A 56,676-nucleotide genomic window follows, 5' to 3' on the forward strand; every position below is an offset into this window, starting at 1 on the left:
TAGTAGATGCCGCCCGTGTGGGTCGGCGCGATCCGGCACTCGATGGTGCGCACCGGTTGCGGGATGTCGAAGTGGGTACCGTCGAGCAGGTCCATGACCTCGTCGGCCTTGGTCTGCATCCACCTCTGGAGAGCTTCGGTGCCTTCGAGCCGGTATGCCGGGTCCTCACCGAGCGCTGCGATCGCGTCCTTGACGCTCCCGCCGGGGACGATGCGGTCCGCTGTCCTGCGCATCTCGGCGTCGAGGCGGGCCGTCTCCTCCTGGCCCCATGCGTAGGTCTCCTCGAGGTCGACCGTCGCGCCGAGGAAGACGCGGCTCGCGAGCTGGTAGTGCTCGCGTCCGACGGCGTCCTCGGTGCGGGCCCGGGGGAGTAGCTCGTCGGCGAGGAAGGTCTTGAGGTCGGCGTAGGCGTCGGCGGCGCGCTGGGCTGCTGCGACAAGGTCGGCCTGCTGCGCTTCAGGCAGGGGCAGGTCACCGTCGGTGCGGGCATCGGCCGCGAACGTCGCGAAGAAGCCGTCGTCACCGACGAGGTCGTCGCACTGCGCGATGCAGGACTCGAACTGACGGCGCGCTGAGATGCGGGTGGGGTCTGCGTCGACCGAGGCGAGGAGCGAACTGCGCCACTGCTGCAGGGCTGTCGGGAGGGCGCCGAGGCGGCGGGTGATCGTCGCCCACTGCTCCTGCGTGGCGGTCGGCATGAGGTCGAAGACGTCACGCACCGACTGCATCGGTGAGGCGATGACATTGAGGTCGCACTGGTCGAGGCCCGCCTCGTGGAGGTCGAGGTCGAGCTGGAGCCTCTCGCGCATCGCGGCGATGGTGACGCGGTCGATGTCGTCGACCGGCTCGGCGGTGACGAGCTGGGCGAGGGTGGCGCGGGCGAGATCGGCGCGGGCGCGATAACCCTCGGGCGAGAAGTCGTCGAGCTCGTCCTGGCGCACGTCGACGCCGAGGTAGGTCGCCTCGATCGGGCTGTTCGCCATGACGGCGTCGAAGTGCCGCTCGGCGATGGCATCAACGGGCGTGGGAGAGCGGTGCGAAGTCGGCGAAGAGGTGGGCAGGCCGGAAGTGGGCACGGCAGCAGAGTCAGTCACCCGCCGCACGCTACCCGCGCGCCCCGTCCCGAACTCACCCAATTGAACGGTTGGGGACGACCTGGCGGGTGTGTCGTCCGCCCACCTCCCTTCCCGAACTCACCCAATTGGACGGTTGGGGACACTCAGGCGATCAGCCCACGGGGTTGGAACCAGCGCTGGTAGTCAAGACTCGTGGTGACCGGGCAGCCCCTCGCGCGCAGGGCCTGCCCCACTTCGCGAACGACGTCGTCAGGTTCGTCATAGAGGTTCTGCGCCCGGATGACGATGATGATCCATCCAGCGTCGCGCATCTCCTTGCGTCGCGCCTTGTCCTTGCGTCGTTGCTCGGGCTCGTCGTGCCACCGCCCGTCGTACTCGAGCGCCACCTTGAATTCGACCCACGCAAGGTCCAGCCGGTAGCGCTCGATGCCACCCACGAGGTAGGGGTGGTTGCACACGGGCTCGGGTAGCCCCGCCAAGACGACGAGCAGTCGCGACTGCGTCTCGGGCACGGACTCCGAACGCGCCCGCACCAACCGTGCGGCGGTGATCGCGGCCCGTCGCCCGTGCCCTTCCCACGCTTGCGCAGCCGCCACCAGGTCCTCGGGCGAGATGGCGTCTCGTGCCGCCAACCGGTCGCCGAAGCAGACGAGCCCAGCGAGGTCGAGACGCACCGCGAGGTGGATGAACGTCATCGCCGGCCCGGTGACAGGAAGGCCGTGCCGATACCAGCGCTCCATCGCGTAGGTGAATCGATGGGTGCGCAGGCCATCTCCCAGCGAGCGGACGTCGCGGCTGTAGGCGATGTTCACGTCGCTGCTCCGGGGCCACGACGGCACCCACAGCTGGCCAGCGGTCTCGTGGCTGAGGAGGCCTCCTTCGGGTGCACGCAAGATGGCAGCTCGGCCGCGCACGACGAGAGAGTCAGGCACCACTGCGCTGACGTGCACTCCACGGAAGATCTGTCGGTATGCCGGCCCCGTCAGTTCCCGCTTCGTCATGCCTGCCGTGCGCGCCCACTCAGTCAGGAAGGGGCGGAAGGGATCGAAATCGGACATCGCCCTACTTTGACGGCTCCGTGGGAATTCGAGTTCGAGATATCCACAGGCCCACCTAGGCTGCAGCACATGACAGCTCGCGTGCATTCGGTCAACGTCGGCCGCCCGACGGTGGGGATCATCAAGCGCCCCACCGGGATCGACAAGCGCGCGACTGACGAGGTCGTCGTCTTCGACCCAGGGCCCAAGGGCACTGGTGCGAGCGGAGTCGAAGGCGATGCGGTCGTCAATCTGAAGCACCACGGCGGATCAACGCAGGCGGTGTATGCCGTCGCCCGCGAGGAACTGGACTGGTGGTCGACCGATCTTGGTCGTGAACTTGAGCCCGGCGCCTTCGGTGAGAACCTCACCACCGCGGGCTTCGACGTCGACTCCTCGGTCGTCGGCGAGCAGTGGCGCATCGGTGGCTCTGTTGTCCTGACAGTGACCTCACCTCGCATCCCCTGCGCCACCTTTGCGGCGCACATGGGCGTTCCGGGATGGATGAAGGCATTCACTGCCCGCGGTCGAACCGGCGCCTACTTGGCGGTCACCCAGGCCGGGATCATTCGACCCGAGGACGAGATCCAGGTGGCGTGGCGCCCCGCTCACGGCGTCACGGTGCCTGCCGTCTTCCGAGCCTGGATGGGTGATCGAGAGGTCGCCCGCGAGGTTCTTGCCGCACAGGCACTGACGGCAGCTGACCACGAAGAGTTGACGGGGAAGCTGGAGCGCTGGGAGCGGTAAGCGAGCGGGCGGCATACGTGCCGGCGTGTTGTGTCCCCAACCGTCCTATTGGGTGGGTTAGGGGCGGAGGGAGCGCTGCCAGGTACCTGCCGAGCGCGGGCCCGGGGAGACCGGGCGGCGCACCAGGCCAGCGGGTGCTGACCACGCCGAGGTGCGGCGGGCCGGCGCTACCTCGACGGCGCCACCTGACGCTGCCGACAGGACAGCGACGAGGGCCGCGACCTGTTCGGGGGTGGCGTCGCCGATGACCTCGATCGCCTGCTGGGCCATGTTCGACTCGTCCATCACAGCGGGATGTTTCCGTGCTTCTTGGGCGGGAGGGTCTCGCGCTTGGTGCGCAGCGCCCGCAGCGCCTTCGTGACGTTCATGCGCGTGTTCGACGGCGTGATGACGGTGTCGATGTAGCCCCGCTCGGCCGCCACGTAGGGGTTGGCGAGCGTGTCCTCGTACTCCGCGATGAACGACTGGCGGGCCGCGTCGACGTCCTCGCCGCGCTCGGCGGCCGCGGCCAGCTGCTTGCGGTAGAGGATGTTGACCGCGCCCTGTGCACCCATGACGGCGATCTGGGCGGTCGGCCACGCGAGGTTGATGTCGGCGCCGAGGTGCTTGGACCCCATGACGTCGTAGGCGCCGCCATAGGCCTTGCGCGTGATCACCGTGACCAAGGGGACGGTCGCCTCGGCATACGCATAGATGAGCTTGGCGCCTCGGCGGATGATGCCGTCCCACTCCTGGTCGGTCCCGGGCAGGAACCCGGGCACGTCGACCAGAGTCAGGATCGGCACGTTGAACGCGTCGCACGTCCGGACAAAGCGGGCAGCCTTCTCTGACGCGTCGATGTCCAGGGTCCCCGCGAACTGCATCGGGTTGTTGGCCACGATGCCGATCGAGCGGCCCTCGATGCGGGCGAACCCGATCACCATGTTGGGCGCGAAGAGCGGCGCCACCTCGAGAAAGTCGGCGTCGTCGACGAGCGCCTCGATGACCTGGTGCATGTCATAGGGCTGGTTGGGGCTGTCCGGGATGATCGTGTCGAGGAAGCGGTCCTCGTCGCTCACCTCGAGGGACAGCTCGCCGTCCTCGAACGACGGCGGCTCCTCCATGTTGTTGGAGGGCAGGTAGGACAGGAGCGACTTGACGTACTCAATGGCGTCTTCCTCGTCGGTGCCCATGTAGTGCGCGACACCGGACTTGGAGTTGTGCGTCCGCGCTCCACCGAGCTCCTCGAAGCCCACGTCCTCACCCGTGACGGTCTTGATGACGTCGGGTCCGGTGATGAACATGTGCGAGGTCTGGTCGACCATGACGGTGAAGTCGGTGACGGCGGGGGAGTAGACAGCTCCACCGGCACACGGGCCCATGATCAGCGAGATCTGCGGGATGACACCGGACGCGTGGACGTTGCGGCGGAAGATCTCGCCATAGAGCCCGAGCGAGGCCACGCCTTCCTGGATGCGCGCACCTCCCGAGTCGTTGAGCCCGACCACCGGGCAGCCGACCTTCATCGCGAAGTCCATGACCTTGGTGATCTTCTCGCCGAAGACCTCACCAAGCGACCCGCCGAAGACCGTGAAGTCCTGCGCAAAGACCGCCACGGTCCGGCCGTCGACCGTGCCGTAGCCCGTGACGACACCGTCGCCGTAGGGCCGGTTCGCGTCCTGGCCGAACGCCACCGAACGGTGTCGGGCGTACTTGTCCATCTCGACGAAGGAGCCCTCGTCGAGGAGCAGGTCGAGGCGCTCGCGGGCGGTCTTCTTGCCGCGGGCGTGCTGCTTCTCGACGGCACGCTCGGACCCGGCGTGGGCCACTTCGCCGACGCGTCGCTTGAGGTCGGCGAGCTTGCCGGCAGTGGTGTGGATGTCGATGCCCGTGTCCGCTGCGGGGAGGTCGGTTCCGCCGGTGGGCTGGGTGTCCGTCTGAGCCATGGGGGCGACTCTAGCCTTGACCTCGTGACCCCACCTGCTGCCGCTCAGTCGATGAATGCGTCCCTCATCACACCCGGCCCTCCGTGGCTGCCGGTGGAGGTGCACGAGTCCGTCGATTCCACCAACGCCGAGCTCGCCCGCGACCCCAGACCCTGGCGGGTCGTCACCGCCGAGGAGCAACGCAACGGACGGGGTCGTCTCGACCGGGCATGGACGACCACTCCCGGCACGAGCATCGCCGCGAGCGTCCTCGTGCCCCGTCCTGCCACCGCTCCGCTGGGTTGGGTCCCGCTCGTCGTCGGCCTCGCCCTGCGCGACGCCCTCACCGAGGTCAGCGGCGTCGAGATCAGCCTCAAGTGGCCCAACGACCTCCTCGTCCCCGCCGACGACGACCGCAAGCTCGCGGGCATCCTCGCCGAACTCACCCCCGCCGGCGTCGTCATCGGCACCGGCGTCAACATCGACCAGGAGCGTGCCGACCTCCCCGTCGACCGGGCCACCTCGCTCCGTCTCGCCGGCGTACCGGGAGTGAGCCGCGAGAGCGTGCTCACGGCATACCTTCGTTCTCTCGCAACACTTTTGACTCAACTGGACGACGATGCGTATGCCGTCCGCACTGCTTACGCTGCCGCGTGCGGCACGCTCGGGCGCACCGTCGCCGCGCACCTTCCGAAGGGTGAGGTGCACGGAGTCGCGACCGAGATCGATGCAGACGGCAGACTGTGCCTGAGCACGGACAACGGTCCGTATGCCGTGGCGGCGGGTGACGTCGTCCACGTCCGATGAGCGGAGGCTGCAGGTGAGCGACATCCCGCGCGACCTCGAGGCCGAAATCGCGGAGCGACTCCTCGGGCGCCCGGCCACGATGGGACGACGCGAGATCAGCCGCGAGGCATCGGTGTCGGTGCAGTCCGCGCGCAAGTTCTGGCATGCCCTCGGCTTCCAGATCGTCGATGACGAAGATCTCATGTTCACCGAGGCCGATCTCGATGCGCTGCGTCGAGTCGCCGATCTCGCGCGCGACAATGATCTCGACGAGGACCTCGCGCTCGCGATGGCGCGTGCCTTTGCCCGCACCTCCGACCGCCTTGCCGTGTGGCAGACCCAGCTCGTGGCGGAGTACCTCACGCCGCCCGAGCAGGAAGCCGAGATCGGCGAGAAGGACGCGCGTTCCGTGCCCGACCGCGGTGTGGCGGAGGCCGCGGCGACCGCGCTCGTCGACATCGTCGACCAGCTCGAACCACTCATGGTCTACGTGTGGCGTCGCCACCTCACCTCCGCGATCACGCGCATGCTCGCCGACGCGCGCGACACCGACCACGACCCGAGCGCGCCCCTGCGGGTCGTCGGGTTCGCCGACCTCGTGAACTTCACCTCGCTCGTGCGCCGGATGACCGAGCGTCAGCTCGGGACTCTCGTGCAGCGGTTCGAGGAGCTCGCCAGCGACGTCGTCACGACTCACGGAGGACGCATCATCAAGACCGTGGGCGACGAGGTGCTCTTCGTCCATGTCGACGCCGATGCCGCAGCCGCGATCGGTCTCGACCTCGTCGACGCCATGGGGGAGGACCCGCTCCTGCCCGACGTGCGGGTCGGCATGGCCTACGGCAAGGTCATCAGCCGACTGGGCGACGTCTTCGGGACGACGGTCAACCGCGCGAGCCGCCTCACGGCCGTCACCCCACCCGGTCGGGTCTTCGTCGACGACGAGGTGGCGCGCTCCCTCAGCACCCTCTCGGGCTTCTCGATGATCGAGCAGCGCCGTCGCCATCTGCGCGGGATCGGGACCATCACGCCCTTCGAACTGGCGCGTTCCAAAGGGGCGCGACGCGACCGTCCGTGGGATCAGCACGCGTGAATCACCTTGCGACGACTAGCATCGCGGCATGACTCGTGTGCTGCTCGCCGAAGACGACCCGGCGATCTCAGAGCCCCTGGCCCGAGCACTGCGCCGCGAGGGGTACGAAGTGGAGGTCCGGGCGGACGGGCGCGAGGCGCTCGAAGCGGCCCGTGAGAACCCGGATCTCGTCGTCCTCGACCTCGGCCTGCCCACCATGGACGGTCTCGAGGTCTGTCGCCGCCTGCGCGGCGAGGGCCACACCGTCCCCGTCCTGGTGCTCACGGCGCGCGCCGACGAGGTCGACACCGTTGTCGGGCTCGACGCCGGTGCCGACGACTACGTCACCAAGCCATTCCGGTTGGCCGAGCTGTTGGCGCGTGCGCGGGCCCTGCTCCGCCGAGGCATCCCCGAGGTGGTCCCGACCGGGCTGGTCGACATCCGAGTCGACGCCGAGTCGCGCCGCGTCTTCCTCCACGACGAGGAGATCCAGCTGACCGCCAAGGAGTACGAGCTCCTGCGCGTCCTCGCCCGCAACCAAGGCAAGGTCATCTCCCGCGAGCAGCTCATGCGCGACGTGTGGGAGACCGCGTGGTACGGCTCGACCAAGACCCTCGACATGCACATCTCCGTCCTGCGCAAGAAGCTCGGCGACGACGCGATGCAGCCGCGCTACATCACGACGATCCGTGGCGTCGGTTTCCGGTTCGACCCTGCAGGGGAATGACTTCGCATGCGTCGGCTCCTGCTGAGGTCAACACTGGCGGCGGTCGGCGCCGCCCTCGCGCTCCTCGGGGTGCCGCTCTTCGCCCTCGGAATCATCCTGGCGATCGCGCCCGCCGAGACGCGGACCCGCCTCGTCGAGCGCACGTCCGGGCTGCAGGGCGTGGTCATCGTGTCGAGCGTCGTCCTCGCCCTGGTCCTGCTCGGCCTCGGGGCCGGTTGGTTCGTGGCGCAACGCCGGGCGAGGCTCCTCGGTGACCCGCTCACTGCGCTCGCCGACCGAGCCGAACGGCTGGGCGCGGGGGAGTCCCGCTTCCTGCCGCTCGACTCCGGGATCGGTGAGCTGGACCGCATCAGCGACGTCCTGTCACGCACTGCCACCCAGGTGACGCGCAACCTCGCCGCCGAACGCGACTTCGCTGCGGACGCCTCCCACCAGCTCCGCACGCCGCTCACGGCGCTGCTCATGCGGCTCGACGAGATCGCGTCCACGGACGACCTCGCCGTCGTGCAGGAGGAGGCCCAGGTCGCCATCGCGCAGGTGGACCGGCTCAGCAAGGTGGTGGACGACCTCATGGGCCGCACCCGCGTGAGCGACCCGACCCGTCCCAGCGTCTCGTTGGACGCGGTGCTCGCCTCGCTCCAGCGCGAGTGGCAGCCAGCATTCGCAGCGTCGAAGCGGAGCATGCGCATCCACGGTGAGCGCGGCCTGCGGGTCCGGGCCACCCCCATGGCCCTGGGTCAGATCGTCTCGACGCTCATCGAGAACGCCCTCGCGCACGGGCGCGGCACCGTCGACATCGCCGCTCGTCGCGCCGGACCGTCGGTGGTCATCGAACTGGGAGACGAGGGCACCGGGGTGGCCCCGACGATCGCGCCGCACATCTTCGAGCGCTCGGTCTCGTCGTCGGGATCGGGCCTTGGGCTGACCCTGGCCCGCGACCTCGCCGAGGACAACGGCGGGCGGCTCGAACTGGTGAGCGCGCAGCCCGCGGTCTTCGCCGTCTTCCTCTCGGAAGCCGACGACTGACCGTCAGGCCTGGTCGTCGGCGCGGCTCTTGAGGTCGGCCAAGGGGGACTGGTCGACGTCGATCGGCTCCCCGGCGAACACGAACCGCCGATAGGCCCAGAATCGGAAGAGGGTGCCCAGCCCGATCCCGACGACCTTCGCCACGTTGTCGGCCGTGAGCGATCCGTACCCGAGGACGTAGTTGGAGAAGGCCACCGCTGCGGCCTGGATGAGCAGGGCGACACCGTTGGTGCCGGCGAACAGCGCGGCCTCGTGGTGGGCTGGCCGGTTGCGTCGGTGGCGGAAGGTCCAGGCACGGTTGCCGACCCACGCGAATGCCGTGGCAATCGAGGCCGAGATGATGACCGCCGCCGTCGGCTTGTCGTCGAGGATCGTGTGTCGCAACAGGTTGAAGCTGCCCATGTCGATGACGAAGGCGACCACGCCGATGACGCCGAACTTGATGACCTCGCGATAGAGCACATCCACGGCTCCGCGCAGGCGAGCGATCAGGCCCTTGGCAGGCGTCGTGGACGTCACCGGGCGAGCGTAACGGTTGAGGCTGACCTGTCACGACGCCGCCCGAGAAGCAGGGCACCGACTCCGAGGATCAACCACAGTCCCAGCGCACCCGCCGCGATGGCAGCGCCCAGACGCATGCCTGGTGGGCGATAACTGCACTCCACCGTGCCGCCACGCGAGGACAAGCCCACCGACAAGAGGCCCTGGAACGAGTTGGGGGTCGCGTCGCTCACCGGCCCCGAGCAGGACCAGCCCGGGACGAGGGGCACCGAGAGGACGGCACTGCGCGCAGACGTGGAGGGGGCCACCGCGAAGCCGATGGAGTGGCCGGTCGTGGCGACATCGGTCGCCGCCGTGGACTGCAGCGACGTGATCGCCGATTCCAGGGCCCCGGGGCGCAGGCAACCGACCGGTGCCTGCGTGAGGCGCGTCTGGGGCGTGATCATGGTGACGTCGACATCGAACCGTCCATCCGTTCCGACGCTTCCCAGGAAGGCCAGCGGCAGGGCCGTGTAGACGCCGGGCCGCTTGGCGATGGCCTTGAGTGCCAGGCGGCGGGCTCCGTCGACGGTGAAGGTCCCGACGAGCGCAGGGGAGTAGAGGTACGCGTCACTCCCGGGCTGGCACTGGACGCTCATGGTGAAGCGGCCCGGCGCTGTGGAGGTGCTCCGTGCGGTGTAGCCACGCCGGTTCCGCGCGACGGTGGCTCCTTCCGCGGTGAACGTCGGGACGGGAAGGTCGTAGAGGGCGGCTCCGAGTGCTCGTTCGTGGGCTCCCCAGACGGACGGCAACGTTGAAGGTCGTGGTGTGGGTGGGCGGACCGTGACCAGCGGGGCGGCGTCCTGGGTCCTCATCGACAGCGGGGTCGGCTGCCCCGCCGTGTCGGTCGCGACCACGTGGTTCCGGACGGCAAAGAGGGCGTCCGTCACGGGGGTGACGGGGTCGACCAGGGCGCGGCCGTAGGAGCTGTAACCCCATCCGAGCCCGATGTGGAGCTGCGTGATGGCGAATTGGATCGTGCTCGTGTAGAACTCACTGCCCTCTCCACCGACGAGCATGGGGTCGTTGACCGACATCGTCGAGCCCGGGCTGGTGCGGAACTGCGGCCATTGGTCATGGGTCTGCACGAGTTCACGAACCGCGGCGCGGAGCTCGAGCGTCATCGGTTTGGCACTCAGGACCTCGCTTCGGCGGGAGTCGATCGCCACCTGTGACAGGGTCGACTCGGCGACCGTCATGACGAGCAGAAGCCCGATGACGAAGGACGCCGGCGCGAGCCTCGAGAGGCGCCCCGACCGTCCTGCGGGTGGCGGTGGGGTCGCGTTGGTGGACTGCCGGGCCCACAGGAGCGCAATGAGGAGCAGGCCAGCAGCAGCGACCGGAGTCGTGAGCGGTGTGGTGTCGCGCAGGTCATGGACCCACCAGAGCAGTGCAGCGACCACCGCGCAGCAAGCCAGGACAACTCTGCGGCTCACGCCGACGGACAGGGACATCCAGCCGACGATGACGATGAAGCCACACGCGATGAAGGACTGCCGATAGGGGTTGCCGTTCGGTGAGTCGAAGGCGTGCCACACCAGGTGAGTGCTCGGCAGCTGCATCGACCCCAGGATGAGGACGAGTCCCAGGGGGAGAACCACGCGTTCCACGATCCGCAGCCGTGAGTTGGCGATGGTCGTCAACGCCATCACCAGCATGAGGCTGCCGACGGCGATGGCGGGGGTGTCGGCCACGCCCCCGGTCGCGGGCAGCAGGCGCGCCAGGAAGATGTCCCACGGCGCCGCGACGAAGTCCACCTTGGGGCTCGGGGTGGCGTTCTGGACAAGGCGGTACACGGGCACGAGGAGGGGAGCGGCGAGAGCGATGCCGAGCACGAAGACCGCCCCGGTCCGCACCAGACCTGCGAGGCGTTGCCTCCAAGGCGTCTCCGACACGGTGAGGACCCGAAGCACGACGAAGGCGGCAGCCCCGATCGTGGCCATGTAGACGGTGTAGAAGTGCGAGGTCCAAGCGAGTGCGACGAGCGGCGGGCCAGCGACCCACTGTCGCCAGGTGCCACGCTCCATCACCCAGTCGGCGAGCAGACACAGAGCGGGGAAGGCCACCATGCCGTTGAGCCAGATGGTCATGTATGCCGTTTCAACGGGCCAGGCGGCCGTTCCGTAGGCAACGCCGCCCACCACGGCGAGCGCCGCCGGCGCGCTCGGGCGCAGCCGGCGGAGCAAAAGGGTCATGAAGGCGGCACCCAGCCCCAGGGCCGCCACATAGATGGCGAAGAGGGACAGGTCGATCCGGTCGCGGGGGAACAGCAGGACGAGCCACGACAAGGTCGTGCCGACGTAGGCCAGGGAGTCGCCGAGCACGGGCACCCCGTGGCCGCTCTGCCAACTGAACAGCAGGTCCCCGTGGGCGTTCCCGGTGATCACGTCCCGGGCATAGGTGAGCATCGGGACGTATTGCTCGCCGAGGTCATTGGTGTTGCGGGTCCTGGTTCCAAAGGGATAGGTGCCCCTGACCCAACCGGCGATGCACGCGGTGACGACGCTCAGCAGTGCCGCAGCGAGAGGGGCGGCGAGCACGGTGGCCCATCTGCGAGGCCGAGAGGGCTCCTTGTGCGGCACAGCGAGAGCGGTGACCGCCCCGTCTGCCGTGTCTGCCATCGAACCCCCTGTGCCTGTGCCGCGAGGCCACAGTACATGAGTGCCGTTAGGCTGTGCCGGCTTGGGCCCGCACGTCGGCGAGTGCCCATGGCTGAGAGGAATGCATGCAGATCACCGAGCCCACGATCGCCGTCATCGTGCCCTGTCACAACGAAGAGGCCGCGGTCCAGACGGTGGTGGAGGACCTTCGCAAGGCCCTCCCCACCGCGACGATCTACGTCTACGACAACAACTCGACCGACAGGACGAGCGAGATGGCGGCGGCAGCAGGAGCGGTTGTGCGCACGGAGACGCGCAAGGGCAAGGGCAACGTTGTGCGGCGCGCGTTCGGGGACATCGAGGCGGACGTCTACCTCATGATCGACGGGGACGACACGTATGACGCGGCGGCGGCGCCCGAACTCATCAGGACCCTGCTCGACAACCACCTCGACCACGTCGTGGGAGCTCGGGTCCAGGAGACGTCCACGGCCTACCGGGCCGGGCACGCCACCGGCAACAAGGCCCTGACCGGAGTGGTCGGGGCCCTCTTCGGTCCCACGTTCACCGACATGCTCAGTGGCTATCGCGTCTTCTCGCGCCGCTACGTGAAGTCGTTCCCGGCCCTCTCGCGCGAGTTCGAGGTCGAGACGGAACTGACGATCCACTCCCTCCACCTGCGCATCCCCGTCGCCGAGGTCCCGATCGGCTTCAAGGACCGACCCGAGGGCAGCGAGAGCAAGCTGCGCACCTACCGCGACGGCTGGAAGATCCTGCGCTGGATCCTGCGCGTCACTCGGCACGAGCGACCGGTGCTGTTCCACGGCGTGATTGCCGCGCTGTTCGCCCTGGTGAGCATCATTCTCGGCATCCCGGTGATCAGCGACTACGTCAACACGGGGCTCGTGCCGCGCTTCCCGACAGCCATCCTCGCGGCGGCGGTCATGACCATCGCGGGGCTGACCTTCGCGGTCGGCTACATCCTCGACGCGATCCGTCACGGGCGTGAGGAGAACGCCCGGCTGTCCTACCTGCGCCTTCCCGCACCGGGTTGGGTCAAGGACACCGCGGCGTGACAGGAACAACCGCCCGAGCGACGCCGGGGAAACCACCGCGCCGGGCGCCGGGAGGGTTCCCCGTCGTCGGCATCATCGGGGGAGGGCAACTCGCGCGCATGTGCGCCGGACCCGCGGTCGAGCTCGGGCTCACGCTCAGCGTCCTCGCCGAGGCACCCGACGCCAGCGCCGCGCTCGTCATCCCCTCGGCGCCCGTCGGTGAGCACACCGATGTCGACGCCGTCCTGGCGTTCGCCCGTGAGTGCGACGTGGTCACCTTCGACCACGAACAGGTCCCCGCCGACGTGCTCACCGCCCTCCTCGACGCCGGCATCCCGATGCACCCCACGCCCGACGCGCTCGTCTTCGCCCAGGACAAGCTCGCCATGCGTGAGCGGCTGACCGCGCTCGGCATCCCGTGCCCTCGCTGGACCGCGGCTCACACGGCCGTGGATGTCGAGGCCTTCGGCGCCGAGGTCGGATGGCCCATCGTCGCCAAGACGCCTCGCGGTGGATACGACGGCAAGGGCGTGCGGGTCATCGACTCCGCCGCCGAGCTCACCGACTGGCTCGAGCGGGCCGCGGCCGAGGACTCGCCGCTGCTCCTCGAGGAAAAGGTCGGCTTCAGCCGCGAGCTGGCGGTGCTGCTCGCCCGCAGTCCATCCGGACAGGCCGCGGCATGGCCCGTCGTCGAGACGGTCCAGACCGACAGCATCTGCACCGAGGTCATCGCCCCCGCGGCCGACCTCGACCCCGACCTCGCGGCCCGCGCCACCGAAGCCGGCCTGCGCATCGCTGGTGAGCTCGGTGTCACCGGCGTCCTCGCGGTCGAGCTCTTCGAGCTGCCCGGCGGCGAGTTCGTCGTCAACGAGCTCGCGATGCGCCCGCACAACAGCGGCCACTGGTCCATGGACGGAGCGATCACGGGACAGTTCGAGCAGCACCTTCGGGCCGTGCTCGACCTGCCGCTCGGTTCGCCGAAGCCGCGGCACCGGTGGACGGTGATGGGCAACATCCTCGGCGGGGAACACCCGGAGCTCTACCCGGCATACCGTCACGTCATGGCGCGTGACCCGGAGATCAAGGCGCACCTCTATGGCAAGGGTGTGCGCCCCGGTCGCAAGATCGGGCACGTCAACGTCAGCGGCGACGACCTCGCCGACCTGCGCGAGCGGGCGCGACACGCGGCCGACTACATCGAGGGAGCGATCACCGAATGACCGGCACCAACGAATCACCTTCTGCCGTGGCGAATCCCGTTGTCGGGGTGGTCATGGGCAGCGACAGCGACTGGCCGGTCATGGAGGCGGCTGCCAAGGCACTCGAGGACTTCGGCATCGCCTTTGAGGTCGACGTCGTTTCTGCTCACCGGATGCCCGACGAGATGATCGCCTACGGCCAGCAGGCCGAGGAGCGTGGACTGCGCGTCATCATCGCTGGCGCCGGCGGCGCGGCCCACCTGCCCGGCATGCTCGCGTCGGTGACGTCGCTGCCGGTCATCGGGGTGCCGGTGCCGCTCAAGTACCTCGACGGCATCGACTCGCTGCTCTCGATCGTCCAGATGCCCGGCGGCGTGCCGGTCGCGACCGTCTCGGTCGGGGGAGCGCGCAACGCTGGGCTGCTCGCGGCCCGCATCCTCGGTGCCGGCGAGGGAGACGAGGCGGCACGCCTTCGCGCGGCGATGGCGGACTTCCGGGTCAGCCTGCGCGACGAGGCACACGCCAAGGGCCAGGCCCTGCGCGACCGCCGCCTACAGCTCTGACCACCGACTTCGTGCCCCGCACGGACACGGTCGTCGGCCGAAGGCCGCCGTCTCCGTGTCCGTGCGGGGCACGAAGTCGAACCTGAGTCAGCGGGCTGAGCCCTCGCCCTTGACCCGGGGCCACTCGATCTTGGGGCACGTGTCCATGACGACCTCGAGCCCGACCTTGCGCGCCCGCGCCGCCGCCGCCTCGTCGACGACGCCCTCCTGCATCCAGATCGCATCGATCTGCAGCCGGTCCTTGTGCTCGATGGCCTGGTCGACCACGGCGCCGACGTGCGAGGAGTTCACGAAGCAGTCGATGACCTTGATGTCCTGGTCGGGGATGTCCGCGAGGGTGGCATAGCCCTGCGCCCCGTGGACGGTCTCAGCCTTGGGGTGCACGGGGATGATCCCCTTGTGCAGCTCGTGCTTGAGCCACTGTGAGACGCCGTATGCCGGCCGCTCCACGTGGTTGCTCAGCCCCACGACGACCCACACACCGGGGTCGTTGAGGAGCTCGCGGATGAGATCGGGGTCATTGCGGTGTCGGAAACTCACCTTTGCATCATGCACCTCGCGCGGGGGCTTGCGGGGGAGGAGGCGGACGGGTTGAGTTGAGGCCATGCGATTCGGACTCTTCATCCCACAGGGCTGGCGTCATGATCTTGCCGGCATCGAGCCGGAACTCCACTGGGGCGTGATGGCGGGGCTCGCACGGCGAGCGGACGGCATACGCGACTGGGAGTCGATCTGGGTCTACGACCACTTCCACCCGGTGCCGTACCCGACGCAGGAGGCCGTGCACGAGGCGTGGTCCCTCATGGCTGCGTTCGCCGGTGTCACCGGCCGGGTCCGCATCGGCCAGATGTGCACCTGCATGAGCTATCGCAACCCGGCGTACCTCGCCAAGGTCGCGGCGACCGTCGACGTCATCTCCGAGGGCCGCCTCGAGATGGGGATCGGCGCCGGGTGGTACGAACACGAGTGGCGCGCCTACGGCTACGGCTTCCCCGGGGCGGGCGAGCGGCTTGCGCGGCTGCGTGAGGGCGTCGAGGTCTTCCGTCAGATGTGGACGACCGGAACGGCGACGTTTGCCGGCGAGCACTACCAGGTCGACGGAGCCATGTGCTTCCCACGACCGTTGCAGGGCACGGCTTTTGAGGGCTCGCAGCGCAACGGGATCCCGATGTGGATCGCTGGTGGAGGAGAGCGCAAGACGCTGCGGATCGCGGCCGAGTACGCCGACTACACCAACTTCCTCGGCACGCTCGAGATCTTCAAGGCCAAGAGCGACATCCTCAAGCAGCACTGCGCCGACATCGGTCGGGACTTCGACACGATCACGCGCTCCTCGAACTTCAACATCGTCATCGGGCACAACGCCAAGGAGGTCGAGGAGCGCTTCAGGTGGATCGAGAACCACCTTCGCGGCGCCGGAGTGCCCGAGGCCGACGTGGCCCTGTCCTTGCAGACGTACCGCGAAAGCCCCACCGTCGGCACGCCGGACCAGGTCGCCAGTGCGCTCGCGGACCTGGAGGACCTCGGCATGGCCTACGCGATCACGAACTTCGTAGAGTCCGCCTACGACCTGTCGGGTGTGGAACTGTTCGAGCGAGAGGTCATCCCCGCGCTGAGGTGACCGCCCCTGCCTTCCTGGGCCATGCAGAGGGGTCCAGTACCATACTGGCGGCGCCCGTTCCTCGGGGGGCGCCATACAGTCAGGGGAACCCTCATGTTGAGTACCACAAACCGCACTGTGCGCCGCTGTGCTGCGGTGACGATCGCGTCCGCGATCGCCATCGCCGGACTCGCGCCATCGTCTTTCGCCGATCGCAACGATCCGCTCCCGTCGCCGAAGAAGGCCATGTCGGCCGCCAGGTCCAGCGTCGACAAGCTGGACGAGGTTCCGGGCATGACGCCGGCCAAGGCGGTCCGGTTGGGCCTCGAGGCCGCCGATCAGACGGCAACGGCCTACGACACCGCCGGCTGCGCCAAGCTCAAGGTGATCTCGTCGAAGTCCGGCACCGGCGCGTCCACGAGGATCTCGATCGTCGGCTCGACCGCGTCCTGGACCGTGGGCGCCGTCCCGCCGAGCTGGTACTCCTCCCCGCCCAGCACGGCACCCGTGTGGAACCTCTACTTCCGCGGTTTCTACTGGGCGAGCGAGCTCGCTCCGGTGTTCCTCGCTGCCGGCGACACCGCCGGGATGGAAGCACTCATCGTCTCGGCGTCCAAGTTCCACGTCGTCAACCCGGACAAGGGCACCAGCGTCAACGGCTGGGACGAGGGAACCAACCTTCGGCGTGAAGAGGCGCTCAACTGCCTCTACCGCGCCAGTGGTGGGGACGCGCGGCTCGTGCCCGCAATCCAGGCCGCGGCCAAGGCCAACATGGACATGAACCGCTACTACGGTCTGCCCAACCACCAACCGCACAACCACGGCGCGATGGCCAACCTGGCTCTCATCGACTCGGCCGACCTGCTCAACCGCTCCGACTGGCGGATCTACGCCGCGAAGCGACTCGTGCGGGACTCCGGTGGAGTCTGGACCTCGGCTGGCCTGACCTTCGAGCAGTCGGCGGCGTACCACCACTTCAACATGGCCATGTGGAGCGACATCGGGGACCTTCTCGCGACCTACCCCGAGACGGAGATGCGCACGGCGGCAGGGCAGATCAAGGCCTACGTGGCCAAGGCTCGCGGGGCGCTCTCGCACCTGACCACCCCCGACGGCAAGCTGGTGGGCTTCGGAGACGGTGTGCCCACGGCATTCCAGCGCACGGCTCAGGCCTCGGGGACCTTCCGCGACGACCAGGCCGGGGTCCTCACCGGGCGTTGGTCGTGGACTGACCCGAACACCTCGTTCTACCTCCTGCGCTATGGCGGCCCGCGCCGTCTGCACGGTCACGAGGAGCGGACATCGCTCGTGTGGAACACCGAAGGCGTGCCGGTGCTCATCGACCCGGGAACGTTCAGCTATGACCCGGGCATCTACACGACGTTCTCGAAGACCCCGATCGGCCACAACAGCCAGATCGTCCGCAACCGCGCCTTCGTGCCGGGCAACGGCGTCTTCGTGTCGTCGCGCTCGTCGTCGGGAAGCGTTCACGGCATGGTCACCTCTGACTCGCAGTACGGCGTGGCCCACACCAGGAGCTGGCGCGTGGACAACGCCAACCGCATGGTGACCCTCAGCGACACCGTGGCGGGAGTGGCGACGACCACGGCCCACCTCGACTCGCGCTGGGTGCTGATGTCGACGTCGCCGGACGGAAAGAAGCTGACCTACACGGACGGCGCTGGCCGTCTGCTCGTCGTCAGTGGATCCTTCCCGCTCAAGGCCGTCAAGGGCTCGACGAACCCGGTCCTCGGGTGGCAGTTCCCCAAGATGGGGCAGCGTTCTCACGCGTCGCAGGTCCTGATGTACCCGACGGCAGGCACGTCGGGCATGACCTTCAAGGTCTACGGCCAGAGGGACAAGAAGCCCTCAGCCGGCGGCCGCTGAGCGTCCGGCCACACACAACTCAGGGCCCCACTCCTCGTTGAGGAGTGGGGCCCTGAGTTGTTGTGTTCAGGCCCTGACAGACTCAGGGCCTTGTCCTGCCCTTGGGATCAGGGGCAGGGCGTGAGGTTCAGCGCTGCGTTGGAAACGGCAAGAGTGCCACCGATCGCAGTGCGGAAGTCGGGCGAGAGGCGGGTGTCCTCGGCGATCGTGCCGGCAGGCGCGCAACCCGGACGGGCCAGGAGGACGGACGCGTCCCAGTACCAGGCCAGGGGAGCGGCCGCGAGCGCGTCGGGGTAGTTCCAACCGTTGGTGAGGAACTCCTCGGACGTGCCCGACGGGAAGGTGGTCTTCGACACCTCGGCGGCCGTGTCGGCGCGGGAGGCACCGAACACTCGGGTCACGGTGGCACCGGGCAGGGCCGCCTTGACCTGGTCGAGGACGACGTCCGAGACCACGAGGGGACCGCCGAGGACCTGCACGTTGGAGGGCGCGATGGCGACCAGCGCGTCACGCGTCTCGGTGGGCAGTCCCAGGGGACGGGTGAGCATGAGGACGCCAGCCTGGACAGCTGCGGAAGCGCCTCCACTCAGGGAGTCGGCGAAACCTTCACCGGACGAGAGCACCACGGTGTCGGCACCGTCGACGAGGTCTCCATCGGTGGCCTCAGCGATGGTGGCGGCGGTGTCGTAGCGGTTCGTGCCGGACAGGCGCACGGTGTCCGCAAGAGCGTTCAACTGGGTCTCGACTCCAGCGTTGACGGCACCGGTGCCGCCGAGGATGACGATGACGTCAGGGCTGAGTCGGTTGATCTCGGCCTTGACGCCTGCGGGGATGGTGCCTGCCGCCGGGACGAGCAGCAGCGGGCCGAGGCCGGCGGCGAAGGGCCCACCAGCGAGTGCGTCGGGGTAGTTGGTGCCGGAGGCGACCGTCACGACCTCGACGGGGCTGCCGTCTTCAGCCCAGACGCCGTTGGGGAAGTGCCGCTTGGAGATCTCGACGGGCGTGAGGTAGCGGTTCGTGCCGGCAATGCGGTCGAGCACGACGGCCTCAGCGGCGGACGACTTGCTGGCGGACTTGTCGGCACCCGGGCGCGAGGCAGGGCTGGGCGCGTGGCGCTCAACCGAAGCCAGCTTGTCGGCGGGCGAGGGGTTGGCTGCGGAAGGTGCAGCCAACGCGGACGGTGCGGCGAGCCCTGTGGCTGCTACACACGCGACAGCGGCGATGGACACCGCTGAGCGGACAGAAAACATCGTGATCCCCGATCGGTTCGTGGCCCCCTGTGGGCCAGTACGGCCCAGTCATGAGTGACCCGGCGTCCGTAGGATATCCACCCGTGTCAAGGTTTCGCACCACGTCGCTAGGATCGCCCGCGTGAACGCCAACAACGACTTCCCCCTGTTCCAGGTCAACGAGGACCACGAAGCGATTCGCGAAGCGGTCCGCGATCTGGCAGCGGCCAAGATCGCGCCCTTCGCTGCGGAGGTCGACGAGGAGGCCCGCTACCCGCAGGAAGCGCACGACGCTCTCGTGGCATCCGACTTCTTCGCCCCCCACGTCCCCGAGGAGTACGGCGGCGTCGGTGCCGACGCGCTCGCGACCTGCATCGTCATCGAAGAGGTCGCCCGCGTCTGCGCGAGCTCCTCGCTCATCCCGGCGGTCAACAAGCTCGGCTCGATGCCGGTCATCCTCGCCGGGTCCGAGGAGGTCAAGCGCAAGTACCTCACGCCGCTCGCGGAGGGCACGTCGTCCTTCTCGTACGGCCTGTCCGAGCGCGAGGCAGGCTCCGACACCGCAGCCATGAAGTGTCGCGCCAAGCCCGACGGGGACGACTGGGTTCTGAGCGGACAGAAGTCGTGGATCACGAACGCCGGCGTCTCGGAGTTCTACACGGTCCTGGCGGTCACCGACCCCGACGGCGCCCGGGGCAACAACATCAGCGCGTTCGTCGTCGAGAAGTCCGACGAGGGCTTCACCTTCGGCGAGAAGGAGCGCAAGCTCGGCATCAAGGGCAGCCCCACCCGCGAGCTGATCTTCGACAACGTGCGCATCCCCGGCGACCGCATCATCGGCGCACCGGGCGAGGGCCTCAAGATCGCGTTGCGCACCCTCGACCACACCCGCGTCACGATCGGTGCGCAGGCGGTCGGTATCGCGCAGGGCGCGCTCGACCACGCCACGGCATACGTCAAGGAACGCAAGCAGTTCGGCAAGAGCATCGCGGAGTTCCAGGGCATCCAGTTCATGCTCGCCGACATGGCGATGGAGCTCGAGGCGGCGCGACAGATGGTCTACGTGGCCGCCGCGAAGTCCGAGCGTGGCGACGCCGACCTGTCCTTCTTCGGTGCGGCGGCCAAGTGCTTCGCGTCCGACGTCGCGATGAAGGTGACGACCGACGCCGTCCAGCTGCTCGGGGGCGCTGGCTACACCCGTGACTTCCCGCTCGAGCGGATGATGCGCGACGCCAAGATCACCCAGATCTACGAAGGCACCAACCAGGTGCAGCGCATCGTCATGGCGCGCCAGCTGCTCAAGAACTGAGCGGCGTATGCCGTCCGCCCACCTTGGGTGGGCGGCTCAGCCCCCGGTGGGCTTGCCGTCCGTGCCTGCGGGTGGAGCCTCGAGCGGCTGGTCCTCGCGCAACATGGTGAACAGGGCCTGGGCCCGCTCGGTGTCCCACTTGACCGAGGAACCGGCCGACGTCTGGAAGTCGGGGTCGGAGATCGGCACCGTGAGGCTGAGGGTCGAGTCGTTGCCGGCGCCACGCATCGCCAACAGGATGTTGGTGGCGTCCTTCATCGACGTGTCCTGGCCGACGCCGACGGCACCGGCAGAGGTGTGGGTGAAGGACCAGTAGCGGAACGGGTTGAGGACGGTCGCCGGGGTCGCCGCACCCTTCATGATCGCCGCGAGGAACTGGCGCTGACGCTCGGCCCGACCGATGTCGCCGCGCGGGTCGGAGTGACGTGCGCGCACGAAACCGAGGGCGTTCTTGCCGTCGAGCGTCTGGCAGCCCTTCTTGAGGTTGATGTGCGCGAACTTGTCGTCCATGTCGAACGGCACGCAGATGTCGACGCCACCCAGGCTGTTGACGACGGAGGCGAACCCGCCGAAGCCGATCTCGAGGTAGCCGTCGATCCGCAGGTCGGTCACCTGCTCCAGGGTCTCGATGAGCAACTTGGGGCCACCGATCGAGTAGGCCGCGTTGACCTTGTTGCTCCGGTGTCCCGGAATTGGCATGAAGCTGTCGCGGGGGATCGAGATGATGACCGACTTGCCACCGCCGGAGGGCACGTGGACGAGCATGATCGAGTCGGTGCGCTGCCCCTCGGCGCTGCCGGTGCCGAGTTCGGCGCGCTCCGCGCGCGTCAGCGCGTCGCGGCCGTCCGAGCCGACGAGGAGGTAGGTGTTGCCGGGGGTCTGCGCCGGGCGGTCACCGGACGGAGCGTCGTCGACTCGCGAGACGGTGTTCCAGGCGTGGAAGGGCGTGATGACGAGGAACGCGAGCCAGAGGATGACGACCAGTGGGATGAGTCGCCAGAGCCGACGTCGACGGCGCGGCTGACCCTCGTCGAGGGGTTCTGCCACGGGCCGCCCGCCTCGCGGCGGCCCCTGCCGGCGTGGGGCCGGCATGCGCGGGGGGACGGGCTGACGAGATGCGGGCTGACGGGCCGCGGGACGGGGGCGCGCGGCGGGTCGTCGCCCGCGAGTGTCGACCGTGTAGACGTCGTCGTCCTCGAAGTCCGCGGCGTCGCGACGCGGGCGACGTGGCCGACCCTGCTGGGGGATCGGTCGGACGTCGTCTCCACGAGGCGGGCGATCGGACACGATGTCCATACTCCGCTGACGCCACCCACGGAAGCAAAACGGCGCGCCGACCCCTGCGTGGCCGTGGGGCAGTCGGGCTGAGGGATGATCGGCGGGATGAGTGCCTCCCCCCGCCCCGACGGCGGCCCCCAGGACAGCGCCTCCGGCCCGCCGCCGGTGAGCGTGGTCATCCCCGTCCTCAACGAGGGCCGACACCTTCGTGACGCCGTGGGCCAGGTGCTGGCGCAGGTGTATGCCGGTGACCTCGAGGTCGTCCTCGCGCTCGGGCCGTCCACCGACGACACCGATGTGGTGGCGGCGGACCTCGGCGCCTCAGACCCCCGGGTGAGGACCGTCGCCAACCCCACGGGTCGCACTCCGTCGGCGCTCAACGCCGCCATCGGCGCGGCCCGCCACGACATCATCGTGCGCGTCGACGGCCACGCCGAGATCCCTGCTGACTACGTCGCCACGGCAGTGCGGACGCTGGACGACACGGGCGCGGACAACGTCGGCGGCGTCATGAAGGCCGTGGGTCGCACCGCCTTCGAGAAGGCGGTGGCGTGCGCCATGCGCAGCCGGATCGGTGTTGGTGGCGGGACCTTCCACGTCGGCGGGGGAGCGGGCCCGGTCGACACCGTCTACCTCGGCGCGTTCCGTCGTAGTGCGCTGGATCGGGTCGGGGGCTACGACGAGCGCTACACCCGCACCCAGGACTGGCACCTCAACCTCAGGCTCCGACAGAGTGGCGGCACGGTCTGGTTCACCCCCGACATGGAGGTGACCTACCGGCCGCGCTCCACCGTCAAAACACTTGCGCGCCAGTACTTCCAGTACGGCCAGTGGCGCCGCGTCGTGGCCCGAGAGCACCCCGAGACCGTCAACGCCCGCTACCTGGCGCCCCCGGTCATGGTGCTCGGCACGACGGCCGCAACCCTCGTGGCACTTGCCTGGCCGCCAGCGCTCCTGGTGCCAGCGGCATACGCGGCAGGTATTGCCGTCGGAGGCGGCGCCATCAGCAGCGGCGAGCCGCTGCGCACCCGGCTGCTCACCCCGGTCGTCCTCGCGACGATGCACTGGTCCTGGGGCATCGGATTTCTCACGAGCCCCCGCAGTTTGGGACGGTAGGCGGATGCGCATCATCATGCTCGTCGCGACGAGCCTTGCGACCGACACCAGGGTGAAGCGCGAGGCCGCCGCGCTCGTCGACGCCGGCCACACCGTCCACATCGTCGGCCGATCGGTCCCCGCGGACTTCGAACCCTCCCCGGGTGTCACGGTGTCGAGCGTCGGGACTTCCTCGGTCTTTCGCGGTGAGGGAAAGGGGTCGATCGGCGCCAAGGGTCCCGCACACCTCCGGTTCGCTCGTTGGCTCCTCCTGCCCCAGCACAGCAAGTCGTCGTTCGTGCGATGGGCGGCTGGCGCACTCGAGGACGCACGCGGTCGCGAGTTCGATGCCGTGCACGCCCACGACTTCACGGCCCTGCCCGCAGGCGACGAGCTCGCTCGCGAACGCTCGGTGCCCCTGGTCTACGACAGCCATGAGTACTGGCGCGGTCGGAGCCGCCAACACCGGCCCAACCCGGTCCAGCGATGGCGTGAGGCGCGGGTCGAGAAAGAGCTCGGGGCCCGAGCAGACGCCGTCATCACCGTGGGCGACGGTGTCGCATCGGCCCTGCGTGAGGAGTACGGCTGGGCGCACGTCACCGTGGTGCGCAACTCCTTCCCCCTCCCGACCGATCCCGATCCGGTCCTGACCGAACCGACAGGCGTTCTGTATGCCGGTCGGCTCGACGATGCGCGTGACCTCGACACTGTCGCTGCGGCCAGCAGACACAGTCCCCTCCCGATCGAACTGCGTGGTCCCGCCGACCCGACCTGGCTGGCGGGCTTCGACAGGGCCGGCCTCACCGTGGGGGAGCCGGAGCCCGTTGACGCCGTGACCCAGCGGCTGCAGCGCATGGGGATCTCGCTCATCACCCTCACCCCCCAGTGGAAGAACAACCTGCTCGCCATGCCCAACAAGCTCTTCCACGCGGTCCACGCAGGGGTGCCCGTCGTCGTGAGTGATGTCGGTGAGATCGCCCGGCTGACGCGGGAATTCGGCCTCGGTGCGACGTACACACCGGGCGACGCCGAGGACCTCGAGCGCGCGATCCGTGAGGTCGTCGCGGACTACGCCTCGGCTCGCGAGCGCGTCCTCGCATCGCGCACCGAGCTGAGCTGGCGCAGTGACGCCGAACGACTCACGTCGATCTACGATCGGCTTGTTGTGGGCGGCTCCGACTCATCTACACTCGGGGAGCCCGAGTCGACCGACTCAGGCAGGAGTGAGGACGATGAGTAGCGAATCATCCGTGGCTGCACGTGAATCCGAGAACGAGTTCACGACCACGCACCACGTGTACGAACCCCACACGGCGGGACTGCCTCCGCTTCGCTCCTATTTCACAGAACTGTGGCGTCGCCGTGAGTTCGCAGCGGCCTCGTCGCGCGCGAACCTCCGGGCCGCCAACACCATGACCTTCTTCGGTCAGGTGTGGATGGTGCTCAATCCGCTCTTGCTGGCCGGCGTGTACTTCCTGCTCGTGAACATCCTGTCTCGCGGTGGCAAGGACATGGAGTTCTTCGCGCGACTCACGGCGGGGCTGTTCACCTTCTACTTCGTGCAGGGCGCGATGAGCAACGGTGCCGGGTCGGTGATCGGCGGTGGCAAGCTCCTGCTCAACACTGCGTTCCCGCGGTTGCTGATGCCCTTCGCTGCAGTGCGCACGGCCTTCTTCCGTTGGTTGCCGACGGTGCCGATCTACTTCGTCTTCCACATCCTTGCGGGCAACCCGTGGCGCTGGCAGATGCTGGCGGCCATCCCCTTCCTGCTCCTGTTGCTCCTGTTCTCGTTGGGCATCGCGGCCTTCTTCGGCGCGCTTCAGGTCTACTTCCGCGACACCGCGAGCTTCCTGCCCTACCTCAACCGGATCTGGCTCTATGCCTCTCCCGTCCTGTGGCAGATCAACGAACTGCCGGGGAACTTCAAGAAGGTCGCGCCGATCCTCGAGACGGCCAACCCTCTCTTCTCGCTGCTCGGCGGCTACACCGAGTCACTGACCCAGGGCACCATTCCCGACCTGCGTGTGTGGGCGCTCGCGACGGCATGGGCGGTCCTCGTCTTCGTCTTTGGTTCGTTGTTCTTCATCTCCAGGGAGCGTGAGTTCGCTGTCCGCCTCTAAGACCACCCCGACTCCCGGGATCACCGTCCGCGTCGAGAACCTGTCGATCACCTACCGGACGACGTTCGAGCGGATCCCCACGTTCAAGAGCGCCATCACCCGCGCTGGTCGCGGTCAGCGGTCGGTCAAGGAGATCAGGGCACTTCGCAACGTCACGTTCGACGTCCCCGACGGCACCTTCCTCGGGATCATCGGCTCCAACGGTGCCGGCAAGTCGACGCTCATGCGCAGCATCGCGGGCATCCTTCCGCCCAACGAGGGCCGCATCGAGGTCAACGGCCGCATCTCGCCGCTGCTCTCGCTCGGGGTGGGCTTCAACGCCAACCTCTCCGGTCGCGAGAACATCATCCTCGGTGGACTCGCCAGTGGCCTGTCCCGCCGTGAGGTCGAGGACCGCTCTGAGGCCGTCACCGAGTTCGCGGGCATCGAGGAGTTCATCGACGCCCCGATGCGCACCTACTCCTCGGGCATGTACAGCCGGCTCGCCTTCTCGGTCGCCGTGCACATGGACCCCGACATCCTCATGATCGACGAGGCGCTCTCAGCGGGCGATGCGTCCTTCAAGACCAAGGCCGCCGAGAAGATGCAGGAGCTGCGCGACAACGCCCGCGCGATGTTCCTCGTCAGCCACTCGATGGCGTCCATCACGCAGCTGTGCAACAGCGCCATCTGGCTCAACAAGGGCCAGCTCATGATGCAGGGCGAGCCGCAAGAGGTCATCAACAAGTACAACGAGTTCCTCAAGGTGGGGCCCTCGGCCGTGACCCTCGAGGATCTCTGACCTCGTGGATGTCTCGGTCGTCACGTCCGGGCACGACGTCTCGGATGCACGGCTGCACCGGCTGGTCGCCGCCTGCGTGCGAGCCGGACTCGAGGTCGAGGTTCTCGGTCTTGGTGATCCGGCCGCTGCTCCCCGCGAGGCTTCGCGGACGGTGACCCGGTCGCGACCGCGGATGTTCCGGCGGGCCCTGTTGGCCGGTCGGTATGCCGTGGCCGCGCAGGGCAAGGTCCTCCTCGCCCTGGATCCCGATTCGCTGATCGCCGCACTGGCGGTGGGTCGCTTGCGTGGACTCAAGGTCGTCGCGGACGTCCACGAGGACTACGCCGCCCTGCTGGCCGACCGCGCGTGGGCCCAGGGACTTCAGGGCAGGGTCGGGGCTCGTCTGGTGTCCGTGGCCAGTGCGGCCGCCGCCCACTCCGATCTCACATTCGTCGTCGATGACCATGTGCCACCGCAGTCGGCGAGACAGCGACTGGTGGTCCGCAACGCCCCGGACCTCACGATGCTGCCGAGTGTCGCGACCATGGCTCCGACCGCGGAACCGCGTGCCGTCTATGTGGGCGATCTGCGCCGCAGCCGTGGGCTGTTCGCCATGGTTGAGGCTGTCGCCGGGACCAACGACTGGCACCTCGACCTTGTCGGTCCCGTGGCCCAGTCGGACCAGGTGGACCTCGATCGACGCCTCGACGAGGGCGGGCTCGCTGGCCGCGTCACGCTGCACGGGCAGCTGCCGCCCGAACGCTCCTGGGAGATTGCCCGTCGCGCCTGGGTCGGCCTCAGCCTGCTCTGCGACACCCCGGCCTTTCGCGATGCCATGCCGACCAAGGTCACCGAGTACCTCGCCTGCGGTCTGCCCGTGGTGACGACCGACCTGGCCCGCCCAGCAGCTCTCATCCGGGAGTCCGGCGCGGGGGCGGTCGTCCCCGCGATTCCCGAGCCGGGCATCGGACCGGCTGCGGCCGACGTCCTTCGCAGCTGGGTGTCGGAGCCCGCGTCCTTGGCGCGAGTGCGCGCAGCAGCCACGCACATGGCACAGGACGGCCTGCTGGCGATGAGCCCCTACGACCGCGCTGCGGCGGCTCTCGCAGACCTTGCCGCAGCGACGGGCCGACCCGGGGGGCGGAACGCGACCTCCCCGACCTCCCCGACCACGACGGAGATCCCATGACAGAGTCCAGCCGCCCCCGCCGCAGCACTCCTCGCCGGGTCGCTGGTGCCATCCGACGACGTGCCAAGGCGGCACTCTCGCCCGGTGGAGTCGTGCGCCGTGCCCTGCCACCTCAGGTCAAGGAGGCCGCCCGGACGCTGCGTCGGCACCTGCCGGCCTCGGGGGCCCGCGCCCTCGACGGTGTCACGGGCTCGGACGTGGCCGCGATCGAACAGCCGCCCCGCCCCGAGGTGGTCGACGCCCCCACCCGTCTCCTCGTCGCTCCCGCGAACTTCGCCGGACAGGGCGACGCCTGGGCCCGGTGTGCCCGTGAACACCTCGTCGGGGTGTCCAGCATCTCGATGATGGCCGACAACAAGTTCGCCTTCTCCGTCGACTACGAGGTCACGCCCGAGATCTACCGACACCGTGCGTGGCAGGTCGATCAGCGCACGTGGACCTTCGACCGCTTCACCCACGTCTTGGTCGAGGCGGTCCGGCCAGTTTTCGGGCCGCTGTACGGACCGACAGCTGCAGGTGACGTGGCCCAGTTGCAGAAGCACGGGATCTCGGTGGCGATGATCAGCCACGGGAGCGACATCCGGGTCCCGAGCGCGCACGCCGCCCGACACCCACACTCGCCCTTCGACGACGCCGAGGACAGGACCACGACGATCCTCGAGGCACGCACGCGTCAGAACGTCGGCATCCTCGAGAAGTTCGCCGGGCCGGTCTTCGTCTCGACGCCAGACCTCCTGGACCACGTGCCCAGGGCCACCTGGTGCCCCGTCGTCATCCAGCCCGAACGCTGGGTGAGTGACGTGCCCGTCCTCGAGCGGGAGGTGCCCGTCGTCGTGCACGTCCCGAGCAGTTCTCGCCTCAAGGGGTCCGAGCTCATCGACCCGGTCATGCGCGAGCTCGAGGAGCAGGGGCTGATCACCTACCGCTCGGTGCGAGACCTCACGCATGCCGAGCTCATGGAGGTCTACAAGGACGCCGACATCGTGCTCGACCAGTTCGTCCTCGGCCTCTATGGCGTGGCAGCTGCCGAGGGCATGGCGGCCGGTCGCGTGGTCATCGCCTACGTGACGGACCCCGTGCGCGAGCGCGTGCTCGCGGCAACCGGGCAGGACGTGCCCATCGTGGAGGCCGATCCCGAGACGGTGGGTGACGTGGTCCGCGACCTCATCACGAACCGGGACAACGCCAAGGCGATCGCCGCCCGCGGACCGGCCTTCGTGAAGGCCGTCCACGACGGCCGGCTGTCGGCCTCGGTCCTCAGTGACTTCCTGGGCACGACCCGCGCCGACTGAGAGACCTCAGGCGCGGGCTCGGCGCTCGCCGATGGCGCGTCGAGCAGCGTTGACACCCACGACCACGTCTGGGTTCGGGGTGCGCTGCGCCAGCAGCCACGCTGCCTTGTGAGACCGGGCGTCGTGGCTGAAGACGACATCGCACGACGCGGCGTGCTCGATCGCGTCGCGGCTCTGTGCGGTGGCCAGCCCGAACTTGGTCCCGATGTTGGGCAGCGCCTTCTTGAGGGCCGTGCGAGCAACCACGACCGGGGGAACTTCGCTCGTGTTGATCCGACGACGTGCGGAGGCCTTCCCGCGTCGGTAGAAGTTCTTGCCGGCGAGGCGCACCCTGTTGGCACGCCATTTGATGGAGTGGGCGACCCGGTCGGACAGGGCGGCCGCATTTTCCTCATCAGGGGTGGCGCCCCCCGCGTGCTCGTCCTTGAAGTGCTCGTGGTCCTGCACGGACTCGGGAAGCATCTCCTCGAACTGCTCGGACGGCATACCCAGCACGTCCTCGTCCTCTTCTGCGTCACTCTGGCGGTGGTTCGCCTCGATCTTGGCGTTCGTCCTGCGAATGGCGGCGGCCCCGATGTCGTACTTGGCGCCAGGCCCGCCGATCAGGGTCTGGACGTGCAGGGTGCGGCCGAGGAGTCCCAAGGTGTTCTGCGCCAGGAGGTGTGTCGTCACCGGCAACAGTTCCTTGGGCAGCTCGCGGGCCAGCCAGATGATCTCGTCGTTCTCCTCGAGACCCAGTTCGGTGCGCAGGTCCTCCACGAGGGCGGCGTTGTGGCCACGGCCACTGTCGAGAATCATGATCCTCATCGAAGGCTCCCTTCGTTGGGTGCGGTGGCCGGCGTGGCCAGCGTCGCGACCTCGCGCAGGGCCGTCACGCGGGGGTCGAGCTGGATGTCGCGGGCATACGTGAGGGAGTAGCTGCGGCAGGCCTCGCGCACTTCGGGCGAGGCCGTCCTGGCGGCGTGTGCCGCGGCCTCGAGGGCTGCTGCGATCGTCTCCGGCTCGAGGTCCTGGATCGGGAACCACAGGGGGTACTCACGCAGGACGTCGGAGGCGGCGTTGCCGGGGTCGTGGATGGAGACGATGGGCAGGGCAGTCGCGGTGTACTCGAAGACCTTGCCACTCGTGACGTACTTGCCAGCACCCAGGATGAGCAGGCAGACGTCGAGACTGTCGTAGACCTCGCTCACCTCTGCCTTGGGGACGGGACCGTTGTAGTTGAGGCCCACGTCGGAGTACTTGTCGACGAGGTTCACGAGCACCGGGCTCGGTGTCGAATAGAAGCCGAGGTAGCCGCGCAGGACAGCACTCGCGTTGGCGAGTTCGGGGGAGCGTTCGTGCGCCAGCCGCCACCCCTGCGCGAACTCGGCCAGCGGGACCTTGGGCGACACCGTGCCGATGTAGCCGAAGGTCAATGGCTTGTCCGCGGGAGGGGCCTCGAGTTGTGGGTGAGGTGCGAACTCGGGGTCGTAACCGTTGGCCACGACGTGCATGCGTTGGGCCAGGTCGGGATGGCGGTCGGCGTGCCAGGCTCGGATGGGCTCGTTGACGAACCAGACCTCAGAGGACTTCTCGAGCAGGGAACGTTCGAGGTGCTCGACCCGGCCACCCTCCTCGTGGAGGAGGGACCCGTCGAAGACGTCGAGCATCCAGGCGTCGCGGTAGTCCATGACATAGGGGACGCCGAAGCTCTCATTGAGGACCTGGGCTGCGGCAAAGTCGACATTGGGGTTGGCCGTGGCGACGACGAGGTCCACCTTGTCGCGCTGGTGGATGGCGACCGCGGCCTCGCGCAGCGGGCCCCACCACGGCCCGTAGGCGGCCTCGGGGAAGTCCTTGTGGTCGGCCCTGGCGCGCATCTTGCGCCACACCTTGGGCGTGAACACCCGGGTGGCGCTCCAACGTCGCAGGTCGCTCTCCATGCCCGGCCACTCGAACGGGATCCGCACGACCTCGATCCGTTCGTCGACACGGCTCTCCATCGACGGGTCGGTCCCGGTGTAACGCTCGAACGCCTCACGCTCGGCCGTCAGCACGGTCACGCGGTAGCCGGCCCGAGCGAAAGCGTTGGCTGTGGCAAGTGCCCGGTAGACCCCGCCTGCGCGACAGGGAGGAAACCCCCAGGCGACGTAGAGAACGTGCGGCGACTCGTCAGGCATCTGACCTCCGTGAAGGTGCGGCGGACCGTGGCCGGTGTGGCCGGCCCGCGATCCAGGACGTGATTGAGGATAACGGCCCGCGTCTGGGCCCCGGTGCGCCGTCCCCCCTAGGGTGTGCGCATGAGTGTTGACGAGGCTGCGCCCGACCGCCCGCCCACCGTTCGTGTCGTCGCGTCGGCGGATGTGTCGCCCGATGCCCAGCTCGGCGAAGGCACCTCGGTGTGGCACCTCGCCCAGGTGCGTGAGAAGGCCGTCCTCGGTGAGAACTGCATCGTGGGTCGCGGCGCGTACGTCGGGACCGGTGTGCGCATGGGCAACAACTGCAAGGTGCAGAACTACGCCCTTGTCTACGAACCCGCCGTCCTCGAGGACGGTGTCTTCGTCGGGCCGGCGGTCGTGTTCACCAACGACTACTTCCCTCGTGCCATCGACCCCGACGGCAAGATCAAGCGTGGCGACGACTGGGAGGCCGTGGGTGTCACCTGTCGGACGGGATCCTCGATCGGCGCCCGGTCCGTGTGCGTCGCCCCGGTGACCATCGGCCGCTGGGCGCTCGTCGCCGCCGGCTCGGTCGTCACGAAGGACGTTCCCGACTTTGCCCTCGTGGCTGGAGTCCCCGCCCGGCGGATAAGGTGGGTCGGCCGCGCTGGCGTGCCACTCGAGGTCGGCCACGAGCCGGGCACCTGGGTCTGCCCCAAGACCGGCGAGACCTACATCGAAGACAATGAGAGCCTGACGGAGGCCCCGAAGTGAACGATTTCATCCCCCCGGCAAAGCCGCTCATCGGAGACGAGGAGCGCGCCGCCGTCGACCGCGTCATGCGCAGCGGAATGCTGGCGCAGGGCCCCGAGGTCAAGGCGTTCGAGGAGGAGTTCTCCGCCCACTTCGAGCTGGGGCGCCCCTGCGTCGCGGTCAACTCCGGGACCAGTGGGCAGCACCTCGGCCTGCTCTCCAGTGGCGTCAAGGCCGGTGACGAGGTCATCGTCCCGTCGTTCACCTTCGCCGCGACCTGCAACTCGGTGGCCCTCACCGGCGCCACGCCGGTGTTCGCCGACATCGACGCCGACGACTTCTGCATCTCGCCGGCCGCCATCGAGGCCAACATCACCGACAAGACCGTCGGGATCATGCCGGTCCACCTCTATGGACACCCGGCGAAGATGAACCAGATCATGGCCATTGCCGACAAGCACGGCCTCCAGGTCTATGAGGACGCGGCCCAGGCCCATGGCGCCTCCCTCAACGGGACGCCCGTCGGCGCCTTCGGCACGTTCGCGATGTTTTCGCTCTACCCGACCAAGAACATGACCTCGGGTGAGGGCGGCATGGTCTCCATCGCCGATCCCGAGATCGAGCGACTCATGCGCCTCTACCGCAACCAGGGCATGGAGAAGCAGTACCACAACGAGGTCGTCGGCTTCAACACGCGCATGACCGACATCCACGCTGCCATCGGTCGCGAGCAGCTCAAGAAGGTCGGCGCCTGGACGAGGACGCGCCAGGAGAACGCCGAGTTCTTCAGCGCCAACCTTGAGGGCGTCACGACGCCGCCGGTCGCCGAGGGCGCCGTGCACGTCTACCACCAGTACACCGTGCGCGTTCCCGAGGGCCGTGACGGCTTCGCTGCCGCCCTCAAGGAGCAGTACAACATCGGTTCGGGCATGTTCTATCCGGTGCCGAACCACCAGCTCAAGCCGTTTGTGGGAGACACAGCCGACGTCGATCTTCCTGAAACGATGAAGGCTGCCGCCGAGTGCCTGTCGCTGCCGGTGCACCCCTCGCTCAGCCAGGGCGACCGCGAGCGCATCGTCGAGGCCGTCAACGCCCTCGCCAAGGCCGGTGCCTGATGGCCAACCTGCGCGCGGGCCTCATCGGCCTCGGGATGATGGGCCGCCACCACGGTCGTGTCCTCGCCAGCCTTCCGGGTGTCGACCTCATCGCCGTGGCTGACCCGGGCGGTGACGTCCACGGTGTGGCGGGCGGTCGCCCCGTGCTCGAGAACATCGAGCAGCTCATCGAGCAGGGCATCGACTACTGCATGGTCGCTGTCCCGACGATCTACCACGAGCAGGTCGGTCTCGCCCTCGCCGAAGCCGGCGTCCACGCCATCATCGAGAAGCCCCTCGCCCAGGACACCCCGGCCGCCACGAAGGTCGCCGAGGCGTTCGAGGCCAAGGGTCTCGTCGGCGCGGTCGGCCACATCGAGCGCTACAACCCGGCCCTCCAGGAGGCGCGTCGTCGCCTCGAGGCCGGCGACCTCGGTGACGTCTACCAGGTGTCGACGCGTCGTCAGGGCCCGTTCCCTGCGCGCATCGCCGACGTGGGCGTCGTCAAGGACCTCGGCACCCACGACATCGATCTCACCGCCTGGGTCACCCAGCAGACGTTCACAGCGGTCGCCGCGCGAACGGCATACAAAAGCGGTCGTGAGTTCGAGGACCTCGTCGCGGTCACCGGTCAGCTCTCCAACGGTGTCGTGACCAACCACCTCGTCAACTGGCTGTCGCCGCTCAAGGAGCGCGTCACGATCATCACCGGCACCAAGGGCGCCTACGTGGCCGACACGCTCACCGCCGATCTCACCTTCTACGCCAACGGCGAGATCGAGACGACCTGGGACGACATCGCGCAGTTCCGTGGCGTCTCCGAGGGTGACGTCGTGCGCTACGCGATCGCCAAGCCCGAGCCGCTGCGCGTCGAGCACGAGCAGTTCCGCGACGCGGTGCTCGGCAAGGACGCCGACATCGTCACGATGACGCAGGGTCTGCAGACCGTGCGCGTGGCCGAGGCGTGCATCGAGTCCGCCAGGACGGGCCAGACCGTCACGCTCTGACCCGCCTCAATGATGAACGCCCGCCTCGTGTGAGGCGGGCGTTCGTCATGGTGGAGAAGAGCCGAGCGGCGTATGCCGCCCGCTCACGTCTCAGGGGCGGGTCCGGACCCGCTCGGCGAGGGCTGCCACGGTCGCGTCAGCGGCGTGACCGTCGCCGTAGGGTGCCTCGTCCGTGGGGTCGGGGGTGGGGCGGTCGACGAGGGCGGTCAGCTGGTCGAGGTCGAGGGCGAGGACGTTCCAGCCGAGGTCGATCGTCTCGGTCCACTCGGTCTCGGTGCGCACGGTCGTGCAGGGTGTGCGCAGGAGGAAGGCCTCCTTCTGCAGACCGCCCGAGTCGGTCACGACGGCGCGGGCGTGCTGGACCGCGCTGACCATGGCCGGGTAGTCGAAGGGTTCGATCGTGTGCAGCGAGCCCTGGGTGAGGTCGATGCCGTGGTCGGCGGCCCTGGCCAGGAGTCGCGGGTGCGCGGTGAGGACGACGGGGTAGGGGAGCGCGGCGAGGCCGCTGATGATGGCGCCGAGGCGCTGCGGGTCGTCGGTGTTCTCCGCGCGGTGGATCGTTGACAGGACGTAACTGCCGGGCTCCACGCCGTCGGGCAACGTCGGTGGGGTGTCACGCACCCGCTCCGCCGTCGCCAGGCACACGTCGGTCATGACGTCGCCCGTGACGATGGTCCGCTCGCCCAGACCCTCGGACTCGAGGTGGCGGCGGGCCACGTCGGTCGGCGCCAGGCAGAGGTCCGCGGCGTGGTCGGTGAGGACGCGGTTGTGCTCCTCGGGCATGCGCCGGTTGAACGAGCGCAGGCCGGCCTCGAGGTGGGCGAGGGGGTAGTGCAGCTTCACCGCGGAGAGCGCGCCGGCGATGGTGCTGTTGGTGTCCCCGTAGACGAGGACCCAGTCGGGGTCGTGCTCCTCGATGACCGCGTCGAGCTGGGTCAGCATCGCCCCGGTCTGGACACCGTGGGACCCGGAGCCCACGCCGAGGTGGACATCGGGTGCTGGGATACCCAGATCCTCGAAGAACACGTCCGACATCTTGGCGTCGTAGTGCTGGCCGGTGTGGACGATGACGTGCTCGTGGCCGGCCGACGTGAGTGCGTGGGCGATGGGCCCCAACTTCACGAACTGGGGGCGGGCTCCAACGATGCTGAGTACCTTCACGGGACCAATCTAGGGGGTCGGTGCCCGCGGTCGGTCCGGCGGCTCGGCGAGTGACCGGTCGGGCCAGTCCGGCTCGGTAGGATGGCCTGCGTTGCCCAACACCGCGACCCACCATCCAAGGAGTCATTCGTGAAGATTGCCGTCGTCGCTCTCGGCAAGATCGGCCTTCCCCTCGCCGTCCAGTTCGCCAGCAAGGGACACGATGTGGTTGGTGTCGACGTCAACGAAGCCCTTGTCGGCGTCATCAACGAGGGTCGCGAGCCCTTCCCGGGCGAGGCCGAGCTGGACGAACGTCTCTCCCGACTGGTCCCCGAGGGCAAGCTCGTCGCCACGACCGACTACTCCCAGGCGATCCCCGGAGCCGACGCCGTGGTCGTCGTCGTCCCGCTCTTCGTCAATGACGAGACGTGGCAGCCCGACTTCGGCTGGATGGACTCCGCCACCGCCTCCATCGGTGAGCACCTGACGCCCGGCACGCTCGTCTCCTACGAGACCACCCTGCCCGTGGGCACGACCCGCACGCGCTGGAAGCCCATGCTCGAGAAGGCTTCCGGTCTCGTCGAGGGCACCGACTTCCACCTCGTCTTCTCGCCCGAGCGGGTCCTCACCGGCCGCGTCTTCGCGGACCTGCGCAAGTACCCCAAGCTCGTCGGCGGGCTCAGCGCCGAAGGTGCAGCCAAGGCGACCGAGTTCTACGAAGCCGTCCTCGACTTCGATGACCGGCCCGACCTCGAGCGCGGCAACGGTGTCTGGGACCTGGGCTCGGCCGAGGCCTCCGAGCTGGCCAAGCTCGCCGAGACGACCTACCGCGACGTCAACATCGGCCTGGCCAACCAGTTCGCGAAGTTCGCAGAGGGCAACGGCATCGACATCCACCAGGTCATCGACGCCAGCAACAGCCAGCCCTACAGCCACATCCACCGGCCCGGCATTGCCGTCGGTGGCCACTGCATCCCCGTCTACCCGCGCCTCTACCTCTTCAACGACCCCGAGGCGACTGTCGTGCGCGCCGCGCGCGAGGCCAACATGGGTATGCCGGACCACGCAACGCTGCTGCTCGAGGGCGCCTACGGCGACCTCACGGGCGCCCGGGTCGCCGTCCTCGGCGCGTCCTACCGCGGTGGCGTCAAGGAGACCGCGTTCTCGGGTGTCTTCCCGCTCGTCGACGCGCTGCGCGCCAAGGGTGCCGAGGTCTTCGTCCATGACCCGATGTACACCGACGAGGAGCTCTCCGGCTTCGGCTGGGCGCCGTACCACGTGGGTGACGAGGTCGACGCTGCCGTCATCCAGGCCGACCACGTCGAGTACAAGGAGCTGTCGGCCTCCGACCTGCCCGGCCTCAAGGCCATCGTCGACGGTCGCAAGATCACGGACGCGTCCCGCTTCGACGGTGTCCCGCACCGCGTGATCGGCCTCGCGGTCGCGAACTGAACCCAGCCCGCCGAACGCGTCACGAGTGGCCCCATCCCGATCCGGGATGGGGCCACTCCTGTGTGGCGCACGTGACTGGAGGGGCGGCCGTGTCTCGGGATGCGTAGTTCCAACGGGTCATGAATGATAGGGATTCGGTAGCCTTTATGGGCTAGTAACCCCGACGTGAGGCGTTCTCATGCATGACCTCTCTGCCCCATCTCTTGTCCCCCGTCGAGGGTTGGTCGCGATCGCCCTCGCCTCTGCACTCCTGGCAGCACCCATCGTGCCGAGCCACGCTGAGCCTTCGCCCGTGGCTCCGGCCCGCACCTCGGTTCCGCTCACGGGAGTCGATGCCGCCGCTCGCGGCGACCTCTCGTCGGCGCCCCCCGTGGCCGACGGACTGCGGGTCGCAGCCCTCTCGGCGCCGCTTGACCTGGGCAGGGACTCGGTCGTCGGTGTGACGTGGCTGGATCCCGCTGCGCCGGGCAGGGGCGACGTCGGCGACGTCCAGGTGCGCACCCGCGATCACGGCACCTGGTCGGCGTGGGAGGAGCTGCACGTTGACGACAGTCACGGTCCCGACCGGGGGACCGCAGAGTCTGCCCACGCACGGCGGGGCAGCGCGCCACTGGTCGTCAGCGGCGCCGACGACGTGCAGGTGCGCGTGGCGACCAGGACGGGCCGTGTGCCCAAGGACTTGCGCGTTGACCTCATCGACCCGGGCCAGACGTCCGCTGACGCAACTGCGGCGACGCTGCCGTCTGCTTCCGCAGGGGGAATCCGCCCCACGATCCGCACCCGGGCGGAGTGGGGCGCTGACGAGTCGATCCGCAAGGGTTCCCCGTCCTACGGCACGGTCGACGTCGGCTTCGTGCACCACACGGCCGGCTCGAACTCCTACACCGCTGCCGAGGTGCCCGGCATCATTCGCGGGATCTACGCCTATCACGTGAAGTCGTTGGGCTGGAACGACATCGGCTACAACTTCCTCGTCGACAAGTGGGGGCGCATGTGGGAGGGCCGCGCCGGTGGGATGGATCGTGCGGTCATCGGTGCCCACACTCTCGGCTACAACTCGCACTCCTTCGCCATGTCTGCCCTCGGCAACTACGAGAACACCCCTGTGCCCACCGCTGTGGAGGCCGCGTTCACCGAGTTGTTTGCCTGGAAGTTGGGCGTGCATCACGTCGACCCGCTGTCGACGACGACGCTCACCGATGCCGATGGCTCGCCCACCAAGGTGTTCCGCAACGTCTCGGGGCATCGCGACTTCGGCGACTCGGGCAAGGGCACGGAGTGCCCCGGGCAGAGGCTCTACGACCGCATCGACACCCTGGCGCCCCGGATGAAGGCCGCGCAGGGCGCCATGTTCTATCGGCCGACACTGGACCGCCGGACCTGGGATCACGAGGCGCCGGGTGGTGTCACCCTGCGCGCCACGGCGAACACCACTCTCTCCTGGCGCCTGGAGGTCCGCTCACCCGGGAAGCCCGAGGTCCTTGCCTCACGATCCGGCTCGGCCACCGCGGCCTCCGGGCTCACGGCGCGGTGGGACGGTCTCATCGCGGGCCTGAGAGTGCCTGTCGGTTCCTACGAGCTCACGCTGACGGCGCAGAGCTCGGCGAGCGGGTCGACCGGCGTCGTGCCGCCGTTCGTGGCCGCAGTGACGGTCACGCGTGACACGACCATCGAAGACGTGCTCGTCGGGGTGGATCGGAAGGGACCCCGGGGCCATCGCTGAGCGCCATCGGCGGAGCGGGCTCAGGCGTCGAGGGTGAACGTCAGCTCAGGGCCTGTCTTCTCGCGCAGCTCCTCCTGCGTGACCCCGGGGGCGAGCTCGCGCACGACGAGGCCGTCCGAGGTCACGTCGATGACCGCGAGGTCGGTGATGATCCGCTGCACGACGCCCAGGCCCGTGATCGGCAGGTCGCACTCGTCGACGATCTTGTGAGTCCCGTCCTTGGCGACGTGCTCCATGAGGACGATGACCTTCTTGGCGCCGTGGACGAGGTCCATCGCACCGCCCATGCCCTTGACCATCTTGCCGGGGATCATCCAGTTGGCGATGTCGCCTCTGCGTGAGACCTGCATCGCGCCGAGAATCGCTGCGTCGACCTTGCCGCCGCGGATCATCCCGAAGCTCGTCGCGCTGTCGAAGTAGCTGGCGCCACGTCGGGTCGTCACTGTCTCCTTGCCCGCATTGATGAGGTCGGGGTCGACCGCGTCCTGCGCCGGGTAGGCGCCGACGCCGAGGATGCCGTTCTCGGACTGGAGGACGAGCTCGACGTCGTCGGGGACGAAGTTCGGGACGAGCGTCGGGAGCCCGATGCCGAGGTTGACGTAGGAGCCGTCGGTCAGTTCGCTGGCCGCGCGCGCTGCCATCTCGTCGCGAGTGAGGGCCATGTCAGGCCTCCTTCGGTGTGGTCACGGTGCGCTTCTCAATTCGCTTGTCCTGAGCCTGTTCTGGCGTCAATGGAACCACTCGCTGGACGTAGATTCCGGGCAGGTGGATCTCGTCGGGATCGAGCTCGCCGGGTTCGACGAGCTCCTCGACCTCGGCGATCGTGACGCGACCCGACATGGCGCAGAGCGGGTTGAAGTTGCGCGAGGACTTGTTGAACACGAGGTTGCCGTGACGGTCGCCCTTCCAGGCGCGCACGAGACCGAAGTCCGCGGCGATGCCCTCCTCGAGCACGAAGGTGCGTTCCTCTCCGCCGAGCCCGAACGTCCTGGTCTCCTTGGGAGGTGAGGCGAGAGCGACAGTCCCGTCTGCGGCATACCTCCAGGGCAGTCCACCATCGGCGACCTGGCTGCCGACACCGGTCGGGGTGAAGAAGGCAGCGATGCCGGCTCCGCCGGCGCGCAGGCGCTCGGCCAGGGTGCCCTGTGGGGTGAGCTCGACCTCGAGCTCGCCCTCGAGGTACTGGCGGGCGAACTCCTTGTTCTCGCCGACGTAGGAGGAGACCATGCGCCGGATCTGCTTGGCGCCCAGGAGGATGCCCAGGCCCCAGTCGTCCACCCCACAGTTGTTGGAGAAGACCTCGAGGTCGCGCACCCCCCTGGCGTGCAGCTCGGAGATGAGAACGCTGGGTATGCCGCAGAGCCCGAACCCGCCGACGGCCAGTCTGGCACCGTCGCGGACGTCCTCGAGGGCTACGGCTGCAGAGGAGACGACCTTGTCCATGTCGGTGACTCTAGTCACCGAGGGGGAGGGCTTCGATGTGGTGGGGGTCCAGAGCCGGGGGCGGGAGATGGGGCGCCGACACGGGCGGGAGATTTTCCTGAGTATTGAGTCAATTGCAGGAAATTCCACCGCGCCAGACGGGGTCAGGCGAAGTACATGCGTGTAATTCACCCCGTTGCACTTGCGTAACCAGTGTGACAGGTGGGACAACTGACCTTGCCAAAGTGTCTGGTGTGACGTCTGTGACGGTGCATGGGGCACGACATTGCTTCACCTCGTCGCCCCTGAGGAGCTTTCGTTGACGCGCGCCACCCTGCCTGCCACGTCGACCCGAGGACCGGTCCGCGCCCTCGGTGCCGTCACCGTCTCTCTCCTGTCGATCCCTCTCGGTCTCTCCCTCACGGGCGGATCTGCCTCTGCCGTACTGGCATCGAGCATCCCGCCGCCCCCGACGAAGCCGTTGCCGAGCGAACTCGACATCGCCCCGAAGTACCAGGAGGGCTACCGCTGCCTCAGCGGTGACCTGCCGGGTCCGACGGCGTTCGCCCAGCTCCTCAACAGCCACTACGGCAGGCACATCTACGGCATCAACCGCACGTGTGCCGCCGAGCACGGCGAGGGTCGCGCCCTCGACTGGATGAACAACGCCTACACCGCGGACGGACTCGCGCTGGGCAATGCGATCACCCGGTGGCTCGCGGCACCTGACGCCCAGGGTCGCCCCGGGGCCATGGCCCGTCGCTTCGGCATCAACTACATCATCTGGAACCGCCAGATGTGGCGCGCCTACGACCCCGGTCGTGGCTGGGCGCCGTACTCGGGCGTGTCCCCGCACACCGACCACATCCACATCTCGTTCACGTGGGACGGCGCCTACAAGCGCACCTCCTGGTGGACCGGCAAGGCCCTCATGGAGGTCCAGCTCACCGGGCCGATCTCAGGCCCCAGCTCGCCGGTGGTCACGACCCCGCCGCTGACGGCCTCCGGCTACCCGCTGCTCAAGCGCGGTGACACCCACAAGGACCTCATGATCGCCCAGGGTGCACTCGGCCTGAACAAGGACGGACAGTTCGGTCCCGGCACCGAGGCGGCCGTCGCGTCGTTCCAGTCACGCAACGGCATCGCCGTCACCAAGCAGCTCGACAACGCCACATGGACCAAGCTGGTCGCGCTCAAGCTCATCCCGTCCCGCACCGGCAGCAGCACGACGACCAGCCCGTTGTCCGCGTTCGTCAACACGGTCATCCAGCGTGGTTCCACCGGCCCCGCAGTCGTCGCGCTGCAGAAGGCTCTCGGCCTCACCGCGGACGGTAGCTTCGGACCGGGCACCGAGACCAAGGTCAAGGCGTACCAGGCGTCCAAGGGCATCTCACCGACCGGGGTCGTCGCTTCTGCCACCTGGAAGGCACTGATCGGTGTGACGCCGACGGCGCCGACCACGTCGCCGCTCGCGATCTACGCCAAGACCGTCCTCCAACGTGGCTCCACGGGTCCAGCTGTCGTCGCCCTGCAGAAGGCTCTCCGCCTCACCGCGGACGGCAACTTCGGGCCCGGCACCGAGACCAAGGTCAAGGCGTACCAGTCGTCCAAGGGGATCAGCCCCACCGGTGTCGTCGCATCGGCGACATGGGCCGCGCTCATGGGCCAGTCCTCGACGGGCACCCCGACCACGCCGCCACCGGCCACGACCTCGCCGTTGACCACCGAGTTCACGGCCTACAAGGCGACCATCCTGAGCGTCGGGTCCAAGGGCACGGCCGTGAAGGTGCTCCAGGCCGGGCTCGGTGGCCTCGCCGTTGACGGATCCTTCGGGCAGGCGACGGCGAACGCGGTCAAGTCGCTCCAGACCAAGTGGGGGCTCCCCGCGACCGGAACCGTCAACCTCAAGACCTGGAACCGTCTCGAGCTCACCGTGCACCCGCTCATCCCCTACTGGGCCACCGTGGCCAAGTCCGGCTCGAAAGGCGCGAATGTCGTGGCCCTTCAGAAGGCGCTGCGCATCACGGCGGACGGCAACTTCGGCCCCGCCACGCTCGCGGCCGTGAAGGCGGCGCAGGCGCGAGCCAAGCTCAGCCAGACCGGTGTCGTCGCGACGCTGACCTGGCGGGCCATCGAGAAGCAGATGTGACGCGCGCCCGGGTCAGGGGCCTGTTGCGCCTTCGACCCGGGATCGCTCCGCAAGAACGTTCGCCGGCGCCTCGCCGCGACTGAGCACGACCGATCCGTCTGCTGTCCACAGGGCAAGGCAGGCGCGGAGGAAGTCGGCCGTACCAGTCGTCGTGAGGTGCCGGCGTTCTGCTGAGTTTGCCCGCGGCGCAGCTGAGCCCAACACATCGGCGTATGCCGTCCGCTCGCCTCTGCTGATCAGTGCGGTGTCGCTGTCGTCCGGTTGGTCGTACGCGACGAACTGGTCGCCGTGGGTGCTGAGCTCCTTGGCTTCGTCCATGACGCCCTGGGGGACGGGGGTGGCCGCGGAACGGGCGAGGCCGGCGAGGGTGACGAGGACGGCGGGGGAGTCGCTGGCCGCGGCGGTGTCGTTGTCGGTGGTGACAAGCAGGTCTGGGGTGGCGTCGCCGGCGTCGGTGCTGACGGTGGCTCCGACGGACCAGGTGGCGAGGGCCCAGTAGGCCGTGCGCCAGTGCGGCGGGAGGTCGAGGTGGACGATCGAGCCGGGGGCGATGTCAAACTCGTCCTGGAGGGCGTTGGCGGCCTTGTTCACCCAGTTGCCGAGCACGCGGGCCGACAGCTCGATGCGTTCACCGCGAGTTGGGCCGTCGGTGTCGTCGTAGGTCGTGATCCGCGGCTTCGCGGAGTCGGAGCGGAGCATCTGCGGCAGGACATCGGCGGGTCGGGTCACCTCTGCAGGGTACGAGGGTTGAAGGGGTCCCGTAGGCCGCCAAACGGCCGGGCGCGCCGTGCGCCCAAGTCCCGGTAAATCGCAAACGGGTGAGAGGAGGCTTGGGTAACGTGTCGACCATCCAGGACCCCTGGGGGCGAAATGCGATCTCATCGACTGGCGCGCGACGGCGTTGAGGTAGTCGCGAGCATGAACGGGTTCGGCAAATATACGATGGCGATGAGGTTCGTATCGTGACTCCGGAGTCGACGAGCTGATGGCTGAATGGCTCGAGTTTCCGGCCAATGAGTTCATCGTTTCCATGGATTCCTTGGGCCGGAAGGACGACGTGCTCGAGTTGTGCCGTGAGGTCCTGGAGAATGTTCGCGACGAATGCTGCCCCGATCTGATTCTTGGGCACTTGATTCCTTTTGACTCTGGTGTGCTTACGACCCTTGAATTTCACGGCGACGAGGGGGAGATGAGAGCGGCACTGGACTGCCTCCAGCTTTTCTTGGCGGACCAGTCCTTGGGCGGTCTCTCGCCTGGGCGCGATGTTGTTTCGCAAATTGTGGATATTTTCGACAACCGATCTGCACTCTGTTATGGCTTGATGACCATGTCGGAGGCCGCGGGGGACTCGGAATCGAACGAAAGAATTGTCGCTGCAGCTTTGGACTTTGTCCGAGCGGTGGATACAGGCTTCTTTGCAGTTGGAACTGGCGCAATCGTGGCGAACGTCTCGCCTGAAGGAGCAGCACGGCGATTGCAGGACATCCTCAAAGCCAACGGAGGAGTCGGAGAAGTGCTGACGCAGGACCCCCTGAATTCTCGAAGGGTGATCATCGAACCTGGCTCAGTGATCTTCAGTACGTGGTGCGGGTTCGAGAAAGAGTCCATTGAGCATTCAATCGATTCCCTGGAGGCCGCCGTCGACCCTATTCTTGATCTTTCATCCTACGGATGTGTGAAGCGGAGCAAACTGTATCAAGTTGGATGGTCGTCCTTTCTGCAATGGGACTGGCCAGACTTCCCCCGGGCATCGATGCCCCGTGTCCCATGGTTTCCCGTCGGGAGCATTCCAGACGCTTATGCCCTGCAGTACCTCGGCGAGGGGTACTGCATTCCAGAGATGAGTGAGAACTGGCGGGTCACCCAGACACCAAGAGGTGGAGTGGTTCTTCGGGCTCAGGACCTGCGGCCGTGGCTGGGTGGTCCGATGCCAGCTGATGATGTGCTCGACAAGGCGCGTCGCGAGATGTCAGCCATTCTCTACTCAGGCTCCGTGGCCGAATAGGGGCCAGCCCCGTGATGCGCAGCGTCTTCTTGGATGCGCGGTGGGATGCGGGCGCAGGCGAGGCAGTGACCCAGATAGCGTTGGCGCCCATGAGCCGCTCGCTGCCGACCGCTGACGAGGACCTGCCCTCCTCACCGCTCGAGCGGGCTGGGGGTCGGTGGCTCCAGACGATCGTCCTCGGGGCTGCGACCTGGATCGTCGCCATGTCTCTGCTCGCCGTCGTCCTGGCTGGACTTGGTGCGTGGTTCCCCTGGCTCGTCCTGCCGCTGGCGCTCGTAGCGGCAGGGGCGAGCGGATGGTGGGCACACGGCATACCCGCTCGGTCGTTGCCTGTCTGGACCGCAGCGCTCCTCGTCGTCGTCAGCGTCGGCGCCGGAATCTGGACTGCAACAACGCATTCCGAGCAGGTGCTGCCGCGCCGCGACTCCGCGAGCTACCTCCAGGCCGCGATCTCCATGGCCGAGACGCACCACCGGGTCGTGCCCGTGGACCCGGCATCCGTGGGCGGTCCCGACGTCCTCGCGATCGAGGGCGTCACGCTCGCGAGTCCCGCCTTCTACGAGGTTGGCAGCGATACGGACCCGGCGATCCAGCCGCAGTTCGTCATCGGGCCTGGGGCGATCTATTCGCTCGGTGTGTGGCTGGGCGGCCCAACAGGTGCGCTCCTGGTGCCTGCGCTCCTTTCGGCGCTCGGAATTCTTGGCCTCGGACTCCTCACCGCGCGCATCGGCGCGCCTCGCTGGTCACCGCTGGCGGCGGCGGGCGTGGCCTTGCTCTTCCCGGTGCTGCACACGGCTCGCGCGACCTACTCCGAACCTCTGGCGATGGTGACGCTCGGCGGCGGACTGCTCGCCCTCGTCATCGCCGCCCGTCAAGGCGCCCGCGGTGAGGTCGGTCGAGCCGCGTTGCTGGCCGGAGTCCTCATCGGGGGGACGGCCTTCGTTCGCATCGACGGGCTTCGCGAGACGATCCTGCTCATCCCGGTCGCCGCGCTGGCTCTCGCGCAAGGGCAACGCTGGCCGCGGGCCACCCTGCTCGGGGCCGGGGTCTCGACCCTGCTCGCCGGACTCGCGGCTCTGTGGCTGTCGAACCAGTACCTCGGAACCATCGCCGCCAGCCTCGTCCCGCTGGTCGGGCTCGGCGTCCTCATGGGGCTGCTCACGGCCGTGATGCTCTGGTGGCAACGGCGCGGAGGCGCTGTGCCACAGGCGGTTTCACGCTTCCTGCCCACCGGTTTGGGCGTCGGAGTCCTCGTCCTTGGCCTCTTCCTCGCGAGCCGTCCCCTGTGGCAGACCGTGCGCCAGTCGCCGGATGACCCAGGTTCCCGCGTCGTGGCCGGCCTTCAGTTGCGGCAGGGTTTGACCGTCGACGGGGGTCGCACCTACGCCGAGCAGACCGTGGCGTGGCTGTCGTGGTGGGTCGGCATCCCCGCACTCGTCATCGCCCTCGCCACCCTCGCCTGGGCGGTCCGCGTGGTCGCGACCAAGTGGACGGCCGGCGAGTCACTGCCGGCGTGGACCGGACCGCTTCTCGTCGGAGCCGGTTCCACGGTCCTCACGCTCTGGCGTCCCGGCATCACACCCGACCACCCCTGGGCCGAGCGGCGGCTCGTCATCGTCCTGCCGTTCGTCATCCTCTTGTGCATTGCCGCAGCGGCGTATGCCGTCCGCCACCTCTCGCGTCGAGCTCCCGTGGCCGTCGCGATCGGCGCGGGCGTGGCCCTCGTCGCGGCGACCATCATCCCCACTGCCTTCGCGACCTGGCCCCACCGCAGTGAGCGCGTGGAGCTGGGAGAGCTCGCCGCCGTGGATGCTGTGTGTGCCTCGCTCACTGATGGTGACGTCGTCCTCGTAGTCGACTCAAGGGCGGCCAACGAGTGGCCGCAGGTCGTGCGCGGGCAATGTGCTCGTCCGGCGCTGTCGACGACCAGGACCTTGCAGCAAGACCCGGCGCGCCTTGCGACGGCGGTCGCGACGATCGATCAGGCCGTGACGGCCAAGGGTGGGCGCCTCGTGCTGTTGGCCGTCGAGGGCACCAAGGAGCTGGATGCGTTGGGCGCCAGTGACATTCGTCAGGTCAGCGACGCATTCGTCGCCGAGGACGACCGGCTTTTGGAGCAGCGCCCGGACGGTCTCGTGCCTCTGTCGCTGGAGGTGTGGACGGCTGTCTCCAACTCGGGAAGCGAGTGAGCTGGGGGACGGGTGCTCAGCGGGGGACGAGATCCTGCGGCATACGGCGGGCGACGGCGGCATACGTCGTCTTGTCTGCGGCGACGATGAGACCGGGAACGGTCGAGCGGGGGCCGTACTCGACGCCGTCGAGGTGACCGACGAAGCCGCCGGCCTCGGTGACCATGAGTGAGCCGGGCGCGTGGTCCCAGGCGTTGGAGCGGCTGTAGAGGATGTAGTCGACCTTGCCCTCGATGAGGTTGGGGTAGTCGACGCCGCAGCAGACCCAAGAGGGCTGCAGCGCAGGCAGATCCGCGAGGGCGTGACCGCGCAGCGACCAGATCGACGTGGCACCGTGGGGTTCCTCGTCAGAGCCCACGGGCTTGCGGGTGATGCGCTCGCCGTTGCGCTCGACGCCGGCGCCGCGTTCGGCGACCCAGGCGATCTCGTGCTCGGGCTGCCAGATCCAGCCGCGAACCGTTTGTCCCGCAACGGTTTCGGCGATCATGACCGCATGGTCGGGGTTGCCGTGGACGAAGTTCTTGGTGCCGTCGACCGGGTCGACGGTGAACGTGTGCTCCGCCGCGGTGTAGCGCTCGAGGATGCTCCCGTCGGCGGCGTGTGCCTCCTCGCCGAGGACAACAGCATCGGGGTATGCCGCGTTGAGCGCCTTGGTGATGAGCACCTCGGCTTCGCGGTCGGCGACGGTGACGAGGTCACCGGGGTTCTTCTCGATCACCTCACCGTCGGCCAAGGACCGAAATCGGGGGGTGATGACCTCGGCGGCCACCTGCTTCATGAGGTCGAGTACTGCGCCAGTGTCCACGGGGTCAACGCTTCCACAGTCACGTGACACCGGACACAGCGGGTCAGGGGTGAATCACCCCACGAGGTACTGGTCGGCCCAGGCGCTGATGATGCGAGCGGCGCGCTTGGCCTGACCGGGGGCGGTGAGCAGGTGGTCCGACCCTTCGAGCGAGATGAAGTTGCGGGGGTGCCGGGCGGTTTTGAAGATGTCGCTCGCGTTGGCGATGCCGACGGTGTTGTCGGTCGGGGAGTGCAGGACGAGCAGGGGACGTCGCAGGCTCGTGATGCACTCGCGCAGGTCGGCACGGCGCACGTCCTCGACGAACTCGCGACGCAGCGTGAGCGCCTTGTTGCCGAACGTCGCGACGGCCTCACCCTCGGCGATGACGCGCTCGACGACCGCGTCGTACTGGTGCTCGACGTGCGAGGGGTCGAAAGGTGCGCCGACCGTTGCGACCGCACGTGCCTCGGGGACCTCGGCTGCGGCCGCGAGCACGGCGGCGCCACCGAAGGAGTGCCCGACGAGCAGCTCGATCGGTCGTCCGTTCGCGGTCATGAATCGTGCGGCCTCAACGGTGTCGGCGACCTTGTGCGAGAAGGACCCGTCGCCCCACTCGCCCTCGGAGTCGCCGAGCCCCAGGTTGTCGAAGCGGAGCATGCCGATGCCCTCGGCCGCGAGCTGCTTGCAGATCCGAGCGGCCGCTGGGCAGTCCTTGCCGAGGGTGAATCCATGGGAGAACACGCCCCACCCGCGCAGCTCACCCTCGGGCAGGTCGATGATCCCGGCGAGCAACTCACCAGAAGAGCTGGGGAACGTGACGCGTTCGGCCATGTCAGAGCACCTGGATCTGGTCGAGGGCGTTGAACCCATCGCTCGCGGCGGGGCTGTCGGGAATGCCGGGGGGCTCGGCGCCCTCGATCTCGGCGATGTGGACGAGGGCGTCACCGCGGTTGACCAGAGGTGCCGTGGTGCGGCCGATGATGACGCCGGCGCGCTCGGCCTTGACGAGACGCAGCGTCCTTCCGAAGGAGTTGCTCAGGCCGCCGAGCCGGTCGCCGACTTCGACCCGTTGGCCGAGGGTGGCGTCGAGGTGGACGATGCCGGTGCGGCGCGCGCGTACCCAGCCGCTGCGGCGACTCACGAGGCCTGGTGGGGGAGCGGGAAGAGTGAGGGTGCCGGCGCCACTGGCTGCCGCGGCGGCGGCCGTGGCAGCAGCGCTCGTCGTGGTGGTGGCGTCGATCATGTCGAGCGCGGCGAGAACACGGAGCACACCGGCGACGCCAGCCTCGATGGCCCACTGGTCGAAGCGCATCGCCTCGCCCGCCTCGAAGAGCAGCACGGTCGCACCTGACTCGCGGGCAGCCGCTCGCAACGATCCGTCGCGGAGCTTGGCGTGGAGCATCACTGGGGCACCGAAGGCCTCGGCGAGCGCACGGGTGCGCGGGTCGTCGAGGTCGGCCCGGATCTGCGGGAGGTTGGTGCGGCGGTCCGAGCCGGTGTGCAGGTCGATGCCGACCTCGCACTTGTCGACGACCTCGCGCATCATCAGGTTCGCGACGCGCCCGGCCAGGGAGCCCCGCGCTGACCCCGGGAACGAGCGGTTGAGGTCCCGCCGGTCCGGCAGGTAGCGTTCGCCGGCCATGAAGCCGTGGACGTTGACGGTCGGGACGGCGAGCAGCGTGCCGCGGAAGGTCTTTGGGTTGAGGGTCGCGAGCACGCGGCGGATGACCTCGACACCCACGACCTCGTCACCGTGGATGGCCGCGTTGATCCACACGACCGGGCCGTCGTGGCGGCCGTGCACGACCCGCACGGGGAGGCTGATCTCCGAACCGGTGACGAGCTTGGTGATCGGCAGCCCGATCTCGCGGGTGTGGCCTGGGCGCACCTTCACGTTGCCGATGGCGAACGACGAGCGAGTGGGTTTGGTCTTGCGAGCCGGCGCAGCGGTGCGAACCCGCTTGGGGGCCGGTGCGTCCTTGGCCTCGGAGCTCATCAGCGCCCCCGGTTGCGACGGCGCAGGTGCAGCTTGGGTCGCGGTCCGAGATAGGAGACTGCGGGGTCGACGACGTAGCCGTGCAACAACGTCTCGCGACCGATGAGCATCCGGAAACCCATCTCGTCACGATTGCTCAGGGTCACCTCGGTGGTCCGGCGGCGGCGAGCCAGGACGAGCTCGAGCTCGACGACGACCCGCTCCTCGGAGTGCCCGGACGACGAGCGCACGACCCGCTCGTCGACGATCGGCCGCTCGAGGGTGACGGCGTCCTCGTCGCTGCCCTGCCACGGGTGGATCGAGAAGCGGACCCACGGCTCGCCATCGCGCTCGAAGCGGTCGAGGTCGAAGGCGTGCACTGACGAGGACCGTGCCCCCGTGTCGATTTTCGCCTTGATCCACGGAAGTCCAGCGGACGGCATACGCACCCATTCGCGCCACCCGACACGGATGGTTGGATGGGATTTGACCGGCACCCGACCATCTTTGCAGGTACCCCACATGAAGCTAGCCATTCTCTCGCGCGCGCCCAAGGCCTATTCGACCCAACGGCTGCGCACCGCCGCCCTCGATCGAGGCCACGACGTCAAGGTGCTCAACACCTTGCGCTTTGCCATCGACCTGTCGGGGCCCGAGCCGGACCTGCAGTTCCGCGGGCGGACACTGTCGGACTACGACGCGATCCTGCCGCGCGTTGGGGCATCGGTCACCTACTTCGGCACGGCCGTGGTGCGCCAGTTCGAGCAGATGGACGTCTACACGCCCAACACCGCCAACGGGATCTCGAACTCCCGGGACAAGCTGCGGGCGACCCAGATCCTGTCGCGTCACCAGATCGGTATGCCGGCCACGACCTTCGTGCGCAACCGGGCTGACGTGCTGCCCGCCATCGAACGCGTCGGTGGCGCACCGGTCGTCATCAAGCTGCTCGAGGGCACCCAGGGCATCGGCGTCATCCTCGCGCCCGACAGCAAGGTCGCCGAGGCGATCATCGAGACGCTGCACAGCACGAGCCAGAACGTCCTCATCCAGAGCTTCGTCAAGGAGAGCAAGGGTCGCGACATCCGCGCGCTCGTCGTTGGCGACCGGGTCGTCGCAGCGATGCGGCGCACGGCCCAGGGTGATGAGTTCCGCTCCAACGTCCACCGCGGCGGGACGGTGGAGCCGGTGACTCTCGAGCCGGCCTTCGAGCAGGCCGCGGTGCGTTCGGCCCAGATCATGGGCCTACGGGTGGCCGGTGTCGACATGCTCGAAGGCGCCGACGGGCCGCTCGTCATGGAGGTCAACTCCTCGCCGGGGCTCGAGGGGATCGAGGCCGCGACCAAGCTCGACGTCGCCGGGGCGATCATCGACTACATCGGGAACCAGGTCGCGTTCCCCGAGATCGACGTCCGCCAGCGCCTCACTGTCTCAACGGGATACGGAGTCGCGGAGCTCGTTGTCCATGGCAGCGCGGACCTCGTCGGCAAGACGATCGCGGAGTCCGGGCTCGAGGACCGCGACATCACGGTGCTCACCCTGCACCGCGGCACCACGGTCATCCCCAACCCGCGTCGGCGCACTGCGCTCGAGCCGCAGGACCGGCTGCTCTGCTTCGGCAAGCTCGAGGAGATGCGCTCCATGATCCCCGAGCGGCGGCGTCGTCGCGACAAGGTCCGCAAGCTCCCCAAGGAACCCATCCACGAACCCTGACGCTCAACCATTCGTGACCAATTGGGCGAGTTCCAGACGGGCGTGTGCCGACTTCGTGCCCCATACGGACACGAAGACGGAGACCTTGGGCCGACGGATCGGGTCCGTATGGGGCACGAAGTCGAGGGTGTCCGTGGGTGCCTCTAGGGTTCATGCGTGAACTCGCTCGCCATCCCTCTCTGGCTCGACGCCGTCGCCGTCGGGTTCGGTGGGCTGGCCGGGGCACTGGCCGCTCGACGCCGAGGGTTCGACATCGTCGGCGTGCTCTTCCTCGCGGTCATCGGCGGACTCGGTGGCGCGCTGCTGCGTGACCTGCTCCTCCAGGTCCCGGTGCGCGCCCTGACCTCACCGTGGCTGCTGCCGTCGGCCTTCCTCGGCGGGCTGCTCGTCGCGCCGCTGCTCGCACTCGTCGGACCGCTGCGCTTCCGGCGAGACGTCGCCTTCACCCTGCTCGACGCCCTGTCGCTCGCGCTCTACTCCGTCCTCGGCACGGACCGGGCCATGAGCGCCGGCCTGCCGCCCATCTCGTGCGTGTTCGTCGGGACGGTCGCCGGGGTGGGCGGGGCCCTCATCCGCGATGTCCTCATCAACGAGCAGCCCGAGCACTTCAAACCGGGCTCGTTCTATGTCCTCGCGGCCGTGCCAGGGTGCATCGCCTACTTCATCCTGCGCACCGTCGAGCTGCCGGTGGTCGTCTCGGCGGCCGTCGGAATCGGTGCCATCGTCGCCATCCGCATGTCCTCGTGGTCGCTCGACTGGCAGACCGGCCGCGGGAGGAAGGCGAGTGCTTGAACGTCTCGGCTTCCCCCGCGTGGGGACGCACCGCCGCTTCGTCTCTGCGATCGTCGCCGACACGATTGGCAGTGGCCTCTTCCTCCCCGTCACGATCCTTTACTTCCTGAAGGTCACCGACCTCACGCTCGTCCAGATCGGTGCCGCCCTGTCCCTGTCGGCCCTGGCCACCCTGCCTGCCGCGTTCGTCGTCGGCTCGCTCGTCGACCGGCTCGGCGGGCGCCGGATGATGCTCATCGGCAACGTCGTCCAGGGCGTGGGGATGCTCGCCTACCTCTGGGCCGAGGCTTTCTGGTCGGTGGCCCTGTTCACGGTGCTGCTCAACCTCGGTCGCCAGGCGTTCTGGGGCTCCTTCGGCAACGTCGTCACCGCGATCACCCGCCCCGGCGAGCGGGAGACGTGGTTCGGCTTCCTGCAGGCTCTGCGCAACCTCGGCTACGCGGTGGGCGGCATCCTCGCCGGCATCGCCCTGCAGATCGACACCGAGGCGGCGTTCAAGGTCGTCGTCATCGCCAATACCGCCAGCTTCGTTCTCGCCTACGTTCTCCTGCTCGACGTTCCCGACCACCGCGTTGCGCGGGCGGACGAGACACCGATCGAGGGCTGGGGTGTCGTCCTGCGCGATCGGGCCTACCTCCGGTTCGTCCTGGCCCAGCTCGCCCTCGTCATCGGGATCATGGTGCTCAACTTCGCACTGCCGGTGTATGCCGCGAAGACCCTTGGTCTTCCGGGCTGGCTCGTCGGGGCGATCTTCACGCTCAACACGGTCATGATCGGGCTGGGCCAGGGCCTCACGGTCCGGTGGATGACGGGTCGGGTCCGCGCCCGGATGATGGCGCTCAACCAAGGCCTCTTCGTGGCCAGCTATGCGGTCTTCGTGCTCGCGGGGTGGCTGCCGGTGTGGCTGGCGGTCGCCGCGATGCTCCTGGGCGCGGCGATCTACACGGGCGGAGAGCTCGTCGGCGGGCCCGTTTTCAGCGCGACGGCCGCAGAGGCCGCACCCGATCACCTGCGTGGCCGCTACCTCGGACTGGTGCAGCTCATGTGGGCGATCGGCGGCACGATCGCGCCCGTCGCCTTCACCTTCCTGCTCGGGCACGGCACGAACACCATCTGGTGGGCGCTCGGACTCGTGGCCCTCGGGGGCGCGGCATACTCACTCACCCTGCCCCGGGTGCTGCCGACCGCCGGTGAGAAGGTCGCCGCCGGGTAGTCTGCGAAGCGATGAACGAGCATCCGAATTCTTCCCCATCGTCCGCCCCCACGGAACGCATCACGGTGCGCACCGGCGAACTCGCGGGCAGCAGCGACGACACCGTGACCCACGTGTCCGGCGACCCGCGCCCGGCCCTCCTCGAGGACGGCAGCCCGCGCCCCTACGTCACGATCGTCCTGCCCTGCTTCAACGAGGGTGCCCACGTCCTCAAGGAGATCGACCGCATCACGGCGGCGATGAACTCCAGCGAGTTCACCTACGAGCTGCTGTGCATCGACGACGCGTCGACCGACAACACGCTCGAGGTGCTTGAGCAGGCGGCGCGTGACTTCGCGAACCTGCGGATCATGCCCTTCCGGCGCAACGGCGGCTCCGGCACGGCTCGGCGCATCGGCACCCAGCAGGCCCACGGCGAGATCGTCGTGTGGACCGACGCCGACATGACCTACGAGAACGAGCGCATCCCCGAGCTCGTCCGGATCCTGCGCGATGACGCGAGCTACGACCAGGTCGTCGGCGCGCGCACCACCGAGGAGGGCACGCACAAGTGGGCCCGTGTCCCCGCGAAGTGGCTCATCCGCAACATCGCGCAGTGGCTCACGAAGACCAGGATCCCCGACCTCAACTCCGGACTGCGCGCGTTCCGCCGTGAGGTGTCGCTGCCCTACCTGCGACTGCTGCCGGCCGGATTCTCGTGCGTCACGACGATCACCATCGCGTTCCTCTCCAACCAGCACGACATCAAGTACATCGACACGTCCTATGCCAAGCGCGCCGGCGTCTCGAAGTTCCACTTCGTCAACGACGCCTACCGCTACATCCTCCAGGTGCTGCGGATGGTCATGTACTTCGACCCGCTCAAGGTCCTCATGCCGCCGGCGCTGTGGATGATCGTCATCGGCTTCGTCAAGGGCGTCGTCGACATGGTGCGCCACCCGTTCTACTTCCCGGCGTCCACGGTGCTGCTCATCGTGAGCGGCATGATGATCGCCTCGCTCGCCCTCCTCTCCGACCTCGTGGTGAGGTCGAGAGACGGTGTTTGACGCGGACAACTCGGCCTCGCTGCGCGTCGCGGTCGTCGGGCCGACCCACCCCTACAAGGGTGGCGTCGCCTCGCACACCACGCAGCTGTGCCATGAGCTTGCCGAGGCAGGTCACGACGTCACCCTGGTCTCGTGGAGTCACCTCTACCCGTCGCTGCTCTATCCGGGCGAGCAGGCCGTACCCGGTGGCGCCCCCGACGTCGAGCCGTTCCCGCGCACGATCCGGTCGCTCTCCTGGGCCCGCCCCGACACCTGGGTGCGCACCGGCCGACGGCTGCGCGACATGGACGCGATCATCATCGTCCACGTCATCCCGCCGGGCGTCCCGTCCAACCTGGCGATCCTGCGTGCGGCCGGGGTCGGTCGCACGTCGAGCAGCGGGCGTGGGCCGCGTTCCATCGTCATCGCCCACAACGTCCTGCCGCACGAGACTCGACCCGGGGATCGACAGTTCATGGAGGCGCTTTTCCGCCGCGTGGATTCCGTTGTCGTGCACTCGGATTCGCAGGCCAAGCTTGCCACCGAGCTCGGCGCCGCCCACGTGCGCGAACTCGACCTTCCGCCCCACCTTCCGGGTGGTCCGCCCGAGAAGCACGTCGAGTCGACCGGTCCCACGAGGCTGCTCGCGCTCGGCATCGTTCGCGACTACAAGGGTGTCGACCTGCTCCTCGACGCCATGCTCGACGTCCCCGAACTCGAGCTGACCATCGCCGGGGAGATGTGGGGTGACAGCGGACGTCGGGTCAGGGAGCTGGCCGCCGATCCTCGTCTGGCCGGCCGCGTCGAGGTCCACAGCGGCTATGTCCCCGCCGACCGCATCGCCGCGCTCCTGGCCCGTCACGACGTGCTCACCCTGACCTATCGCCACGCGACAGCCTCCCAGAACGTGCTGTTGGCCAAACTCCACGGCCTGCCCGTCCTCGCCACCCACGTCGGCACGTTCGGTGGACATGTGCGCGACGGTGTCGACGGACTTCTCGTACCCCCGGACGACCGCGCCTCGCTCGTCGAGGCATTGCGTCGCCTTGCCGACCGTGGGTATGCCGGCCAGCTGCGTTCCGCTGTCCGCCCACCTGATCTCAGCGGACCGTGGGCGCACTACGTCGGCGGCATCGAGGTCCTGGCCAGTGCCGAGTCCGAGGCCATGGTCGATGACTCCGGGCCCGGGGACGTGCCGCCGGACACACCGGTGCAGAAGGCCAAGGACCTCATCACGGCCGCCCGGCTGCGGCGTCGGAAATATCTGACCCTGCGCCCGTCCGACTTCCCCGAGTGGGTGCGCGCCTCCGACGTGCTCTCGCTCGACACCGACGCGCTCGAGGCGCAGTCGCTGGCTCGTGAACTCGGGCTCCCGCGCTGCTCCGACGCCGTGTCGGCATGGGCCGCCCTGGGTGCTCTCGCTGCCGTCCTGCGCATCCGCGATGACGGGCGTCGTGGTGCGGTCATCGTCGACGAGTCCGGGACCCGCAGTCCGTTCTCCCGCTGGGTCCGCGCCCTTGGCTTCGAACCCGTCGAGCTCGAGCTCACGGGTCGCCGCACGTCGGTCGAGGTCCTCGACGTCGACACCGCCAGCCTCGACGTCATGGCGCGCCTCCACCCCGGAGACTGTGGGGCCGACGACGTCGATCACGCTGTGGCACAGGCGTCCTGGGCGCTGCGTTCGGGCGGGTTGCTCATCATCACCTTGCCCGTCGGCGAGGACGACCCCGAGTGGGCCATCTCCCCGGCCGACATCCGCGGGATCCTTGCCCGCGCCGACGACCTCGGCCTCGTGCTCGTCGGTGACGTCGATGGCGACATCACCGAACGCATCCGACAGGCCTCGGCCTCGGCACGTGAGGTGCGCGCAGCGCAACCGGAGGGACGTCGCTCAGGTGCGGTCCCGGCATACGGGATTCTGCGACTCACGTTCCGGCGCCGGTGAAGGCATGACGCGCAAGCGGCTGCTCGACGTCGTCCGGATCGTCGTCGCCGTCCTCGTCCTGCTCGCCGTCGTCATTGCAGTGTGGCGCAACTGGAGCGAAGTCTCGGCCCACCTGCGCGAGGTCCCGGCTTCGACCCTCGCCAGTGCCTTCGTCCTCGCGCTGCTCGCCCCGATCTTCAGCCTGCTCGGGTGGCGGGTGCTGCTGAACGACCTCGGAACGCGACTGCCGATTCCCGCTGGCGCGAGCGTGTTCTTCGTCGGTCAGCTCGGCAAGTACCTCCCCGGGTCGGTGTGGAGCGTGATGGCCCAGGCCGATCTGGGTTCGCGTCTCGGCGTTCCGCGCCGCCGCATGGGCATCGTCGGGCTGCTGTCGATCCTGCTGTCGGTGCTCACCGGGGCCATCGTCGGTGTCCCTGCCCTGCCGCTGCTGCTCGCGCGGTCGGGGGAGGTGCGGTCGCTGTGGTGGTTCGCCCCGGCACTCGTGCTGCTCCTGCTGCTCTGGCCGCGGCTGCTCAACTGGGGGATCGCGCTCGTGCTGCGCCTGCTGCGCCGGGAGCCGCTCGAGCACTCTCTCTCCGCGCCCGCGATCGCCCTGACGTCGTTGTGGTTCGTCCTCGCCTGGCTGAGCGCGGGGTTGTCGATCCTCGTGCTTGCTCACGCGATGTCGCCCGACACTGCAGTGCAGGACCTGCTCGTCACGTCGATCTGCGGGTTCGCGCTCGCCTCGGCCATCGGGATGTTCTCGGTCATCGTTCCAGCGGGTGTGGGGGTGCGTGACGGCGTGTTGGCCGTGTTGCTCGGCGCCCTGATGCCCTTCCCGGCCGCGTTCGCGATCGTCGTCATCTCACGTTTCTTCACTGTCGTCGCTGATGTCGTCGTCGCGGCTGTCGGCTGGGGCTGGGCCCGCTCGCACCACCTCCTAGGATCACGGTCATGAGCGATCCGAAGCCGCGCGAGGAGCAGTTGGCCTACTCCGAGCAGATGGGCAAGATGCTCGATGAGCAGGCCCGCCGCCAGAAGGCCGCCAAGCTCATCTCCGTCATCGCCCACGGCTTGGGGCGGTCGAGCTCGGACGGAGGCGGACCGCTCCTCGGGCTGAAGGCCGTCGACGTCGGATGCTCCGCTGGGTTCATCGCCGACGAACTCGCCCTCGCCGGTGCCCAGACGACCGGTGTCGACATCGACGAGCCCGGACTGGCCAAGGCGCGTGAACGCTTCGGTGAGCGCGTCGACTTCGAGTTGGCGCGCGGCCAGGACCTTCCCTTCGAGGACAACTCGGTGGATGTGGTTGTCCTCAACCACATCTACGAGCACGTCGTCGACCCGGATGCGGTCGTCGCGGACATTCACCGAGTGCTCGCACCGGGTGGCGTCCTCTATCTCGGCATCGGTCACCGGTGGCAGGTCATCGAGCCGCACCACCGTCTGCCGTTCCTGTCGTGGTTGCCGCAGCGCGCCGCCGATCGCTACATGCGCCTGGCGCGCAAGGGCGATCACTACTACGAGAAGTACTCCACCCCCTGCGGGCTGAGGCGCATGTTCGCGGCCTTCGACGTGTGGGACTACACCTTGCCGGTGCTCGCCGACCCCGCCGCCTTCTCCGGTGGTGACGTCATCCCCCAGTGGGTTGGTCGCCTGCCCGAAAAGGCCCTCGCCGCAATGCTTCCGCTCGTCCCCACCTATGTCTGGCTTGCCTTCAAGCAGCCGAGCACTCCCGCAGGGCCCGAGCTGCGAGTCGCACCCCGTCACGTCGGATGAGTGACAGCGTCGCCCTGACTCGAACGGTGCGTCCCGAGCGACCGCTGCTCCTTGGTGCGGTCGTGTCGACCTTTCGCCGGGGCGGGGGTGACCCGACCTCGTGGACCGATCGCGGACGGACCTGGGTGTTTGCGTGGCGGGCGCCCACCGGGCCGGTGACCCTCCGGTTGGTCGACCACCCGCGACTGGGAGAGGTCGAGGCGCAGGCGTGGGGCGAAGGCGCCGAGTGGGTGCTCGACCGCCTTCCCCACATCCTCGGTGAGCACGACGACGACGCCGGGTTCGAGAGCCACCACGACGTGGTG

Annotated in this window: 52 protein-coding genes (2 of these 52 cut by a window edge); 33 read left to right on the forward strand and 19 right to left on the reverse strand. The window is 68.5% G+C overall.

What is annotated here, in order from left to right; all coding sequences use genetic code 11:
* On the reverse strand, positions 1–1,094 hold the 5' portion of the coding sequence (locus tag ACFQRE_RS07650; protein ID WP_380120717.1) for a DUF885 domain-containing protein. The gene continues 640 nt to the left of window position 1, outside the view; only the first 1,094 of its 1,734 coding nucleotides appear in the window; its start codon is at positions 1,092–1,094; its stop codon lies off the left edge, out of view.
* Positions 1,095–1,219: 125 nt separating this feature from the next.
* Positions 1,220–2,134 (reverse strand): endonuclease domain-containing protein, encoded by a 915-nt coding sequence (locus ACFQRE_RS07655; protein ID WP_380120719.1) that lies wholly within the window; start codon positions 2,132–2,134, stop codon positions 1,220–1,222.
* A 69-nt stretch (positions 2,135–2,203) separates the two neighbouring features.
* Here ACFQRE_RS07655 and ACFQRE_RS07660 point away from each other — a divergent pair, with 69 nt between their 5' ends.
* A complete protein-coding gene (locus ACFQRE_RS07660; RefSeq protein ID WP_380120721.1) occupies positions 2,204–2,860 on the forward strand; it encodes an MOSC domain-containing protein in 657 nt (218 codons plus the stop codon).
* Positions 2,861–2,917: 57 nt separating this feature from the next.
* Here the strand turns inward: ACFQRE_RS07660 and ACFQRE_RS07665 are convergent, their stop codons facing one another.
* Both ACFQRE_RS07665 and ACFQRE_RS07670 read right to left on the reverse strand, forming a co-directional pair.
* Positions 2,918–3,130 (reverse strand): acyl-CoA carboxylase epsilon subunit, encoded by a 213-nt coding sequence (locus tag ACFQRE_RS07665; protein ID WP_380120724.1) that lies wholly within the window; start codon positions 3,128–3,130, stop codon positions 2,918–2,920.
* Positions 3,131–3,144: 14 nt separating this feature from the next.
* Positions 3,145–4,785, reverse strand: coding sequence for an acyl-CoA carboxylase subunit beta (locus tag ACFQRE_RS07670; protein ID WP_380120726.1), 1,641 nt, complete (start codon positions 4,783–4,785; stop codon positions 3,145–3,147).
* A 24-nt stretch (positions 4,786–4,809) separates the two neighbouring features.
* Between ACFQRE_RS07670 and ACFQRE_RS07675 the strand changes: the two genes are divergently transcribed.
* Genes ACFQRE_RS07675 through ACFQRE_RS07690 form a run of 4 tightly spaced genes read left to right on the forward strand, consistent with a single transcriptional unit; the run spans position 4,810 to position 8,375 of the window.
* Positions 4,810–5,571, forward strand: coding sequence for a biotin--[acetyl-CoA-carboxylase] ligase (locus tag ACFQRE_RS07675; RefSeq protein WP_380120729.1), 762 nt, complete (start codon positions 4,810–4,812; stop codon positions 5,569–5,571).
* 13 nt (positions 5,572–5,584) lie between these two features.
* Positions 5,585–6,643 (forward strand): adenylate/guanylate cyclase domain-containing protein, encoded by a 1,059-nt coding sequence (locus ACFQRE_RS07680; protein ID WP_380120731.1) that lies wholly within the window; start codon positions 5,585–5,587, stop codon positions 6,641–6,643.
* 28 nt (positions 6,644–6,671) lie between these two features.
* Positions 6,672–7,349 (forward strand): response regulator transcription factor, encoded by a 678-nt coding sequence (locus ACFQRE_RS07685; protein WP_380120734.1) that lies wholly within the window; start codon positions 6,672–6,674, stop codon positions 7,347–7,349.
* 6 nt (positions 7,350–7,355) lie between these two features.
* On the forward strand, positions 7,356–8,375 hold the full coding sequence (locus tag ACFQRE_RS07690; protein WP_380120736.1) for a sensor histidine kinase: 1,020 nt from the start codon (positions 7,356–7,358) through the stop codon (positions 8,373–8,375).
* Between the two features lie 3 nt (positions 8,376–8,378).
* Here the strand turns inward: ACFQRE_RS07690 and ACFQRE_RS07695 are convergent, their stop codons facing one another.
* Both ACFQRE_RS07695 and ACFQRE_RS07700 read right to left on the reverse strand, forming a co-directional pair.
* Positions 8,379–8,894, reverse strand: a complete 516-nt coding sequence (locus ACFQRE_RS07695) for a GtrA family protein (protein ID WP_380120739.1) — start codon at positions 8,892–8,894, stop codon at positions 8,379–8,381.
* Positions 8,891–11,536, reverse strand: a complete 2,646-nt coding sequence (locus ACFQRE_RS07700) for a YfhO family protein (protein WP_380120741.1) — start codon at positions 11,534–11,536, stop codon at positions 8,891–8,893. Before ACFQRE_RS07700 ends, ACFQRE_RS07695 begins: the two co-directional genes overlap by 4 nt.
* A gap of 104 nt (positions 11,537–11,640) precedes the next feature.
* On the opposite strand from ACFQRE_RS07700, the gene ACFQRE_RS07705 reads away from it, so the two are divergent.
* From ACFQRE_RS07705 to purE, 3 genes are read left to right on the forward strand one after another with little or no spacing between them, the layout of a single operon-like run.
* A complete protein-coding gene (locus ACFQRE_RS07705) occupies positions 11,641–12,591 on the forward strand; it encodes a glycosyltransferase (RefSeq protein WP_380120743.1) in 951 nt (316 codons plus the stop codon).
* Entirely contained in the window at positions 12,588–13,790 is a 1,203-nt protein-coding gene (locus tag ACFQRE_RS07710) for a 5-(carboxyamino)imidazole ribonucleotide synthase (protein WP_380120746.1), read from the forward strand. Before ACFQRE_RS07705 ends, ACFQRE_RS07710 begins: the two co-directional genes overlap by 4 nt.
* Positions 13,791–13,843: 53 nt before the next feature.
* Positions 13,844–14,332: a 5-(carboxyamino)imidazole ribonucleotide mutase gene (gene purE / locus ACFQRE_RS07715; RefSeq protein ID WP_380121636.1), complete on the forward strand. Its 489-nt coding sequence runs from the start codon at positions 13,844–13,846 to the stop codon at positions 14,330–14,332.
* Between the two features lie 87 nt (positions 14,333–14,419).
* Here the strand turns inward: purE and ACFQRE_RS07720 are convergent, their stop codons facing one another.
* Positions 14,420–14,938, reverse strand: coding sequence for a CoA-binding protein (locus ACFQRE_RS07720; RefSeq protein ID WP_380120748.1), 519 nt, complete (start codon positions 14,936–14,938; stop codon positions 14,420–14,422).
* Here ACFQRE_RS07720 and ACFQRE_RS07725 point away from each other — a divergent pair.
* Positions 14,937–15,953: an LLM class F420-dependent oxidoreductase gene (locus ACFQRE_RS07725; protein ID WP_380120750.1), complete on the forward strand. Its 1,017-nt coding sequence runs from the start codon at positions 14,937–14,939 to the stop codon at positions 15,951–15,953. The two genes, ACFQRE_RS07720 and ACFQRE_RS07725, sit on opposite strands and share 2 nt — an antisense overlap.
* 93 nt (positions 15,954–16,046) lie before the next feature.
* Entirely contained in the window at positions 16,047–17,819 is a 1,773-nt protein-coding gene (locus ACFQRE_RS07730; protein WP_380120752.1) for a hypothetical protein, read from the forward strand.
* A 107-nt stretch (positions 17,820–17,926) separates the two neighbouring features.
* Here ACFQRE_RS07730 and ACFQRE_RS07735 read toward each other — a convergent pair whose 3' ends face one another.
* Complete coding sequence (locus ACFQRE_RS07735; protein WP_380120754.1) at positions 17,927–19,069, reverse strand: cell wall-binding repeat-containing protein; 1,143 nt, start codon at positions 19,067–19,069, stop codon at positions 17,927–17,929.
* A 121-nt stretch (positions 19,070–19,190) separates the two neighbouring features.
* Between ACFQRE_RS07735 and ACFQRE_RS07740 the strand changes: the two genes are divergently transcribed.
* Complete coding sequence (locus ACFQRE_RS07740; RefSeq protein WP_380120757.1) at positions 19,191–20,357, forward strand: acyl-CoA dehydrogenase family protein; 1,167 nt, start codon at positions 19,191–19,193, stop codon at positions 20,355–20,357.
* A gap of 36 nt (positions 20,358–20,393) precedes the next feature.
* On the opposite strand, the gene ACFQRE_RS07745 is transcribed toward ACFQRE_RS07740, so the two are convergent.
* Entirely contained in the window at positions 20,394–21,404 is a 1,011-nt protein-coding gene (locus ACFQRE_RS07745) for an LCP family protein (RefSeq protein ID WP_380120759.1), read from the reverse strand.
* 336 nt (positions 21,405–21,740) lie between these two features.
* Here ACFQRE_RS07745 and ACFQRE_RS07750 point away from each other — a divergent pair, with 336 nt between their 5' ends.
* Genes ACFQRE_RS07750 through ACFQRE_RS07775 form a run of 6 tightly spaced genes read left to right on the forward strand, consistent with a single transcriptional unit; the run spans position 21,741 to position 28,091 of the window.
* A complete protein-coding gene (locus ACFQRE_RS07750; protein WP_380120761.1) occupies positions 21,741–22,751 on the forward strand; it encodes a glycosyltransferase family 2 protein in 1,011 nt (336 codons plus the stop codon).
* A gap of 4 nt (positions 22,752–22,755) precedes the next feature.
* The gene (locus ACFQRE_RS07755) at positions 22,756–23,970 is read left to right on the forward strand and encodes a glycosyltransferase (RefSeq protein WP_380120763.1); all 1,215 of its coding nucleotides are present in this window, start codon (positions 22,756–22,758) and stop codon (positions 23,968–23,970) included.
* A 10-nt stretch (positions 23,971–23,980) separates the two neighbouring features.
* Positions 23,981–24,850, forward strand: a complete 870-nt coding sequence (locus ACFQRE_RS07760; protein ID WP_380120765.1) for an ABC transporter permease — start codon at positions 23,981–23,983, stop codon at positions 24,848–24,850.
* Positions 24,828–25,631, forward strand: coding sequence for an ABC transporter ATP-binding protein (locus tag ACFQRE_RS07765; protein WP_380120767.1), 804 nt, complete (start codon positions 24,828–24,830; stop codon positions 25,629–25,631). The genes ACFQRE_RS07760 and ACFQRE_RS07765 overlap by 23 nt, the downstream gene beginning before the upstream one ends.
* A 4-nt stretch (positions 25,632–25,635) precedes the next feature.
* Positions 25,636–26,799 carry a glycosyltransferase gene (locus tag ACFQRE_RS07770; protein WP_380120769.1) on the forward strand — a complete coding sequence of 388 codons (1,164 nt, stop codon included), beginning with the start codon at positions 25,636–25,638 and terminating at the stop codon, positions 26,797–26,799.
* Positions 26,796–28,091, forward strand: coding sequence for a glycosyltransferase (locus ACFQRE_RS07775; protein WP_380120772.1), 1,296 nt, complete (start codon positions 26,796–26,798; stop codon positions 28,089–28,091). Before ACFQRE_RS07770 ends, ACFQRE_RS07775 begins: the two co-directional genes overlap by 4 nt.
* Before the next feature lie 6 nt (positions 28,092–28,097).
* Here the strand turns inward: ACFQRE_RS07775 and ACFQRE_RS07780 are convergent, their stop codons facing one another.
* Together ACFQRE_RS07780 and ACFQRE_RS07785 are read right to left on the reverse strand one after the other, a co-directional pair.
* A complete protein-coding gene (locus tag ACFQRE_RS07780) occupies positions 28,098–28,898 on the reverse strand; it encodes a hypothetical protein (RefSeq protein WP_380120775.1) in 801 nt (266 codons plus the stop codon).
* Positions 28,895–30,250, reverse strand: coding sequence for a glycosyltransferase (locus ACFQRE_RS07785; RefSeq protein ID WP_380120777.1), 1,356 nt, complete (start codon positions 30,248–30,250; stop codon positions 28,895–28,897). The genes ACFQRE_RS07780 and ACFQRE_RS07785 overlap by 4 nt, the downstream gene beginning before the upstream one ends.
* Before the next feature lie 120 nt (positions 30,251–30,370).
* Here ACFQRE_RS07785 and ACFQRE_RS07790 point away from each other — a divergent pair, with 120 nt between their 5' ends.
* The 3 genes from ACFQRE_RS07790 to ACFQRE_RS07800 are packed head-to-tail and all read left to right on the forward strand — an operon-like array spanning position 30,371 to position 33,083.
* Positions 30,371–31,003, forward strand: a complete 633-nt coding sequence (locus ACFQRE_RS07790) for an acyltransferase (protein WP_380120780.1) — start codon at positions 30,371–30,373, stop codon at positions 31,001–31,003.
* Complete coding sequence (locus ACFQRE_RS07795) at positions 31,000–32,097, forward strand: DegT/DnrJ/EryC1/StrS family aminotransferase (RefSeq protein WP_380120782.1); 1,098 nt, start codon at positions 31,000–31,002, stop codon at positions 32,095–32,097. The genes ACFQRE_RS07790 and ACFQRE_RS07795 overlap by 4 nt, the downstream gene beginning before the upstream one ends.
* Positions 32,097–33,083 (forward strand): Gfo/Idh/MocA family protein, encoded by a 987-nt coding sequence (locus ACFQRE_RS07800; protein ID WP_380120785.1) that lies wholly within the window; start codon positions 32,097–32,099, stop codon positions 33,081–33,083. The genes ACFQRE_RS07795 and ACFQRE_RS07800 overlap by 1 nt, the downstream gene beginning before the upstream one ends.
* Positions 33,084–33,173: 90 nt before the next feature.
* Here the strand turns inward: ACFQRE_RS07800 and wecB are convergent, their stop codons facing one another.
* On the reverse strand, positions 33,174–34,244 hold the full coding sequence (gene wecB, locus ACFQRE_RS07805; protein ID WP_380120788.1) for a non-hydrolyzing UDP-N-acetylglucosamine 2-epimerase: 1,071 nt from the start codon (positions 34,242–34,244) through the stop codon (positions 33,174–33,176).
* A gap of 129 nt (positions 34,245–34,373) precedes the next feature.
* On the opposite strand from wecB, the gene ACFQRE_RS07810 reads away from it, so the two are divergent.
* Both ACFQRE_RS07810 and ACFQRE_RS07815 read left to right on the forward strand, forming a co-directional pair.
* Positions 34,374–35,675 carry a nucleotide sugar dehydrogenase gene (locus ACFQRE_RS07810; protein ID WP_380120790.1) on the forward strand — a complete coding sequence of 434 codons (1,302 nt, stop codon included), beginning with the start codon at positions 34,374–34,376 and terminating at the stop codon, positions 35,673–35,675.
* Between the two features lie 178 nt (positions 35,676–35,853).
* Positions 35,854–37,398 (forward strand): peptidoglycan recognition protein family protein, encoded by a 1,545-nt coding sequence (locus ACFQRE_RS07815; RefSeq protein WP_380120792.1) that lies wholly within the window; start codon positions 35,854–35,856, stop codon positions 37,396–37,398.
* Positions 37,399–37,418: 20 nt separating this feature from the next.
* On the opposite strand, the gene ACFQRE_RS07820 is transcribed toward ACFQRE_RS07815, so the two are convergent.
* Both ACFQRE_RS07820 and ACFQRE_RS07825 read right to left on the reverse strand, forming a co-directional pair.
* Positions 37,419–38,060: a CoA transferase subunit B gene (locus ACFQRE_RS07820; protein ID WP_380120794.1), complete on the reverse strand. Its 642-nt coding sequence runs from the start codon at positions 38,058–38,060 to the stop codon at positions 37,419–37,421.
* Position 38,061: 1 nt separating this feature from the next.
* Positions 38,062–38,841: a CoA transferase subunit A gene (locus tag ACFQRE_RS07825; protein WP_380120797.1), complete on the reverse strand. Its 780-nt coding sequence runs from the start codon at positions 38,839–38,841 to the stop codon at positions 38,062–38,064.
* Positions 38,842–39,139: 298 nt separating this feature from the next.
* On the opposite strand from ACFQRE_RS07825, the gene ACFQRE_RS07830 reads away from it, so the two are divergent.
* Positions 39,140–40,969 carry a peptidoglycan-binding domain-containing protein gene (locus tag ACFQRE_RS07830; RefSeq protein ID WP_380120799.1) on the forward strand — a complete coding sequence of 610 codons (1,830 nt, stop codon included), beginning with the start codon at positions 39,140–39,142 and terminating at the stop codon, positions 40,967–40,969.
* A gap of 12 nt (positions 40,970–40,981) precedes the next feature.
* Here ACFQRE_RS07830 and ACFQRE_RS07835 read toward each other — a convergent pair whose 3' ends face one another.
* A complete protein-coding gene (locus ACFQRE_RS07835) occupies positions 40,982–41,698 on the reverse strand; it encodes a TIGR03089 family protein (protein ID WP_380120801.1) in 717 nt (238 codons plus the stop codon).
* A 256-nt stretch (positions 41,699–41,954) separates the two neighbouring features.
* On the opposite strand from ACFQRE_RS07835, the gene ACFQRE_RS07840 reads away from it, so the two are divergent.
* Together ACFQRE_RS07840 and ACFQRE_RS07845 are read left to right on the forward strand one after the other, a co-directional pair.
* On the forward strand, positions 41,955–42,974 hold the full coding sequence (locus ACFQRE_RS07840) for a hypothetical protein (RefSeq protein ID WP_380120804.1): 1,020 nt from the start codon (positions 41,955–41,957) through the stop codon (positions 42,972–42,974).
* An 89-nt stretch (positions 42,975–43,063) separates the two neighbouring features.
* Positions 43,064–45,163 (forward strand): hypothetical protein, encoded by a 2,100-nt coding sequence (locus ACFQRE_RS07845; RefSeq protein ID WP_380120806.1) that lies wholly within the window; start codon positions 43,064–43,066, stop codon positions 45,161–45,163.
* Positions 45,164–45,179: 16 nt separating this feature from the next.
* Here ACFQRE_RS07845 and ACFQRE_RS07850 read toward each other — a convergent pair whose 3' ends face one another.
* From ACFQRE_RS07850 to ACFQRE_RS07865, 4 genes are read right to left on the reverse strand one after another with little or no spacing between them, the layout of a single operon-like run.
* Complete coding sequence (locus tag ACFQRE_RS07850) at positions 45,180–45,968, reverse strand: inositol monophosphatase family protein (RefSeq protein WP_380120808.1); 789 nt, start codon at positions 45,966–45,968, stop codon at positions 45,180–45,182.
* Positions 45,969–46,022: 54 nt separating this feature from the next.
* Positions 46,023–46,781 (reverse strand): alpha/beta hydrolase family protein, encoded by a 759-nt coding sequence (locus ACFQRE_RS07855; RefSeq protein ID WP_380120810.1) that lies wholly within the window; start codon positions 46,779–46,781, stop codon positions 46,023–46,025.
* Between the two features lies 1 nt (position 46,782).
* Positions 46,783–47,946: a succinylglutamate desuccinylase/aspartoacylase family protein gene (locus tag ACFQRE_RS07860; RefSeq protein ID WP_380120812.1), complete on the reverse strand. Its 1,164-nt coding sequence runs from the start codon at positions 47,944–47,946 to the stop codon at positions 46,783–46,785.
* Positions 47,946–48,449 (reverse strand): ATP-dependent zinc protease family protein, encoded by a 504-nt coding sequence (locus ACFQRE_RS07865; protein ID WP_449274545.1) that lies wholly within the window; start codon positions 48,447–48,449, stop codon positions 47,946–47,948. Before ACFQRE_RS07865 ends, ACFQRE_RS07860 begins: the two co-directional genes overlap by 1 nt.
* On the opposite strand from ACFQRE_RS07865, the gene ACFQRE_RS07870 reads away from it, so the two are divergent.
* The 8 genes from ACFQRE_RS07870 to ACFQRE_RS07905 form a co-directional block, all read left to right on the forward strand.
* The gene (locus ACFQRE_RS07870; protein ID WP_380120817.1) at positions 48,448–49,638 is read left to right on the forward strand and encodes a RimK family alpha-L-glutamate ligase; all 1,191 of its coding nucleotides are present in this window, start codon (positions 48,448–48,450) and stop codon (positions 49,636–49,638) included. The two genes, ACFQRE_RS07865 and ACFQRE_RS07870, sit on opposite strands and share 2 nt — an antisense overlap.
* Positions 49,639–49,794: 156 nt before the next feature.
* Positions 49,795–50,430: a trimeric intracellular cation channel family protein gene (locus tag ACFQRE_RS07875; protein WP_380120819.1), complete on the forward strand. Its 636-nt coding sequence runs from the start codon at positions 49,795–49,797 to the stop codon at positions 50,428–50,430.
* Positions 50,423–51,643 (forward strand): MFS transporter, encoded by a 1,221-nt coding sequence (locus ACFQRE_RS07880; RefSeq protein ID WP_380120822.1) that lies wholly within the window; start codon positions 50,423–50,425, stop codon positions 51,641–51,643. Before ACFQRE_RS07875 ends, ACFQRE_RS07880 begins: the two co-directional genes overlap by 8 nt.
* Before the next feature lie 11 nt (positions 51,644–51,654).
* Positions 51,655–52,689, forward strand: coding sequence for a glycosyltransferase family 2 protein (locus ACFQRE_RS07885; protein ID WP_380120824.1), 1,035 nt, complete (start codon positions 51,655–51,657; stop codon positions 52,687–52,689).
* Complete coding sequence (locus ACFQRE_RS07890) at positions 52,682–54,613, forward strand: glycosyltransferase family 4 protein (RefSeq protein ID WP_380120826.1); 1,932 nt, start codon at positions 52,682–52,684, stop codon at positions 54,611–54,613. The genes ACFQRE_RS07885 and ACFQRE_RS07890 overlap by 8 nt, the downstream gene beginning before the upstream one ends.
* 4 nt (positions 54,614–54,617) lie before the next feature.
* Positions 54,618–55,550 (forward strand): lysylphosphatidylglycerol synthase domain-containing protein, encoded by a 933-nt coding sequence (locus ACFQRE_RS07895; protein ID WP_380120828.1) that lies wholly within the window; start codon positions 54,618–54,620, stop codon positions 55,548–55,550.
* On the forward strand, positions 55,547–56,371 hold the full coding sequence (locus ACFQRE_RS07900; RefSeq protein WP_380120831.1) for a class I SAM-dependent methyltransferase: 825 nt from the start codon (positions 55,547–55,549) through the stop codon (positions 56,369–56,371). The genes ACFQRE_RS07895 and ACFQRE_RS07900 overlap by 4 nt, the downstream gene beginning before the upstream one ends.
* On the forward strand, positions 56,368–56,676 hold the 5' portion of the coding sequence (locus ACFQRE_RS07905) for a DNA-3-methyladenine glycosylase family protein (RefSeq protein ID WP_380120833.1). It continues 621 nt past the right edge of the window; the window shows 309 of its 930 coding nt (coding positions 1–309); its start codon is at positions 56,368–56,370; its stop codon lies off the right edge, out of view. The genes ACFQRE_RS07900 and ACFQRE_RS07905 overlap by 4 nt, the downstream gene beginning before the upstream one ends.

Source organism: Knoellia pratensis (assembly GCF_042666395.1).
GTDB lineage: Bacteria > Actinomycetota > Actinomycetes > Actinomycetales > Dermatophilaceae > Knoellia > Knoellia pratensis.

Excerpts from the sequence above, each read along its gene's own strand:
- ACFQRE_RS07775 (WP_380120772.1), top strand. The coding sequence starts at position 26,796 with ATGACAGAGTCCAGCCGCCCCCGCCGCAGCACTCCTCGCCGGGTCGCT.
- ACFQRE_RS07870 (WP_380120817.1), top strand. The coding sequence starts at position 48,448 with ATGAAGCTAGCCATTCTCTCGCGCGCGCCCAAGGCCTATTCGACCCAA.
- ACFQRE_RS07885 (WP_380120824.1), top strand. The coding sequence starts at position 51,655 with ATGAACGAGCATCCGAATTCTTCCCCATCGTCCGCCCCCACGGAACGC.
- ACFQRE_RS07865 (WP_449274545.1), bottom strand. The coding sequence starts at position 48,449 with ATGTGGGGTACCTGCAAAGATGGTCGGGTGCCGGTCAAATCCCATCCA.
- ACFQRE_RS07845 (WP_380120806.1), top strand. The coding sequence starts at position 43,064 with ATGAGCCGCTCGCTGCCGACCGCTGACGAGGACCTGCCCTCCTCACCG.
- ACFQRE_RS07800 (WP_380120785.1), top strand. The coding sequence starts at position 32,097 with ATGGCCAACCTGCGCGCGGGCCTCATCGGCCTCGGGATGATGGGCCGC.
- ACFQRE_RS07670 (WP_380120726.1), bottom strand. The coding sequence starts at position 4,785 with ATGGCTCAGACGGACACCCAGCCCACCGGCGGAACCGACCTCCCCGCA.
- ACFQRE_RS07725 (WP_380120750.1), top strand. The coding sequence starts at position 14,937 with ATGCGATTCGGACTCTTCATCCCACAGGGCTGGCGTCATGATCTTGCC.
- ACFQRE_RS07825 (WP_380120797.1), bottom strand. The coding sequence starts at position 38,841 with ATGGACAAGGTCGTCTCCTCTGCAGCCGTAGCCCTCGAGGACGTCCGC.
- ACFQRE_RS07895 (WP_380120828.1), top strand. The coding sequence starts at position 54,618 with ATGACGCGCAAGCGGCTGCTCGACGTCGTCCGGATCGTCGTCGCCGTC.
- ACFQRE_RS07655 (WP_380120719.1), bottom strand. The coding sequence starts at position 2,134 with ATGTCCGATTTCGATCCCTTCCGCCCCTTCCTGACTGAGTGGGCGCGC.
- ACFQRE_RS07755 (WP_380120763.1), top strand. The coding sequence starts at position 22,756 with ATGCGCATCATCATGCTCGTCGCGACGAGCCTTGCGACCGACACCAGG.
- ACFQRE_RS07785 (WP_380120777.1), bottom strand. The coding sequence starts at position 30,250 with ATGCCTGACGAGTCGCCGCACGTTCTCTACGTCGCCTGGGGGTTTCCT.
- ACFQRE_RS07690 (WP_380120736.1), top strand. The coding sequence starts at position 7,356 with ATGCGTCGGCTCCTGCTGAGGTCAACACTGGCGGCGGTCGGCGCCGCC.
- ACFQRE_RS07730 (WP_380120752.1), top strand. The coding sequence starts at position 16,047 with ATGTTGAGTACCACAAACCGCACTGTGCGCCGCTGTGCTGCGGTGACG.
- ACFQRE_RS07685 (WP_380120734.1), top strand. The coding sequence starts at position 6,672 with ATGACTCGTGTGCTGCTCGCCGAAGACGACCCGGCGATCTCAGAGCCC.
- ACFQRE_RS07750 (WP_380120761.1), top strand. The coding sequence starts at position 21,741 with ATGAGTGCCTCCCCCCGCCCCGACGGCGGCCCCCAGGACAGCGCCTCC.
- ACFQRE_RS07700 (WP_380120741.1), bottom strand. The coding sequence starts at position 11,536 with ATGGCAGACACGGCAGACGGGGCGGTCACCGCTCTCGCTGTGCCGCAC.
- ACFQRE_RS07705 (WP_380120743.1), top strand. The coding sequence starts at position 11,641 with ATGCAGATCACCGAGCCCACGATCGCCGTCATCGTGCCCTGTCACAAC.
- ACFQRE_RS07720 (WP_380120748.1), bottom strand. The coding sequence starts at position 14,938 with ATGGCCTCAACTCAACCCGTCCGCCTCCTCCCCCGCAAGCCCCCGCGC.
- purE (WP_380121636.1), top strand. The coding sequence starts at position 13,844 with ATGGGCAGCGACAGCGACTGGCCGGTCATGGAGGCGGCTGCCAAGGCA.
- ACFQRE_RS07855 (WP_380120810.1), bottom strand. The coding sequence starts at position 46,781 with ATGGCCGAACGCGTCACGTTCCCCAGCTCTTCTGGTGAGTTGCTCGCC.
- ACFQRE_RS07840 (WP_380120804.1), top strand. The coding sequence starts at position 41,955 with ATGGCTGAATGGCTCGAGTTTCCGGCCAATGAGTTCATCGTTTCCATG.
- ACFQRE_RS07780 (WP_380120775.1), bottom strand. The coding sequence starts at position 28,898 with ATGAGGATCATGATTCTCGACAGTGGCCGTGGCCACAACGCCGCCCTC.
- ACFQRE_RS07815 (WP_380120792.1), top strand. The coding sequence starts at position 35,854 with ATGCATGACCTCTCTGCCCCATCTCTTGTCCCCCGTCGAGGGTTGGTC.
- ACFQRE_RS07820 (WP_380120794.1), bottom strand. The coding sequence starts at position 38,060 with ATGGCCCTCACTCGCGACGAGATGGCAGCGCGCGCGGCCAGCGAACTG.
- ACFQRE_RS07665 (WP_380120724.1), bottom strand. The coding sequence starts at position 3,130 with ATGGCCCAGCAGGCGATCGAGGTCATCGGCGACGCCACCCCCGAACAG.
- ACFQRE_RS07900 (WP_380120831.1), top strand. The coding sequence starts at position 55,547 with ATGAGCGATCCGAAGCCGCGCGAGGAGCAGTTGGCCTACTCCGAGCAG.
- ACFQRE_RS07735 (WP_380120754.1), bottom strand. The coding sequence starts at position 19,069 with ATGTTTTCTGTCCGCTCAGCGGTGTCCATCGCCGCTGTCGCGTGTGTA.
- ACFQRE_RS07790 (WP_380120780.1), top strand. The coding sequence starts at position 30,371 with ATGAGTGTTGACGAGGCTGCGCCCGACCGCCCGCCCACCGTTCGTGTC.
- ACFQRE_RS07660 (WP_380120721.1), top strand. The coding sequence starts at position 2,204 with ATGACAGCTCGCGTGCATTCGGTCAACGTCGGCCGCCCGACGGTGGGG.
- ACFQRE_RS07860 (WP_380120812.1), bottom strand. The coding sequence starts at position 47,946 with ATGAGCTCCGAGGCCAAGGACGCACCGGCCCCCAAGCGGGTTCGCACC.